A 56,598-nucleotide genomic window follows, 5' to 3' on the forward strand; every position below is an offset into this window, starting at 1 on the left:
CAAAGAACTTATCGAAAAGGGAGAATGACCATGGACGCCGAGGCAACCACCGAGCCCGTCGCCGACCGACAATTCACGATTACCCGCGTCTACGATGCGCCGGCGCGGCTTCTCTTCCTTGCCCATTCGAAGCCCGAGCATATCAGCAGGTGGTTCGGACCGAAGGGCTGGCCGATCAGCAAATGCGAAATGGACTTCCGCACCGGCGGCGAGTTTCACATGCAGATGACAAGCGACGAGGGTGAACCCGGCCCGCCCTTCGGCGGCACCTATCTGGAAATCGAGCCGAACCGGAAGATCGTCTATGACAACGGCTTTGAAGAGCCGGGCAGTGGCCGGTTTCAGGTTACCGTGCTTTTCGAGGAGTTCGGTGGGCAGACGACGCTCACCGTGACGACGGTTTTCGAGAGCATCGCGATGAAGGAGGAGTATCTCGGTCTCGGCATGGCGGAAGGCATGCAGTCAGGCTTCGATCAGCTCGTCGATGTGGTCGAGGATCTCAAGGCCTGGGAGCTCAAATGAAGTTGCGGCTCGTCAATCACACCTGAAGAATCGAGAAAGTCCATTGTTTCGGCGCAGGTGGTTTCCGCGGCCTGCGCCGCTTCTGCGCGTCTGCTGGCCGGCTTCTTGATAACCTTCTTTTAACTATAATGGAGTCTTACTGGCATCAGTAAGATTTTGTGCAGCGCACGCCTTCCTTTCACCAAATTTGGCGTAAAGAAGGCTGAGATGCAGATAGGGCGATGCCAAAGGCTGCATTTCAGCCGATTAGCGATGGATTGATGGAATGGCCGCCTGGCTGGGAAATGTCTCATGGCCGGGCGTCTGGATTCGGGGATACGAAAACATATGGAAACCGAAGCACTGGCAGCGGCTGTGCACAGCGATGTGAGCATGTGGGGCCTGTTCATGCAGGCGGGCTGGATCGTCAAGCTCGTGATGATCGGCCTGCTCGGCGCCTCCGTCTGGACCTGGGCGATGGTCGTCGACAAGCTGGTCAGCTATAACCGCGCACGGCGCCAGCTCGACAGCTTCGAGCAGGTGTTCTGGTCCGGTCAGTCGCTGGAAGAACTTTACCGCAGTCTGTCGGAACGTCAGACGTCGGGAATGGCCGCGATATTCGTCGGCGCCATGCGCGAATGGAAGAAGTCCTTCGAGCGCGGCGCGCGATCACCGATCGGCCTGCAGATGCGCATCGACCGGGCGATGGACGTGACGCTTGCCCGCGAGACCGAGGCGCTCGAAGCGCGGCTGTCGTCGCTTGCCACGATCGGTTCGGCAGCCCCCTTCGTCGGTCTCTTCGGTACCGTCGTCGGTATCATGACCTCATTCCAGGGCATTGCGGCCTCGAAGTCGACCAATCTCGCCGTCGTGGCGCCGGGTATCGCTGAAGCGCTGCTTGCCACCGCGATCGGCCTTGTCGCCGCTATCCCGGCCGTTATCGCCTATAACAAGTTCTCGGGCGACGCCAACAAGCTGGTCGCCCGCATGGAGGCCTTCGCCGACGAATTCTCGGCCATTCTCTCGCGCCAGATCGACGAGCGGCTCCAGCCGCGCGCGGCGGCACAGTAAAGCCGGAGTCTTCGTATGGGTATGGGTGCAGGCTCACAGGCAGGTTCCTCCGGCGGTCGCGGCCGCCGGCGCGGCGGATCGCGCAAGGCGCCGATGAGCGAGATCAACGTCACGCCGATGGTCGACGTGATGCTCGTGCTGCTCATCATTTTCATGGTCGCGGCGCCGCTGATGACGGTCGGCGTGCCGATCGACCTGCCGGAGACCAAGGCCAAGGAGATGAATTCGGACACCAAGCCGATCACCGTTTCCATCAACAAGGAAGGCCTGGTCTATCTCGGCGAGGAAACCGAGACGCCGATTTCGCTCGAAGAACTGGTTCCAAAGCTCGCCGCAATCGCCAAGACCGGCAACGAAGAGCGCATCTTCGTGCGCGGCGACGCGACGGCCGACTACGGCACAATCATGAAGGTCATGGGTCTCCTCAACAGCGCCGGATACAAGAATATTGGTCTTGTGACGCTGCAGGAACCGACGGGTTGACGTAACGACGATGAAGGGTAGCGTCATCACATCCATAGCACTCCACGCGCTCGTTGCGGCGTGGATGCTGTTTACCTTCGCATCGCCCGAGCCTTTCGAGGTGGCGATGTCCGAAGCGATGCCGGTCGAACTCGTGCCGATCGAGGATCTGGCGCAGCTCCAGCAGGGCGACAAGGAAGCGCCGAAGAAAGAGCGTTCGGCCACTGAGGTCACCCAAAAGGAGGATCCGGCTCCTGAGGCAAAGAATACCGGCGACAACGACTTCGACCTCGAATCCGTGCCGACGCCGACCGAGAAGCCGACCAATGTCCAGGAAGCCGGTGCGCAGGAGGTTTCCAAGGAAGTCATCCCCGACCAGAAGCTGACACAGGCCGAGAATGTCGAAGACGTTCTCAAGGAAGACACGGCGGTCGAGCCCTCCAAGGAGGTCGCGGCGGTTGAGCAGCCAAAGGTCGAGGTCAAGCCCGAGCCGAAACCTGAGCCCGAGGTCAAGGAAGACCAGCCGGTTGAGGATGCCGCCGAGACCATCATTCCCGATAGCGTTCCCGTGCCGGTGAGCCGGCCCAAGGTCGAGCCGAAGAAGGTCGCGGAAAAGAAAGAAGAGAAGAAGGAAGTCGAGGTCGCCGAGGCTAAGCCCGAAAAGCAGCCCGATCGCAAGAAGTCCGACAAGGACCGCAAGTCGGCAAAGTCAACGACGAAGCGGGAGTCTGATTTCAAGACTGAGAAGATCGACGATTTCCTCAGCAAGGTCGAGGACAAGGCGGGCGGCAAGAAGCGCAGCAAGCAGGAAGCGGCGCTCGGCGCGACCAAGACGACGGGCGGCGAAAAACTGAGCCAGACCGAAATGGACGCGCTGCGCGGCATCGTCGAGAAGAACTGGACCGTGATGCCGGGCCAGGTCTCGTCGAACGATATCAAGATCGTCGTGCGGTTCGAACTGGACCAGGACGGCCAAGTTGTTGGCGATCCGGAAGTCACCAGCTCCGGCGGTGACGGATCGTCCTTAAGGGCGCTCGAAGGGGGCGCCCGCCGCGCGGTCATGAAGTCCGCGCCCTTCGACCAGTTGCCGAAGGACAAATACGACACCTGGAAGGTCGTCGAGCTCAGCTTCTATCCGAGCGAAATGATGTAACCCGAACGACCTTCGATCCCCGGGCGGCCCGGCCGCCGGCAAACAGAAGACTTTTAGGCTGAAAGGCTCATAGAGGATGATGAAACACCAGATTTTCAAGGCGCTCTTCGCGGTCGCCGCCATGTTCGCGGTACTCGCGATGCCTGTTCGAGCCGAAGTCAAGCTCGACATTCGCAAAGGCTCCGTCGAGCCGATGCCGATTGCGGTCTCCGACATGGTTTCGAGTGATGAGCTCGGCGCGCAGATCAGCGCCGTGATCACGGCCGACCTCAAGCGCTCCGGCTTCTTCCTGCCTGTCGACAAGGCGGCCTTCATCCAGAAGATCACCAATCCCGACACGGCTCCCCGCTTCGAGGACTGGAAGGCGCTCAATGCCCAGGCACTGGTGTCGGGTCGCGTGACCAAGGAGGCCGATGGCCGCCTGCGCGCCGAATTCCGCCTCTGGGATGTCTATGGCGGCACCCAGCTGATCGGCCAGCAGTTCTATACACGGCCCGAGAACTGGCGTCGCGTCGCGCATATCATCGCCGACGCGGTCTATGAAAAGCTGACCGGCGAAAAGGGCTATTTCGATACCCGCATCGTCTTCGTCCATGAGACCGGCCCGAAGAATGCCCGCGTGCGCCAGCTTGCGATGATGGACCAGGACGGCGCCAATGTGCGCATCCTCACCAAGTCCAAGGCCATCGTGCTGACGCCGCGGTTCTCGCCGAACCAGCAGGAAATCACTTACATGTCCTTCGAGGGCGACCAGCCGCGGGTTTATCTGCTGCAGCTTGAGACAGGACAACGCGAGGTCGTCGGCAATTTCCCCGGCATGACCTTCTCGCCGCGCTTCTCGCCGGATGGTTCGCGCGTCATCATGAGCCTGCAGGAAAAGGGCAATGCCAACATCTTCACGATGGACCTGCGCTCGCGCACCACGACGCGGCTAACCTCGACGGCTGCGATCGACACCTCGCCGTCCTATTCGCCGGATGGTCAGCGGATCGTCTTCGAAAGCGATCGTGGCGGCCGCCAGCAGCTCTATGTCATGAATGCCGATGGTTCGGGCCAGACGCGCATCTCCTTCGGCGATGGCGCCTATTCGACGCCGGTCTGGTCGCCCAAGGGCGATCTGATCGCCTTCACCAAGCAGTCCGGCGGCAAGTTCTCGATCGGCGTCATGCGTCCGGACGGTTCCGGCGAGCGCATCCTGACCACGGGCTTCCACAATGAGGGCCCGACCTGGGCGCCGAATGGTCGCGTGATCATGTTCTTCCGCCAGAATGCCGGTGCCGGTGGTCCGTCGCTCTTCTCGATCGACCTCTCGGGTTACAACGAGCTGCGGGTTCCCACACCGGCCTTCTCGTCGGATCCGGCCTGGTCGCCGCTGCTCGAGTGAGAACGGAGTTTTCCGTGAATGCGTCGGGGCCGTTGATTAGAATTTTATGAAATAGCCTCGATTTTCCGGTTTGTTAACCATGATCGTAGAGATGAGGTTAACCCCGCCGGCTTACAGTTCGGAAACCTTGATTATTAAGACTTAGGAGCAGGCCATGAGCCATTCTGAAACAATTACAAGCGGCCCGATGGCAAAGCTCGCCCGCAATCCGTTCATCATCGCACTCGTCTGCGGCATCGCGCTGACCGGTTGCGCGAAGAAGAACAAGCTCGACACCACCGACGATCTCGGTCTCAACACGCAGAACAGCCCGGCGACGCCTGGCTCGCAGCAGGACTTCACCGTCAATGTCGGCGACCGCATTTTCTTCGACACGGATTCGACCTCGATCCGTGCCGACGCCCAGCAGACGCTGCGCAAGCAGGCTCAGTGGCTGAACCAGTATTCAAGCTATCGCATCGTGGTCGAAGGCCATGCCGACGAGCGCGGCACCCGCGAATACAATCTGGCACTCGGCGCCCGCCGTGCGGAAGCCACCCGCGACTACCTTATCTCGCAGGGCGTCGACGGTAGCCGCATGAAGACGATCTCCTACGGCAAGGAGCAGCCGGTCGCTGTTTGCGACGACATCTCGTGCTGGTCGCAGAACCGCCGCGCCGTGACTGCCCTCAAGGGCGGCCCGAACGGCTGATCCACTGGTCTGCAGATATATCGTTCATGAAACCGCCTGCGGCCTCCGCGGGCGGTTTTCGTTTGGCGGGCTTCGTGCCACCTTGGCTGAAGCAGGGGCAGCCAGATGGCAACAGACACGAGCATCCACCTACGCCGCTATGTGACCGAAGACCTTGATGCGGTCATAGAGGTCTTCCAGCGGGCAATCCGCGAGGTTGCCGCTAGGGACTATAGTCCTGTGCAGATCGCGGCATGGTCTCAAGTCGACCGGGACGCGTGGGAGCCATGGCGTTTGACGCGACCGACCTGGGTCGCGGTCGACGGCGTGCGCGTGGTCGGCTTCAGCGATCTTGAGGCCGATGGCCATCTGGACATGATGTTCGTCCATCCGGATTATCAGCGCACGGGTGTGGCGAGCCAGTTGCTCCGGCAGGTGGAAGCGGCGGCGCTCGCGCAGGGCCTGAAGCGGATATTCACCGAGGCAAGCCATACGGCGCGCCCCTTCTTCGCCCGAAAGGGTTTCCTGCTCGATGCCGAGCAAGTGGTGGGCAAGCGCGGCGCGCGGATGACGAATTTCCGAATGCACAAATTGATCTGATCGCTTTTGCCGGTCGCTGGCGCCCTTGGCGACGATCAAATCGACGCGCAAAACCATACTTCCGCCCGAGTCCGTTGCTTTTTTGTCGCGGAATTGAAAGAACTCCGTTGCTCGCGCTCATGCGCGAATCTCCAGAAACGCTAGGATCGAGGACAAATGACGAAAAAGCTTCTGGCCGGCATGCTTGCCATCGCGGCCACGGCATTTCTAACGTTGACGCCGGTCGCGGCCTCCGCACAGTCGGTCGATACCGAATTGAGGGTGCAGCAACTGGAAGAACAGCTTCGGCAGCTGAATGGCAAGGTGGAAGAAATGAGCTTCCAACTGCTGCAGATGCAGGAGACGCTCCGCAAGGCGCAGGAAGATAACGAGTTCCGCTTCCAGGAACTCGAGGGCGGCAAGAAGAAGAGCTCGCTCGAAAAGCCTGCCGACCAGGATACGGCCAACAACACTTCCGGCGATCAGACGCCGGAAGTCCAGCCGGGCGACGAAGCAGCCCAGCTCGACCAGCCTATGGATGAGAGCGGCAACCAGCTAGACCTGGGCACGCCTGCGATCGATCTGGGCAAACTCAAGGTCGACGAGAACGGCAATGTCATGGGCGCCGACGAAGCAGACCCGAATGCAGTCGCAAAGCAGGATCTGCCGGCGCCCGATACGAACACCGTCGACCAGAACGACCAGACGGCCGCGCTCGACCCCAAGGTGTCGGATGGCGATCAGTATCAGTCTTCCTATGAACAGGTGCTGGCGGGAGACTATGCCGCGGCCGAGACGGGTTTTGCAGCCTTTATCGCCAGCCATCCCGACAGCAAGAAGATCGCGGACGCCAATTTCTGGCTCGGCGAAGCCCAGTATTCACAGGGCAAGTTCAACGATGCGGCGAAGACGTTTCTCAATGCCTACAAAACCTATGGCAAGTCCGAGAAGGCACCGGAAATGCTGCTAAAACTCGCCATGTCGCTTGCCGCCCTCGACAGCCGCGATACGGCCTGCGCCACGCTGCGCGAAGTTGCCAAGGCCTACCCGAAGGCGTCGCGCGCCATCATCACCAAGGTTGCTACCGAACAGAAACGGCTCTCCTGCGGATGACGAGAGCCTCGGGCGAAGCTCCGCCGCAGGCGTCGAGCGAACCCTCGCCCGAAAAAGTCGCAGACGATTTTCTCAAACGATTGCCGGCATCTTGCCGGCTGCTTGTAGCTCTCTCCGGAGGCGGCGATTCGACGGGTCTGCTGGCGGCGCTGAGCGAAGCGCGCCGCACGCATCCCGGATTGACCCTGCATTCCGCCACTGTCGATCATGGGCTGCGCAGCGGTTCGGCCGAGGAAGCGGAGGCAGCCTGGCGCATGAGCCGCAAGCTCGGCGTGCCGAATGCGACGCTCAGATGGGTCGGGAATAAGCCGGCGACCGGGATCCAGGCGGCGGCGCGCGGTGCGCGCTACGAGCTGCTGGCTGCCGAAGCGCAGCGCATTGGTGCCGATTTCATTGTCACTGGACATAATAGGGACGACCAGGCCGAAACGATCTTCATGCGCGGCCTGCGCAAGCCTACACTGCTCGCCGGGATGGACGAGGCGGTGTTGGTCGAGCGGCAGGTCTGGGTCCTTCGGCCGTTTCTGGGCGTCGGCAGGGAACCTATCCGTGATTACCTGCGGAAACGGCGTCTAACCTGGAGCGAAGACCCGAGCAATGACAATCCGGCCTTCGAGCGGGTGCGAATCAGGCGGTCGGGTGTGCTGGCCGGCAGCCCCGCGAAGAAAGAATATGTGCCGAACCACTATGTCGTCTCGGCGCAATTCGCCCGCGATCACGTCAAAGTGTATCCTGGGCCGGTCGCCGTCGTCGATCTCCGTGAATGCCATGTGCGCTATCACCCCTATTGGGAGGTGCTCGCGACACTTGCGGCCATTATTGGCGGCCGTGAATACGGCCCGGGCGGCGAGACGGCCGCCCGTCTTACGAACAAGCTGGCCGCCTCGGCGGATTTCCGGGCGACGGCGAACCGCGTCCTGTTCGATCGCCGTGGGCACCTGCTCTATCTCTATCGTGAGGACCGAGGACTGGCCGAACTCTCGATCGCACCCGGAGAGTCAGCCTACTGGGACGGCCGATACGAGATCACCAACCGCGGTTCAGCCCGGGTTACCGTCGGCGCGGGGAGGGGCGTAACAGCGGCAGCGCCGTTGCTGTCTTTAGAACCGAGTGACGCCTTGCCTGCCGACATTTCGAAACGCGCAATAACCTCGTTGCCGCGCATTTTCGAGGGGGAATCTGTCGCTCTGGAGGTCCGCACAGTGCTCGCGCCCTTCGATAAATTCGTCCCATCACGGAAGCTCGACCTTGCCAATAACCTTGCAACTGCGTTCGAATTGGAACAATTTCCTTTATTGTCACTTGGTAATGGCGCGTTTTGATGCGCCACCGGCTTGGCATTCCGGACGGGCGTGCCTATGTTACACCTTGAAAAGGTCTGCTTTCGGGTTTAACCGAGCGGCCTAAATTGTTCCGGTGAGGGATATGAACCCCAACTTCAGAAATATCGCCCTGTGGGCCATTATTGCAGTGTTGCTCGTCGCACTGTTCAGCATGTTCCAAAGCCAGGGCGATCGGGTGAGTTCGGCCGAGATCCCGTATTCGGATTTCATCAAGGCAGTTGATGGCGGCCGTGTCCGCCAGGTCGAGTTCACCGGCAACCGGGCACGCGGTGTCTATGGCGACACCAATGGTGTCTTCCAGACGTATGCACCGCAAGTCGATGACGGCCTGATGACCAAGCTTCAGAGCAAGAACGTCACCGTGATGGTGCGTCCGGAAGCGGATTCGTCTTCGGGCGTGTTCGGCTTCCTGATCAATCTCCTGCCAATCCTGTTGATCATTGGTGTCTGGCTGTTCCTGATGCGCCAGATGCAGGGTGGTTCGCGGGGCGCGATGGGTTTTGGCAAGTCCAAGGCCAAGCTGCTGACCGAAGCGCATGGCCGCGTGACTTTCGATGACGTTGCTGGTGTCGACGAAGCCAAGGGCGACCTCGAGGAAATCGTCGAGTTCCTGCGCGATCCGCAGAAATTCCAGCGTCTCGGCGGCCGCATTCCCCGCGGCGTGCTGCTCGTCGGCCCTCCCGGCACCGGTAAGACACTGCTCGCCCGCGCCATCGCCGGCGAAGCCAATGTGCCGTTCTTCACGATTTCCGGTTCGGATTTCGTTGAAATGTTCGTCGGTGTCGGCGCCAGCCGTGTCCGCGACATGTTCGACCAGGCCAAGAAGAACGCGCCTTGCATCATCTTCATCGACGAAATCGACGCCGTCGGTCGCCATCGTGGCGCTGGTCTGGGCGGCGGTAACGACGAACGCGAACAGACGCTCAACCAGCTGCTGGTGGAGATGGACGGCTTCGAGGCGAATGAAGGCATCATCCTGATCGCAGCGACCAACCGCCCCGACGTTCTCGACCCCGCGCTTCTGCGTCCGGGCCGTTTCGACCGTCAGGTCGTCGTGCCGAATCCCGATATCATCGGCCGCGAGAAGATCCTCAAGGTCCATGCCCGAAACGTGCCGATGGCGCCGAATGTCGACCTCAAGATTCTCGCGCGTGGTACGCCGGGTTTCTCGGGTGCCGATCTGATGAACCTCGTCAACGAGGCCGCACTCCTTGCCGCCCGCCGCAACAAGCGGCTGGTGACGATGGCAGAATTCGAGGACGCCAAGGACAAGGTAATGATGGGCGCAGAACGCCGCTCGTCCGCCATGACCCAGGAAGAGAAGAAGCTGACTGCCTATCACGAGGCCGGCCATGCCGTCGTCGCGATCAATGTTGCGTCCGCCGATCCGGTTCATAAGGCGACAATCATCCCGCGCGGACGTGCGCTCGGCATGGTGATGCAGCTTCCCGAGGGCGACCGCTACTCGATGAGCTACAAGTGGATGGTGTCACGCCTCGCGATCATGATGGGCGGCCGGGTCGCCGAGGAACTGACCTTCGGCAAGGAGAACATCACCTCCGGGGCGTCGTCCGACATCCAGCAGGCAACCAAACTCGCCCGCGCCATGGTCACGCAGTGGGGCTTCTCCGACGAACTCGGCCAGGTCATGTACGGCGAGAACCAGCAGGAAGTGTTCCTCGGTCACTCGGTCACGCAGTCGAAGAACATCTCGGAGGCGACTGCGCAGAAGATCGACAATGAAGTGCGCCGCCTGATCGACGAAGCCTATACCGAAGCCCGTCGCATCCTGACCGAGAAGAACGAGGCGTTCATCACCATCGCCGAAGGCCTGCTCGAATACGAGACGCTGTCGGGTGACGAGATCAAGGCGTTGATCCGCGGCGACAAGCCGTCGCGCGATCTCGGCGACGACACCCCGACCAGCCGCGGCTCCTCCGTGCCGAAGACCGGCACGCCGAAGGGCGGCCAGACCGAGGCCGAGGGTGGTTTCGAGCCGCAACCGCAGTAAGGTCGATCCAATCAAGACAGACAGAAGCCCGGTTCGTCCGGGCTTTTTCTTTTGACGAAAGACAAGCACCGTTAACGCTATGTATTGACGCTTTTTCCAATTTGATGTGGCAAAGTCCGCCGACTGTGGCATTGAGAATTCTCAAAACGGGCGCGTTTGCGCCCGAAGAATCGACTGGTGGAAACATGACGAGACGTTATTTCGGCACTGACGGCATCCGCGGCCAATCCAACAAGTTCCCGATGACCCCCGATCTCGCCATGCGCGTCGGCATCGCCGTCGGCACCGCCTTTCGGCGTGGATCGCACCGCCACCGCGTGGTGATCGGCAAGGACACGCGCCTGTCCGGCTACATGCTGGAAAATGCGCTGGTCGCAGGTTTTACGGCTGCAGGCGTCGATGCATTCGTGCTGGGCCCAATCCCGACTCCGGCGGTTGCCATGCTCACGCGTTCGCTCCGCTGCGATATCGGGGTGATGATCTCCGCCTCGCACAATCCCTATCAGGACAACGGCATCAAGCTCTTTGGTCCCGATGGCTACAAGCTTTCCGACGAAATCGAGAGCCAGATCGAGGAGATGGTCGACAAGGACATCGCTTCGCAACTCGTCAAGTCCGAGGCGATCGGCCGCGCCAAGCGTATCGACGGCGTCCACGATCGCTATATCGAATTCGCCAAGCGCACGCTGCCGCGCGATGTGACGCTGAACGGCCTCCGTGTTGCGATCGATTGCGCCAACGGCGCAGCCTACAAAGTGGCGCCGGCGGTTCTGTGGGAACTCGGCGCCGATGTCGTGGCGATCGGCACGGAGCCAAATGGCACAAACATCAATCTCAATTGCGGCTCGATGCATCCCGAAGCGCTGGTCGCCAAGGTTCACGAGGTCCGCGCGGATATCGGCATCGCGCTCGATGGCGACGCCGACCGGGTGATCATTGTCGATGAGAAGGGCAAGATCGTCGATGGCGACCAGCTCATGGCGCTGATCGGCGAGACCTGGGCCAATGATGGCCTCCTGCGCGGGCAGGGCATTGTCGCCACCATCATGTCCAATCTCGGTCTCGAGCGCTTCATGACCGATCGTGGCATGACCCTGGCGCGCACCTCGGTCGGTGACCGCTATGTCGTCGAGCACATGCGCAAGAACGACTTCAATGTGGGCGGCGAACAGTCAGGCCATATCGTCCTGTCCGATTTCGGCACCACCGGCGACGGTCTCGTTGCCGCGCTTCAAGTTCTGGCTGCGGTGAAGCGCCTCGGCAAGCCTGTGAGCGAAGTCTGCCACCGCTTCGAGCCAGTTCCGCAGCTTCTCAAGAATGTCCGCTTCGCCGGCGGCAAACCGCTGGAAGACAAGCAGGTCAAGAGCGCCATCGCCGATGCCGAGAGCGCGCTTTCCAACCGCGGTCGGCTGGTTATTCGCCCTTCGGGGACAGAGCCGCTCATTCGCGTCATGGCCGAAGGTGATGACCCGGGCCAGCTCGAAAAGATTGTCGATGGTCTGATCGATGTTATCGGCAAGGTGCGCTCGGCCGCTTGAAGCAATTCCTGCGCGAGAAGGCAGATAGAAGATTAACCATCCGCCCTTTCTACTTTCCGACGTAGCATTTCATTAGCGTTCTTTCGGCTATTCTCCTTGAAATTCTCTCAGGAGGCATTTCATGCAGGACGGGATCGGGACTTTCTCCGCTGGAGACCCATTGCGTGGCGCAGAGCTCGGAAGTGTCATCTCATGCCGCGGTTCGGAAGCCCATGTCGCGCTGATGCAGCGGCCAACCACGCGTGGCCCACGCGCCACGGTCGGCAAGTTCGTCGCACTCAAGCATTCCAAGGGCGCCTCTGTCGGCATGATCAGCGAGATCTCCTCGGCAGCCGGAAGTGCTGCGCCGCAGGGCAGCTACGCGGTGGCTCACGTCGATCTGATGGGCGAGATCAGCTTTGCGTCGAACGGTACCCTCCGCTTTGACCGCGGCGTGCGTGAATATCCGGCGATCGGCGATGCCGTGGAACTGCTCGGCCGCGATCACCTGCAGCTCATCTACTCCTCCTTCGAAGGTCGCCCGATGCAGATCGGTGACATGCAGGAAGACGGCGGTGTCCCCGCCCTCATCGATGCCGATGGCCTCGTTTCGAAACATTTCGCCGTGCTCGGTTCGACCGGCGTCGGCAAGTCGTCCGGTACCGCAGTGATCCTCAACGAGCTCGTTTCGGCCAAGCCCGACGTGCGCGTGCTGTTGCTCGACGTCCACAATGAATATAGCGCGAGTTTCGGATCGCGCGCCACAACCGTCGATCCGATGAGCCTCAAGCTGCCCTTCTGGCTCTTCAATTTCGAAGAGTTGACCGATGCCATCTACGGCGGCCGCCCGGCCGTCATGGAGGAGCTCGACATCCTCGCCGAGCTGATCCCGTTGGCCAAGGCAAGCTATGCCAACATAAAGAACGGACCCGATCGCAGTGGCCTGATCGCGCGGCGTAATCCGCGCCAGGGCTCGGGCTTCACCGTCGATACGCCGACGCCCTTCATGATCGGGGATCTCGTCTCCTTGATCGACGACCGCATGGGCAAGCTCGAAAACCGTGCCACGCGCATGATCCATCATCGCCTCATGGCACGCATCGAGACGATCCGCAACGATCCGCGCTACGGCTTCATGTTCGAAAACGCCAATGTCGGCGGTGACACGATGGCGGCTGTGCTCGGCCAGCTCTTTGCCGTCAACACCAATCGCCAGGGCGTGATCGTGCTCAAGCTCGCCGAATTCCCCGGCGAGGTCGTCGATGCCGTGGTCTGCGTCGTGCTGCGGCTGGCCTTCGAATTCGGTCTCTGGAGCGATGGCGGCACGCCGCTGCTCATCGTCTGCGAAGAGGCACACCGCTTCGCAGCCGCCGACCATTCGACCGGCTTTGCGCCGGCTCGCCGTGCGCTGTCGCGCATCGCCAAGGAAGGCCGCAAATATGGCGTCCATCTCGGGCTCGTCACCCAGCGTCCGGCCGAACTCGATCCGACGATCGTCTCGCAGTGTTCGACGCTCTTCATGATGCGCATGGCCAATGAGCGCGATCACCGCCTGCTGCGCTCGGCGGTGTCCGATGCAGCGGTGCACCTCCTCTCTCTGGTTCCGTCACTCGGCACTGGCGAGGTTGTCGGCGTCGGCGAAGCGCTGCCGCTGCCACTCCGCTTCTCCTTCAAGCGTCTGCCGCGCGAGCGCCTGCCCGCGAGCGACCAACTGGGCCCGACGGTGCAGATGTCGGAAGCCGAGCGTGCCGCAAATGTCGAAAAGGCGATCGATCGCTGGCGCCGTGCCACCAGCATCCAGAACGGTGCGCCACAGGAAGCTCCGGCTCCACAACACCAGCCACCGCTGCATACCTCACCAACCTACCATCAGCCGGCAGCACCTCAGCATCACCATCAGCCGGCGGCCCAGCACTATCAGCAGCAGCCTGTCCCCCAGCATCACCATCAGCCGGGAGCGCATCATCATCAGCAGCCCGGTCAGAGCGATGCGCCCGGCCAGAATGCGCTCACGCGCGGTCTGCAGGCGGCACTTGCCAATGAAGGCCTCTTCTCCCGCAATCGTAGTTAATGAAATCGGTGGCATGGGACGATGCTTAATCCGGAACAGGACTGGGGTATTGAAGACGCGGATGCGGCTATTCCTGCCGTCGCCGCTGAACCTGAATTGGCCGATCTCGTCGGCGCGTTACCCTTCGGCCTCAGCATAGCCGGTAGCGACGGCGTTGCGATCTGCGTCAACGCTCATCATTCCGCGCTATTGGGGAAGGGGCAGAATCCAGCGCTCGTCGCCAGGAGTTTTGACTTCGCCGTTGCCGGTCGCTCCTATGTCGCAAGCCTGCTTTTCGAGGATGCAGAACAGGCCGGTCGCGAGCAGGCGCTGATTCGCCGCGCCTATTTCGACGAACTCACCGGCCTGCCGAACCGGCGCCTTATCGAGCAGAGTGTCAATGCGCTGACCGACGCCAATGAGGTCCCATTCGCGCTCGCCTTCATCGATGTCGATGGCTTTAAGCATGTCAACGACTTCTACGGCCACAATATCGGCGATGGGCTGCTGATGCAGATCGCAGAGCGCGTCGGTGCGGGCTTGCGCCCCTCAGACATGCTCGCGCGCCTGTCCGGCGACGAATTCATGCTGCTGATCTCGCCGGCAAGCGACGCCGAATATCTCCAGCACGTCGTCGATGCGGTGGCCGAGCGGCTGAAGCAACCTTTCTATATCGACGGCAACGAAATCTTCTCATCGGCTTCGATCGGCGTCAGCGTCTATCCGCGCGATGGCGCGAGCTATGATGCGCTGCGCGCCAATGCAGACCGCGCCATGTATCGCGGCAAGGCGGCGGGCACCGGATCTGTCCAGTTCTTCGATTCGACGATCGAGCATGCGGCGATCGAAAAGAGCCGGCTCGAACAACGCCTGAGGCTCGCGATCCGTGATCGTCGTGTCAGCTGCGCCTACCAGCCGAAAGTCGACATCCAGTCGGGCCGAATCTATGGCGTCGAAGTGCTGCTGCGTTGGATGGACGAAGATGGAGTGATCCAGCCGCCCGGCGATTTCATCGCGCTGGCGATCGAGCTCGGCCTGATGGACGATCTGACCTATATCGTCCTCGAAAAGACCGTCCAGTCGGTGGACCGCATCAACGAGGCCTTTGGCGAAGCGGCATCGATCAGCCTCAATGTTGCCGCCAAGCAGGCGGGCGACATTCGCTTCATGCGCGCGCTTCTCGAACGGATTGCCGCGACCGGTTACCCCCAACGCTTCATTTTGGAAATCACGGAAGAGGCCTTCGTCTCCAAGAGCACTTTCCAGGAAAGCGTGCTGCCGCTGATCCGCGAGATCGGGGCACGTGTCTCGATCGACGATTTCGGTGTCGGCTACTCGTCGCTTTCGGCGCTCGCCGACATCACAGCTGACGAAGTGAAGATCGATCGCTCCTTCATCACCAACCTGCACCAGCGCCCGCGCAACCAGAACATTCTCAAGGCCGTGGAGGCGCTCAGCCGCTCGCTCGGCATGGAGGTGATCGTCGAGGGTCTCGAGACATTCGAGGAGCTCGCTTATCTCCGCGCTTGCACAAGCATCCGCTATGCTCAGGGCTACTACTTCTCGCGGCCCGTGATGCTGGAAGAGCTGGTCGTGACTCCAGACGAGACTTTGCGCCAGACGCAGGAAGCGCGGCCGCAGGCGATGAACCGTACCTTTGCAGGGCGTGCCGGCTAGGTAAACGACCAGTAAGATTTACCGGTTCTTTACCAAGTATTTTAGGCAATGTTGCACCAGCGTGGGGCGATTTAAGTCTGCCTTAACCATTCCCGTTCATGATTCACCACAATCCAAGATTTGGTACGGCGGACGAATCGCCGGATATGTGGAGTTTGATCATGAAGAAGATTGTGGCATTCGCATCCGCCGCGCTCGCCTTCGGCGCGCAGGCCAACGCGGCCGACCTCTATACACCGGAGCCGGCCCCCCAGGTCGTCGAGCAGCCAGTCGTGGCCGCCGCGAACGGCTGGTATCTCCGTGGCGATGTGTCCTACGACATCATGGACATGAAGGGCGCCCACTACTACCAGGGCTCCAATTCGCTTGTGAACGACTTCGACTCTGCAAAGCTCAATAACACCGCCAATATCGGCGTTGGTGTCGGTTACCAGGTCAACGACTACTTCCGCGTTGATAAGACCTTCGATTACATGTTCTCCACGAAGTTCCGTGGTTCGACCAGCGGCGTCTGTGGCAACGGTGGTCGCTGCTCGTCGCACGATGTCTCGAACTTCTCGGCCTACAGCCTGATGGCCAATGCCTATATCGACATCTACAAGTGGGGCATCTTCACGCCTTACGTCGGTCTCGGTCTCGGCGGCACCTACGTTCAGTGGGACAAGCTGAAGAACACAACCGAAGACGGCACCACCGTCCATGGCGGCAAGGAAAGCTGGCGCTTCACTTATGCGCTGATGGCCGGTACCTCCGTCGACATCAATTGCCAGTTCAAGGCTGACCTCGGCTACCGCTATCGTCACGTCGCCGGCGGCGACATGTTTGGCTACAAGCTGAACGGCGGCCCGGGTTCCGACAAGGGCTTCGACATCCACGAATTCCGCTCAGGCGTTCGCTACCAGTTCGGCGACACCTGCCAGACGGCTTACCTGCCGCCGGCGGAAATCCCGAGCCAGCCGGAACCGATCTTCAAGTAAGATCTGCGATGGCGATGACATTCAGAGCCGCCCGGAAACGGGCGGCATCTTCGTTTGAGCGGCTGCTTAGTTGATTGCCTTCAGCGTGACCGTCGTGCCTGTAGCGGCAACATTGAGGCCGAGTTGGCCGCCGAGGCTGACCGGCTGCAACTGGATCGATCCGCCGGTGCCGCCAAGTAAGACATTGGCCGCAATGCCGGCCCCAAGCGTGGCCTCTGCTGACGCACCGAGATAGGTCCCCTTCAGCGAGCCGCTATGGTAGCCGGCCGTTGGCGCGAATACGGCCCAGGCCAGTTTGCCGCCCGCAGTATAGCCGAGGTCGATGCCAAGCTTCTTGATCGTGCCGACATAGGAATCGCGGCCTTCACCCTTGAAACTTGACCGGAAGACGCAATCGAGCTCCTTGGCTGAGCCAAGCACATAGCCGCCGCCTTCGCCGACATCGCAGGTGAGATAGCCGATCTTCACGCCGCCAGCGACATCAGTATCATAGCGCGGCGCCTTCTCGACAATCTCGACATCGGCCGCGTGGGCCATCATGGTTGATGGAGCGACGAGCGCCGTCGCGATCAGTGCCGTGGCAAGAGCATTCTTCATTTCAGTGTCCTTCATGAACGGCGGAATGGCTCATCGCCCCGGCCGCGAGGTTGTCCCTGGTCGATGACCGTGGCCATCGACCTCGCCATGGGTTCATGCTCAATGGGACATTTCGAAGGCGCAGGTGGGCAGCGCTTACTTCTTCGCTCGCTGGGGATAGATGGTTTCACCCAGCTTCAGCATCTCGACAAAGGTCGCGACCTTCTTTTTCCGGCCTGCTTCGGTCTTGGTGTTGTGCATGCGGAAGGCGAGTGCGAAACGGTTTTGCTCCGAGAGTTTCGACAGCATCGCCTTGGCTTCCGGCTCGGCATCGATCGCTGCCTGTAGGTCATCTGGGATCTTGAGATCCTTGCCGCTGCCATAGGCGCGATCCCAGCGGCCGTCGGCCTTGGCAGCCTCGACCTGCTTGAGGCCATGCTCGGTCATCCGGCCTTCCTTGATCAGCCGGGCGATGTTCTCGACGTTGATCTTGCTCCAGATGCTCTTCTTGCCGCGCTTGGTGTAACGCTGAAGGAAACTCCTGTCGTCGAAGCCCTTGCGGATCGCATCGATCCAGCCCCAGCAGAGGACGACATCGATCGCTTGCTTGACGGTGATCGATTTGAGCCCCGAATCCACCTTGTGGATCTTGATCCAGACCTCGTCCTCGCTTTCGTGGTGCTCGGCGAGCCAATCATAGAAGCTCTCGGCGTCGGGGAATTCGCGGATCTTGTCAGGATCGACCTTGAATGGCGCCATGCGCTTTGCCTCCATGCGATAATCTCGTGGCCTGTTTCCCATCGACCGGTTGATGGTGCAACCATGAAGATCGGGAATGGCGGCAATGAATAGTTCTGATGCGAAGGCAGCTTGCGGCGAAATTGCTTGAGCCAGAGCTTCGATCTGTTAGACGACCGCGCATGACCAGACCCTTGCCATCAGGTGCGATCTTCGCCCTCATCGTCAGCGGAACCGTGCTCGGCATTGCTGGCACCGATCTCATATTGCCGGCCATTCCGAGCTTGCCGGCTGCGCTGGGCGGCACGGCGGAGCGGGCGCAACTGGTCCTGGCATCCTATGTGTTCGGCACGCTGGTCGGCCTGCTGACCTTTGGCGAACTCGGCGCGCGCCTCGATCCGCGGCGGCTTCTGGTCGGGTCTATCTCGCTTTTCGCGATCACCTCGCTCATCGCCGTCTTCGTCAATTCGCTCGAACTGCTCATCCTGATTCGCTTTGCCCAGGGCGCCTTCGGCGCGGGACCGGCTGTCTTCGTCCCGGGCTTCATCAACGGCCTCTATCCGCAGGATCGCGCAGCCCAGGCTTTCGCCCGACTCTATTCGATCGAGTCGCTGACCCCGGCGCTTGCGCCGATTGCCGGCGTCTACCTGCTTTCGCTCGGCGGCTGGACGTTGTCATTCAGCATCCTCGGCGTGTTGGGTCTCATCGTCTCGGCGATCTTCTGGCTCGCCGGTAAGTCATTGCCGGTCAAGCGTGATACCGAAGTGCAGCATCAGAGCTACTGGACGATCCTGACCAACAAGGCGTTTCTGCGCCATGCGATCAGCCAGTCCTTCTCGCTCGGCGGCTTGCTGATCTTCGTCTTCGGCGCGCCGGCCGTGCTGACCGGCCCGCTTGGCATGTCGCTGACCCACTTCGTCATCCTGCAGGTGGTCGGCATCTCGATGTTCATCACCGGGGCCAACCTGTCGAGCTGGTTGGCAGGACGGTTCGGTACTGAACAGGTTATTCTTGCCGGCACGTCGCTGCTCGCCGCAGCCTTCGTGATGATCCTCATCTATGCCTTGGCCGGCGGCGCGAGCCTTTTCGTTCTCGTGCCGCTCTGGGTCTTAGTCAACCTCGGTTTTGGCGTGCGCGGGCCGATCAGTTTTCACCAGGCGATCTTGGCATCGGCCGGCGATCATTCCCGTGGCGCGGCGCTGGTGATCTCGGGCATCCTGGCCACGAGTGCCGGCGGCACTGCTGTCATCGCGCCGTTCATCACCGTCGGCCTCTGGCCGCTCGCGCTCGGCGGCACGGTCATCACAGTGCTTGCTGTGGTCGTGCTCCTGGCGCTCAAGCCTCAGGCATAAAAGGCGGGTTTGTCTTCGAGCGGAACGGCCACCTTGCCGCCGGAGCTCGACGCCTCGAGGCAAGCTTCTGTCACCCGGATCGCACGATAGCCGTCCCAGGCGCTGGCGCCCTCATTGGGCTTGCCGGAGAGCGATGCGACCCAGGCTTCCATCTGCGCGCGGTATGCATCACGGAAGCGCCCGCGCCAATCGGGCGGCGTCTCGTAGCCGTCATGACCGGCATGACGAAGGCTGGTCGTGGGGGAGGGGTTGAGCGAGATCGTGCCCTTCTCGCAAACCAGTTCGGCACGCACATCGTAACCATAGCCGCAATCGACGAAGGCTTCGATATCCACGACGATCCCGTCGGCGCTTTCGAGCACGATGAATTGCGGCTTGCGGCCGGGCGCAAGACGGCTCGCGCGCGGGCTGGTCACCGTCGCTGCGACGATCTCGTCATCGAGCAGGAATCGGGCGATATCGAATTCGTGGCCGGCACTGCTTGATACGACGAGATCGGATGTGAGGTAGTCGGGGCCGATGGCATTGCGGTGGATGCAGTGGAGGAACAGCGCTTGGCCGAGTCGATCGCCCTTGAGTTCCGCCTTCATGGCGCGGTAGCCGGGATCGAAGCGGCGCATGAAACCGACCTGCACCAGCCGCTTGCCATGCTCCGTCTCGGCAGCGATCACATCCCTCGCCTCGGCCACGGTGCTTGCCAGGGGTTTCTCGACCAGCACCGGCTTGCCGGCAGCGATCGCCGCTAGGGCGAGCACATGATGTGTAGCATCCGGCGAGCAGACCATGATGGCGTCGATGCCGGGATCGGAAATCAGCGCCTGCGGATCGGCGAAGGCCCGTGCGCCGGTCTCCCTTGCGAGTGCCTCCGCGCGCTCCCGGCTCGCATCCTGGACGCCTGCCAGTTCGGCACCCGCGATCCCTGCGGCGAGAATGCGGGCGTGATCGCTGCCCATGATGCCCGTGCCGATGATTCCAATTCTTGCATTCGGCATCAGGCTTCACCTCCATGATTTGTTTCGAGAATCGATAGCGCAGGCGGCCTGGTAGAGACAATATCGCTCGGCCAGACGCGATGCTCCCTATGGTAAACCATCCGCCAATAAACATGCTTAACCGCGGGTTAACCTCTGGTTGGCATAGTCTCGTCACATAGCTTTCCGGCTGCCTCGGCGCGGCCGTGTCGTGAGGAAAATGCCATGAACATTCGCCATAGCCTGTTTGTCGTCCTGGCGCTCGCCGCGACGCCGGCCTTCGCCTTCGACATGCCGCCACCGGTCGAGGCACCGGAATATACCGGCACGATCGCCAATGTCGACGGCTGGTACATTCGTGGCGATCTTGGCTACAATGCAAGCATTGACGGCGGCAAGCCGACCTATCGCACATTCGATTTCACGACTGCTGACACGACGACGAATACGTTCGACAAGGCACGATTCTCGAATGATTTTACGCTTAACGCCGGTGCCGGCTACCAGTTCAACGACTTCCTGCGCAGCGACCTGACGCTCGATTATTTCAAGACGAACTTCAAAGGTCGCGGCAATTGGGAATCCTGCAACCCGTCCGGTAGCGTCAACTGCCGCTACAACGACCAGAACCTGACGACGCTGGGCCTGTTGCTCAACGGTTATGTCGATCTTGGAACCTATTGGGGTTTTACGCCCTATCTCGGCGCCGGCGCCGGTATGAGCTACGTCAAGTGGGGTGATGTCAATCAGTACTTCGCCTGCAGCAGCAATTGCTCCAATGCTGCGGACAACGAGATGTTCGCGCATGAAGGAGTCGACAGCTGGCGGTTCACCTATGCCCTGATGGCGGGTACGTCATATGACCTGACCGATAGTCTGAAGCTGGACTTCGGCTACAGGTTCTCGCAGATCAACGCTGGCGGCACGCAGAAGTTCAATGGTTACGAGACCGCCCTTGGGGCCTTTAACGACAAGGGCAGGGACAAAGGCCTGACCCGTCACGAATTCCGTACCGGCCTTCGCCTTACCACCTGGTAAGCGAGCCGGATGCTGCAAATGGCATTTCGGGCGGGGGAAACCCCGCCTTTCGCATGCGTCAAATTATCTCTTGTTTGCGCCAAAACGTGCTTGACTTGAATCTGCCCTTCCCATATTCCCGGCGGCGGGACACCTCTCCCCAACGAGAGGCCATATACCTGGAAGGGTAGTTTATCATGGTAGAACTCGCCAAGCCGGCAGTGCGTCCGGCGAACACGCATTTTTCTTCCGGCCCCTGCTCGAAGCGCCCCGATTGGTCGCTCGATGCGCTCAAAGACGCAGCGCTCGGCCGCTCCCACCGCTCCAAACTCGGCAAGAACAAGCTCAAGCAGGCCATCGACCTGACGCGCGAGATTCTTGACGTGCCGGCCGACTACCGCATCGGCATCGTGCCCGCCTCCGACACCGGCGCCGTTGAAATGGCGCTGTGGTCGATGCTCGGTGCCCGCGGCGTCGACATGGTCGCCTGGGAAAGCTTTGGTTCCGGCTGGGTCTCTGACGTTCTCAAGGAACTCAAGATTGCCGACGCCCGCAAGTTCGTAGCGCCTTATGGCCAGCTCGTCGATTTCTCCAAGGTCGATTTCGACCGCGACGTGGTCTTCACCTGGAACGGCACGACCTCGGGCGTGCGCGTCGCCAACGGCGATTTCATCCCCGCAGACCGCAAGGGCCTGACGATTTGCGACGCGACCTCGGCCGCCTTCGCGCAGAACCTTGATTTCGCCAAGCTCGATGTCGTCACCTTCTCGTGGCAGAAGGTCCTGGGCGGCGAGGGCGCGCATGGCGTGATCATCCTCAGCCCCCGCGCCGTCGAGCGCCTCGAGAGCTACAATCCCGCCTGGCCGCTGCCGAAGATCTTTCGCATGACCAAGGACGGCAAGATCATCGAGGGCATCTTCCAGGGCGAGACGATCAACACGCCCTCCATGCTCTGCGTCGAGGACTATATCGATGCTCTGCTCTGGGCGAAGCAGCTCGGCGGCCTCAAGGCATTGATGGCCCGTGCCGACGCCAATGCCAAGGTGATCTTCGACTTCTGCGACAGGAACCCCTGGCTCGCCAACCTCGCCGAGATGGCCGAGACGCGCTCCAACACGTCGGTCTGCCTCAAGATCGTCGACCCCGCGGTCACCGCACTCGATGCCGATGCGCAGGAAGCCTTCGCCAAGGGCATCGTCGCGACACTCGAGAAGGAAGCCGCAGCCGTCGATGTCGGCGCCTATCGCGATGCGCCGTCCGGCCTCCGCATCTGGTGCGGCGCCACGATCGACACGGCTGATGTCGAAGCGCTGATGCCATGGCTGACCTATGCTTTCGAAAAGCAGAAGGCCACGCTGACCGCCAAGGCAGCCTGATTTCCCAAGACCTCCTCCGGGCGACGGGGGAGGTGCTCATTCCCGGATTTACCTATCTTCAGGAGGCCTTCCATGGCACCGCGCGTACTCGTATCCGACGAACTCTCGGAAACCGCCGTCCAGATCTTCCGCGATCGCGGCGTCGATGTCGATTTCCAGCCGAAGCTTGGCAAGGACAAAGACAAGCTCGCCGAGATCATCGGCAATTATGACGGTCTTGCGATCCGCTCCGCCACCAAGGCGACGGAAAAGCTGATCGCTGCTGCGACCAATCTCAAGGTCATAGGCCGCGCCGGTATCGGTGTCGACAATGTCGATATTCAAGCCGCCTCCCGCCGCGGCATCATCGTGATGAACACGCCCTTCGGCAACTCGATCACCACGGCCGAGCACGCCATCGCCATGATGTTCGCTGTCGCCCGCCAGCTTCCGGCTGCCGACGCCTCGACCCAGGCCGGCAAATGGGAGAAGTCGAAATTCATGGGCGTCGAGATCACCGGCAAGACGCTCGGCGTCATCGGTTGCGGCAATATCGGCGGCATCGTCTGCCAGCGCGCGATCGGCCTCAAGATGCATGTCATCGGCTATGACCCGTTCCTCTCCAAGGAGCGCGCGATGGAGATGGGCGTCGAGAAGGTCGAACTCGACGAACTCTTCGAGCGCGCCGAATTCATCACACTGCATGTGCCGCTGACCGACAAGACCCGCAACATCATCGACAAGTCGGCGATCGCCAAGATGAAGGACGGCGTCCGCATCATCAATTGCGCCCGCGGCGGCCTCGTGGTGGAAGCTGATCTCGCCGAAGCCATCAAGGCCGGTAAGGTGGCCGGCGCCGGCTTCGACGTCTTCGAGGTCGAGCCCGCCGAGGCCTCGCCGCTCTTTGGCCTTCCGAACGTCGTTTGCACGCCGCATCTCGGAGCCTCGACCACGGAAGCACAGGAGAATGTCGCGCTGCAGGTCGCCGAGCAAATGTCGGACTACCTGGTCAAGGGCGCCGTCTCCAACGCGATCAACATGCCCTCGATCACGGCTGAGGAAGCGCCGATACTCAAGCCCTATATCAAGCTCGCCGATTGCCTCGGCGCGTTCGTGGGTCAGGTGACGGAGACACCGATCAAGGAGATCGAGATTCTCTATGACGGCGCGACCGCGGAGATGAACACCAAGGCGCTGACCTCGGCGCTTTTGGCTGGTCTGATCCGCGCCCAGGTTGCCGACGTCAACATGGTCTCGGCCCCAATCATGATCAAGGAAAAGGGCATCGTCCTCTCCGAGGTCAAGCGCGACAAGACTGGCGTCTTCGACGGTTACATCAAGCTCACCGTCAAGACCGACGACATGACGCGCTCCATTGCCGGGACCTGCTTCTCCGACGGCAAGCCGCGCTTCATCCAGATCAAGGGCATCAATCTCGACGCCGAAGTCGGCCGCAACATGGTCTATACGACCAATGGCGACGTGCCCGGCATCATCGGCCTGCTCGGCACCACCTTCGGCGACGCCGGCGTCAACATCGCAAACTTCCAGCTCGGTCGTGACCGCGCCGGGGGCGACGCGATCGCGCTGCTCTATGTCGATGCCCCGGTTCCGGAAGACGTGCTCGCCAAGCTCCGGTCGCGCAAGGAGATCGACTCGGCCAAGCCGCTGGTGTTCAACATCGATTGAAGTCAATGGCTTGCGCTACGGCTGCCCCTCACCCTGACCCTCTCCCCGCTGGCGGGGAGAGGGGACGCTAGAGGCACGGCGGTGCCACAGATCCCTTCTCCCCGTCCTGACGGGGAGAAGGTGCCGGCAGGCGGATGAGGGGCTATCGCCTGCTGTTCACATCAATGCCATCACCAGTTCCGTCTTGCCCCAGCCGAACTGAAATTCCGCCGTTCCCGAATGATGGAGCGCGATCCAGTCGCCTGATGTCAGGTAGGCGAGGTTGGTGGCCGACTGGCTGTAGCTCGCCGATCCGCCGTCGCTGTCGCGAACCGTCAGCAGGCTGGTCGAGCCGTTCTGCTGCACGGAAACGGCAAAGCTCGCGGCCGCGACCGACGAGACATTCAGCGCGATCATGTAGAAGCCAGTCACCGGCACGACGAGGCGGCTGCCGGGGCCCGAAGGTACCGTCGCGCCGAGCGCGAAACCTCCCTGGTTCAGATTTAGAGTGCCGAAGCCAGTGCGCGTGCCATCCGCCGGCGTCAGGTCCGTTTCGCCATAGGTGGCGCGGACCAGCGGCCGACCGGGCATGAGTACCGCGCCGGCCGAGGTCGTCTTGAGCGCAGTGACCCATCCCGAGCCGTCCGGCGAAACCTTGACTTCGAAATCATCGGATCCGGCGAGGCCCATCTCCGCTCGACCCGACCAGTTCGTCTGGTAAAGCAGGGAGAGCGTGTCGGCGGCCGCGTTCTTGTTGAGCTTGAGCTGATGACCGGCGCCGGCGTGATTGAGCAATGTTGCTGCCGAGGAGATCGTCAGCCGGTTTGTCGTGTCGGCGGTGGCATTGATGCCCAGCTTGGGGATTGTGCTCTCGGAAAGCAGGTCGGCCCAGGCCGAGCCGGTCCAGATCTTCTGTTGGGCGGCGTCAACGAACCAGCCGATCCAGCCGGTCCTCGGTGTCAGATAGATCCAGCCGCCATCCTCGAATAGGGCCAGCTTGCCGGATTTGCCGGTCCAGGCGCCGGTGGGCGATGCGCCGACGGCATGGCAATGTCCCTCGGCGGGCGACCCGGGAGGCGCGCTGGCCTCGCTCTGAATCACGAGCTGCACGACGCCATCGAGGCGCCTGAGCGCCTCATTGTGGGTCACATGCTTCTGGGCCTGGGCGGAAAGTATATAGGGAAGGGCGAGATTGACGGTTTCGTCGGACATGAATGGATCCTCGGCAATGAACAAACAAGGCGTGTGCCGGGATCATTATGCAGCTTGCAAAAGGACCGTGGAAAATCGAGACTAAGAACTTGAATCAAAACGAAAAAGGCCGGGAAAACCCAGCCTTTTTGAAACGGATGTGCTGATTGCTAGTGGCGATATTGCTGAATACGCGTGGTGCGCAGGCCGGCAAGACCATGCTCGGAAATCGACGCCTGCCAGGAGAGGAATTCTTCCACCGTCAAAGTATACCGATCACAGGCCTCCTCGAGGCTGAGCAGGCCACCGCGTACGGCAGCGACGACTTCCGCCTTGCGCCGGATCACCCAGCGGCGGGTATTGGTGGGCGGTAAATCGGCGATGGTAAGCGGGCTGCCATCGGGGCCGATGACATATTTAACACGTGGACGAATTGCTTCGGTCATTGGACTCTCTACACAAACAAAGACCATATGGAGCGACTTTACGGACGCAGATTTAAAAATTGCCTAAACGAAGCGGAAGAATTTTCCCAAAACCCTATTGAAAACAAAATTATGCGGATATGAGCCCGTTCATGTGCCGGAATCGGCAGCTTGTCCTCCGGCGGGCAAGCTCCTATATCCGGCATGAAATTCATGCTAATCCTCGAAAATTCTGCCGGTTGGGAAGAACAGCGTTCCGTGAACAGCCTCGATTTCGATAAACGTCCCGAAGATACCCGTGTGGTCGTCGCCATGTCGGGCGGAGTGGATTCCTCCGTGGTCGCGGGACTGCTGAAGCGTGAGGGCTACGACGTCATCGGGATCACGCTGCAGCTCTACGACCATGGCGCGGCCGTCCATCGCGCCGGTTCCTGCTGTGCCGGCCAGGATATCGACGATGCCCGCCGCGTCTGCGAGACGCTCGGCATCCCGCATTATGTGCTCGATTACGAGCGCCGCTTCCGCGACGCGGTGATCAATCCCTTCATGGACAGCTATGCCGCCGGCGAGACACCGATCCCCTGCGTCGCCTGCAACCAGACCGTCAAGTTTGCCGATCTCCTGATCACCGCCAAGGAACTGGGCGCGGATGCGCTCGCGACAGGTCACTATATACGCTCGAAGCCGGCGCCGACCCCGGAACACCCGGAGCGGCGTGCACTCTATCGCCCTATCGATGCCGAGCGCGACCAGAGCTATTTCCTTTTTGCCACGACGCAGGAGCAGATCGACTATCTGCGCTTCCCGCTTGGCGCCATGTCCAAGGCCGAATGTCGTGCCCATGCGGCCGAGATGGGCCTCGTCGTCGCTGACAAGGCCGACAGCCAGGACATCTGCTTCGTGCCGCACGGCAAATATTCCGATGTCATCAACAAGCTTCGGCCCGACGCCAAGCTCGGCGGCGAGATCGTCCATCTCGACGGCCGTGTGCTTGGCACCCACGAGGGCATCCTGCATTACACGATCGGCCAGCGCCGCGGCATCGGCGTCGCTGTCGGGGAGCCGCTCTATGTCGTGCATCTCGATGCCCGTTCCAAGCGTGTCATCGTCGGCCCGAAGGAAGCGCTCGACACGCGCCGCCTCTATCTTCGCGATATGAACTGGCTGGGCGATCTCGATGTCTACACCATGGCGAAGGACGGCATGGACTGCTTCGCCAAGGTGCGATCCTCGCGCCCGCCGAAGCCCGCGCGGCTGTTTGCGGACAAGAACGGCATCTATATCGAATTGGTCGAGGGCGAAGCGGGTGTTGCCCCGGGACAGGCCTGCGCACTCTATTCGGCGCCGGGCGACGACTCCCGTGTCTATGGTGGCGGTTTCATCGAGCGTTCCGAGAAGGACAAGCACGCTGAAATCATGCTCAAGCAGTTGCTTGAAGGACATGTCGCGGCCTGAAGGCGCGCACCCGAAAACGGCCCTGAAAATTGGCCAATATCGCTTGACAGGACGGGAAGCCCCGACTTATAAGCCGCCCGTCTGGTCGGGAACGCTCCCGGAACGGCCATGGCGGGATAGCTCAGTTGGTTAGAGCGTGGGACTCATAACCCCAAGGTCGGCAGTTCAACTCTGCCTCCCGCTACCATCAAATCAGCCCAAACAGCCAATAGTTCCGGCCCCTGCGGGGGTCGAGCCGACTCATTGTCAGTGATCTTCTTCGTCGGCGGCCCTTCGCGCGACACGCCCACCTTCATCTATGCTTGGTGTTACGCAGGGTACCGCCTGGTCGCATCCCGATGCCTATATCTGCCCTCAAGTAGGCGATGGACGCCGCAGGCAGGCCCGCACCCTGGTTGGCGCGGGCCGTCTTCTTTTCGCAGGGACTTCAAATGACACCCAAAATATTTCTTTCAACTATCACTCTTGCACTCGTAGCGGCCGCGTCTACGGCCATGGCCGATCATGCCAGATATTCATGCAAACTCCTGACCAGGCCGACCGTCAACCACCCATGGGGCAAAGTGAATCAAGTCATCGTCAATGACGAATTGGACAGGATCGAACTCAAGGAACAACACGACGCGGCGACCAATCCAACGCCATACAATTGGGTATTCGAAAATGGGATCGTGGGTACGCACAACGACAAAGTACTCATCGAAACCCAGAAGGACGGCTTTTTTGGCACGGGCTTAGCCAGCGGCGTCGCCTACTCTTTCGCGCTTACCAACGACGGGCGGCTGCGCTGGGTGTTCGTCGAATCCAAGCTCATGTACCAGGTCGAGTGGCAATGCACGAAACTGCCGTGGCAGTGACATCATCGGCCCGCTCACTCTCCATGCTTGGCGAGCCAGGCCTGCAGTTCCCGGTCCTCGCGCTCCAGAGACGAGACATTCAAGACCTTCCGCAGTATCGCCACGGCGACGGCGCGGGCACGCAGATTGATGCGACTTGCTTCGCCAGCCGAGCCATTGGGCTTGTAGACGCCAAGTTTTGCATAGAGTTGTTGCAGGCGGTTCTGGACGCTCCGGAGTGAAAGGTTGCGCCGCCTGGCGATCGTGCTGTCGGTGAGACCAAGCGCGACGTCGAGAAGGACTTCGTATTCGCTGTCGGTCAGTCCGCCTGCGGGATTCTGGCTGCGCTGCTGCAGGCCGCGCACTTCACGGTCGATGACGCACTGGCTCTCGATGAAAATCGCGCGCAACGCCAGCTTCAGCCGGTCGTCCGAGGCCGATTTCAGCACATAGCCATAAGCCGCACCCTCCGGCACGATGCGGGAAACGCCGCGCACGTAGGCCTCGTCGGCATAGTTCGACCAGAACAGGATGCGGGTGTCCGGCCGTTCCTTCCAGATGGTCCGTGCAGCTTCGATGCCGTTGCGCGCATTCATCTGTAGATCCATGACGATGTGGGCGGACTTGTTCTCCCGGGCGAGGCGTTCGCCGGTGCTGCCGTTCTCCGCCTCGATCACCATGTCGCATTCGGGGAGTGCCGAGCGCACCGCCTCGTTGAGATAGGATCGATGAAGGGGGTCGTCCTCGACGATAAGGACCTGCATGGCATTCATCCTGAAAGATGGCCCGAAAGAGGGGCCGTCTGCGAAATCGGCAGACTGACATCGACGGAGGTGCCGGCGCCATCCTTGTTTCGCGCGACCTCGAACCGGGCCGAGATCAGCCTTGCTCGCGTCCGCATGTTGCCGATGCCGGCACCCTGACGTTTCTGGTCGGGCGAGATGCCGGTGCCATCGTCGCGGATCGCGATCCTGAGATTGAGCGGCGTGGCCCGCAGTTCGACCGTAATCCTGTTGGCATTGGCGTGGCGGATGGCATTGTTGATCGCCTCTTGAACAATACGGAAAAGGGCGGTCGCGACACTCTGTGGCAGCGCGTCAATGATCCCGTCTGTCTCGTCGGCGATGTTCCAGTCGATCGACACGCCGCTGTCGCGCACCGACCGCTCCAGATGGTTCTCGACTGCCTGAACGAAGCCGAAGAGCTGCAGCACCGTCGGCCGCGCCTCTTCGATGATCTGCCGTACATCATGCATACAGTGCTGGACGCTGCGGATGATCGGATCAAGTGCCTCGCCGGGTATTGTGGATGCATGGGCCAGCCGTTCCAGCTTGCGCGAGAGCCGCGTAAGGTCGGCGAGTGTCTGGTCGTGCAGGTCCATGCCAATGCGCTGGCGTTCGGCTTCCAGAGCCTCCGTCAGCCGGAGTGCGCCGAGCCGCAGACCCTCTTCGCGTGCGCGGGCCTCTGCCTCGACGATGGCCGAGCGCTGTGCCTGTTCTGCAGCGCGCAACGCGTAGAAATACGGTGCCAATAGATCGGCGATCGAACGCGCTTTTTCGAGGTCGTCCGATGTGTAGAGCCCGACCTGATGGCTAGAGCAGTTCAATGCGCCAATGATCTTGCCTTGCACCTTGAGCGGGACATGCAGGCGGGAGCGCAATTTGCCCTCGATGATCGGTTGCGAGAAGGCGCCTTGGTAGTGGAATCTCGGGTCGTTGCAGGCGTCGTCCGTGATGATCGTCTCGACCTCGCCATAAAGCAGGCTGCGGATCGGACTGTTGGAGACGGGCGCCGGCGGGCTGCGACCCCAGCCGGTATCGAAGGGGCTCTCATGCGCGGTATGATACTTGCCATCGAGCATGATGATGCAGACGTCCATATGATCATGCGGGATGATATGGCTGACTTCGGCCGCTACGGCGCGGATGACGGAATGGAAATCGAGCTGACCGGCAAGCAGTCGGGAAATAGTCAGATACTGGTCAAGCAGCATTGATGGCGTCGGGCTGAGCATGTCCGGACCTCCTCCCGGTCAGGCGATCTCCCAACCGCCCATGCGCCTAGATTGTGCGGCAACCCGCCGGTCCAGTCCTGCGGAAATCCGCATATTTTCTGCGGGAACCCGCAAGCCGAATGCCGTGACCCGCCTAGGCAGCCCTGCCGTTCTCGGCCATCATGCTCTTACTGAGGTCATGTACTGAAGACATGGGCCTCAGTGCAACAACAATTTCGGTCCCGTGAGGAGACGGTGCCGGAATGCGGCCGGGAAGAGGGCCGACCATCAGGGAGAGAGATTATGAACATCAGGACGATACTCCTGGCGTCAGCCGCCGTGCTGGTAGCCGCAATGCCGATGTCCGCATCCGCCGATACGTCGGGCAAGAAGATCGCGCTTTCTAACAATTACGCCGGCAATTCCTGGCGTCAGGCCATGCTGACCAGCTGGGACAAGGTGACCAAGGAAGCGGTCAAGTCCGGGATCGTCGCTGCAGCAGATCCGTTCACGACCGCCGAGAACCAGGCTACCGAACAGGCGGCCCAGATCCAGAACATGATCCTCGAAGGCTATGACGCCATCGTCATCAATGCCGCTTCGCCGACCGCGCTCAACGGCGCCGTCAAGGAAGCCTGCGATGCGGGCATCGTTGTCGTGTCCTTCGACGGTATCGTCACCGAGCCCTGCGCCTATCGCATCGCCGTCGATTTCAAGGCGATGGGTCTGAGCGAAGTCGAATATCTCGCCAAGAAGATGCCCAATGGCGGTAACCTTCTTGAAATTCGCGGCCTTGCCGGCGTGTTCGTCGATGACGAGATTTCCGCAGGTATCCACGAAGGCGTGAAGAAATATCCGCAGTTCAAGATCGTTGGCTCGGTCCATGGTGACTGGGCACAGGACGTCGCCCAGAAGAATGTCGCCGGCATCCTGCCGAGCCTGCCCGAAATCGCCGCTGTCGTGACGCAGGGCGGTGACGGTTATGGCGCCGCGCAGGCCTTTGCCGCCGCCAAGCGCCCGACGCCGCTGATCATCATGGGCAACCGCGAGGACGAGTTGCAGTGGTGGAAGAAGGAAAAGGACGCCAACGGATATGAGACCATGTCGGTCTCGATCGCGCCCGGCGTCTCGACGCTCGCTTTCTGGGTCGCCCAGCAGGTGCTCGACGGACAGAAGGTGCCGCAGGATCTCGTCGTACCGTTCCTCCGCATCGACCAGGAGAACCTCGAGCAGAACCTCGCCAACACCCAGAAGGGTGGCGTGGCGAATGTCGAATACTCGCTCGACGATGCGAAGAAGGTGATCGCCGGCGCCAAGTGAGTAAGCGCGTGCATCGCCGCCTTGGTCGCGGTAGAAAAGCACGCCGGCGCGGGTTCACCGCGCCGGCTTTTCACGACTTCATTGCAATATCGAGCGTAATCCGGGTTCATGACTGACGCTGCCGAGAACATGGCCGTGGTGGCCGCCGAAGGAGTCAAGGTCCATTTCGGCGCGGTCAAGGCGCTCGATGGCGTGGATCTTGCAATCGTGCCGGGCGAATGCGTCGGGCTCGTTGGCCACAATGGCGCCGGCAAGTCCACCATCGTCAATGTCATCAATGGCGGGCTCTCGCCGCATGAAGGTGCGGTGCGCTATGCCGGCCGGGATGCGGGTGCTGGCATATCGGTCGCGAGGGCCAATGGCGTCCGTTGCGTCTTCCAGGAACTCTCGCTCTGCCCGAACCTGACCGTTACTGAAAACACCCGCGTCATGCATCCGGAGCTCAAGGGTTTTGGCTGGCGCGGCCGGGCGCTTGGCATCATCCGCGCCAAGCTCGATGAAGTTTTTCCGGGTCATCACATCGATTGCACCGCCGCCGTCGGCGACCTCTCGATCGCCGAGCGCCAGATGGTGGAGATCTCCATCACCTTCGCCACGGTGCATGATGCGCCGCGCCTCGTGATACTCGACGAGCCGACCTCCTCGCTTGATGCCGGCCTTGCCAGGCAGTTGATGGATTATGTCCGCAAGTTTGTGTCCGGTGGCGGCTCGGTGCTCCTGATCTCGCACATCCTGGGCGAAGTCCTCTCCACCACCGACCGCATCATCGTCATGAAGGACGGCAAGGTCGTTGCGAGCCGCCCTGCGTCGGGCTTTGATATACCGAGCCTCGTCCAGGCGATGGGCAATGTCGTCAAGGAACAGGCGCGTCAGGCCGGAGCGGTTCGGACCAGCGGCAAGCCGCTCGTCGATCTTCCCGCGATCCGTGGTCGCGGCCTGCCGTTCCGCGCGTACAAAGGCGAGGTGATCGGGCTTGCCGGTCTTGCCGGCCATGGCCAGACCGACATGCTGCTGTCGCTCTATCGCACGCTCAGCAGCGATTGGTTCCCGGGCCGCGGCCGCGACGTTGCCTTCGTTGCCGGTGACCGCAGCCTCAACGGCACGTTTCCACTCTGGAGCATCCTGCGCAATCTCTCGATCTCGTCGCTCGGCAGTTCGTCGTCCGCCAGTTTCGTCAGGGAGGATCGCGAGACGGTGCTCGGCGAAGATTGGAAGAAGCGGATCGAGATCCGCACGCCTGACATGACCAACGGCATCCTGTCGCTGTCAGGCGGCAACCAGCAGAAGGTTCTTTTCGCCCGCGCGCTCGCCACCCGCGCCGCGATGGTGCTGATGGACGACCCGATGCGCGGCGTCGATGTCGGTACCAAGCAGGAAGTCTATGCGATGCTGCGCAGCGAAGCCGCCGGCGGTCGAACCTTCATCTGGTATTCGACCGAAATGGACGAGATCCGCCTTTGCGACCGCGTCTATGTCTTCCGCAACGGCGCCATCGCCGCCCAGCTCTCTGGCGACGACATCACCGAGGACAAGGTGCTGGAAGCCTCCTTCGAGGGAGAAGCGGCATGATGGGCTTCTCCGCCTCGGCCATCCGCCAGATCGTGCCGGCGCTTTCGCTCGCCGTGCTGCTCGCCGCCGTCTTCTATATCCAGCCGCGGGCGATGAGCTATGTCGGGCTCAACCTGCTCTTCAACCTCGCTGTTCCCATCGCGCTCGCGACCGTGGCGCAGATGATGATCATGGCGGTCAACGACCTCGATCTGTCGATGGGCACCTTCGTCAGTTTCGCGGCTTGCGTTACCGCCACCTTCCTGCAGTCCGATCCGTTCACCGGGATCCTGATCCTCGCCGGCGCTATTGCGGCCTATGCGGTTCTTGGCGTCGTCATCCATGTCAGAGAACTGCCGTCTATCGTGGTCACGCTTGGCATGAGCTTCGTCTGGGGCGGGCTCGCGGTGCTGATCCTGCCCGCGCCGGGTGGCTCTGCGCCCGAATGGGTGCGCTGGCTGATGACCTCCAAGCCGCCTTTCGTACCGATGGCGATCGTTGCCTCAGTCATCATTGCCGTCATCGCCCATTTCGTCGTCATGCGCTCGACCTTCGGCGTGCTCGTCCGTGGCGTCGGCGGCAATGCACGGTCGGTCGAACGTTCCGGCTGGTCGGTGCTGGCGATCCGCGCCGGCGCCTATGCCGCGGCCGGCTTCCTCGCGGTGCTGTCAGGCATCCTGCTCGTTGGTCTTACGACCTCGGCCGATGCCAATATCGCGCTGCGCTACACGCTGCTGTCGATTGCAGGCGTCATCCTCGGCGGCGGCGAATTCGTCGGCGGCCGCGTGTCGCCGGTCGGTGCCGTCATCGGTGCGCTGACACTGGCGCTGGCCGGCTCGTTCCTGTCCTTCCTGCGGATCTCGCCGGACTGGCAGATCGGCGCGCAGGGCGCGATCCTGATCATCGTGCTGGGGCTGCGCCTGCTGCTCAACCGCTCGGAAAAGCGGGAGAAGCGCGCATGAGTTTTGCCGCCCGCAAGCCGTGGATCTGGTCCTATGCCGCGACGCTGATCGTCTGGATCATCACCATATTGTTCACCGGCGGCACCAGCGCCGGCGGCCTCAGCCAGGCGGCCTTCACCTTCGCCGCCTTCTCGGTGCTGGTCGGCATCGGCCAGATGTTCGTGATCACGCTCGGCCCCGGCAATGTCGACCTCTCGGTTCCGGCGACGATGACGCTCGCCGGCACGCTCTCGCTCAAATATATGGATGGCGGCGAAGGCCTGGTATTGGCCGGCCTCGGCATTGCCATCCTGGTCGGCCTGGCCATCGGCACCTTGAACTATGCGCTGATCAAATTGCTGCGCATCCCGCCGATCATCGCGACGCTGTCGATGAGCTTCATCGTGCAATCGACGGCGATCTGGTCGAACCGCGGTTTGCGCATCAAGCCACCGGAGAGCCTCGCCACCTTCACGACATCCGATCTGTTCGGCGTGCCCAATATCGCTATTGTCTCGATCTTTCTCGCCGCGGCGGCCTGGCTTCTTCTGGAGAAGAGCATTTATGGCCGCTGGATCTCGGCCATCGGCCAGTCGCAATTTGCCGCCCGCATGGCCGGCATCCCGGTCGACGGCACGCGCTTCGTTACCTATGTGCTCTGCGCCGTGCTCGCCGCCGTCTGCGGCTTCCTTTTCGCGAGCTTTTCCGGCGGGGCGGCGCTCAACATGGGCGCAGAATATCTGCTGACCTCGATCGCCGTGGTGGTGATTGGCGGCTCGGCCGTCGCCGGCGGCAATTCCAACGTGCCCGGCATCTGGGGGGCGTCGCTCTTCATGTTCCTCGTTGTCTCGATGCTCAACACCTATGGCTTCGGCGCAGGTGTTCGACTCATCCTGACCGGGCTAATCATCATCGCGGTCATTCTCGTGGCGAGCGGCAAGTTCAGAACGAGCCGCTAGCGACCGAAGCAATTCCAGCAAAAGTGTGCAGCGATTTTGCGTTCGGAATTGCTGAGAACCAAAGAACCAAAAGGGGAGGGGAAAATGGACACACCTTCGATCTACGAAATTCACGATCCGCGCTTTCGCCATCTCGTTGTCGGCAGCGCAGCCCTGGACGAACTCTATTCCGGCTGCCGATGGGCCGAAGGTCCGGTCTGGTTCGCCGATCTCAACTGCCTGATCTTCAGCGACATCCCGAACGAGCACATGCTACGTTACTCACAGGACGGCGAGGTGTCAGTGTTCCGTTCGCGGTCTGATTTCACCAATGGCAACACGCGCGATAACCAGGGCCGGCTGATCTCCTGCCAGCACGGCGCGCGCCGTGTGGTGCGCACCGAAATCGACGGCACGATTACCGTTCTCGCCGACAGTTTTGGCGGCAAGCGGCTCAACTCGCCGAACGACGTCGTGGTGAAGTCCGACGACACGATCTGGTTCACCGATCCGAGCTACGGCATCATGTCGAACTACGAGGGCTTCAAAGGCGAGCAGGAACAGGCGACGCGCAATGTCTATCGCCTCGATCCCAAGAACGGCAGCCTCACCGTTGTCGCCAGCGATTTCGGCCAGCCCAACGGCCTCGCCTTCTCGCCCGATGAATCCAAGCTCTATATTGCCGACTCTCACTCGAGCCACGACCCGAACTGGCCGGCGCATATCCGCTCCTTCAATGTCCAGGCAGACGGCACGCTGACGGGCGGGGAGGAACTCTGTGTGACCAACAAGGGCCTGCCCGACGGCTTCCGCGTCGATGTGTCAGGCAATATTTGGTCGAGTGCCGGCGATGGCGTGCATTGCTTCTCACCGGAGGGTCATCTGCTCGGAAAGATCCTCGTGCCGCAGACCGTGTCCAACGTCACCTTCGGCGGCCCACGCCGCAACCGGCTCTTCATCACCGCGACCAAGTCGCTTTATGCGGTCTATACAGCGACGATGGGTAATCGGATTTGCTGAGGCTGCACCAGCCCGTTTCTCGATCTTGTTGCCGGCCCGTGGCGCATCCGCCACGGGCCGATTTGCATTCACGCTTTTCGTTTTGCTCCCATGACTCCGCTTGCAATGTTCCTCATATTTAAATAAGCTATTCACATAAGAATGAAACGGGAGGATCTCACGAATGCATCTCCGGATGTCTTCGTGTCGGCTGGTGCACCTGTTTCGTTTGGTGCAATCATGGCCGGCGGCCGTCTCGATTCCGGGATTCGCCTGCGTTTCGGGATAGCGAGACCTCAATGACCACCCATACCGATCTTCCGCTCGAGGGCCTGCTCGTCGTCGACATGAGCCAGTTCCTCTCGGGCCCCTATTGCTCGCTGCGCATGCTCGACCTCGGCGCCCGCGTCATTAAGATCGAGCGGCCTGACGGTGGCGATCTCTCGCGGCGGCTTTATCTCAGCGACACCGAAATCGGCGGCGACTCCACCATCTTTCATGCGATCAACCGCGGCAAGGAGAGCCTGGCGATCGACATGAAGAACCCTGCCGATCTCGACGCGCTGCGCAAACTTCTGGCCAAGGCTGATGTGCTGATCCAGAATTTCCGGCCCGGCGTCATCGAGCGGCTCGGCCTCGACTACGATTCTGTCAAGGCGATCAATCCCTCCATCGTCTATGCCTCAATATCAGGCTATGGCGAGGAAGGTCCGTGGGTGAAACGTCCCGGCCAGGATCTGCTGGCGCAGTCGCGCTCGGGCATGATGTGGCTCAATGGCGATGAGGGGCAGGGGCCGGTGCCCTTCGGCCTCGCCGTCGGCGACATGCTGGCCGGTGCCGCGCTCTGCCAGGGTGTGCTGGCCGCACTGGTCAAGAAGGGCATCTCCGGCAAGGGCAGCCACATCGAGACCAGCTTGCTCGAAGCGCTGGTCGATTTCCAGTTCGAGGTGCTCACCACCTATCTCAACGACGGCCGCCGTCTGCCGAAGCGCTCGAATTTCCGTAGCGCGCATGCCTATCTCTCGGCGCCCTATGGCGTCTATCCCGCCAAGGACGGTTATCTCGCCATCGCCATGACGCCGATCGGCAAGCTGCAGGAACTGCTCGGCATCCCCGAATTGATGGCCTTCAGCGACAATCCGTCGAGCTGGTTCACCGATCGCGACGCGATCAAGGAAATCATATCGAAGAAGATCGAGACCGGCACCATCGCCGAATGGCTTGCGGTGCTCGAACCTGCCGATATCTGGTGCGCCAAGGTGCTGAACTGGGAAGAGCTAATGGAGCATGACGGCTTCAAGGTGCTCGACATGCTGCAGCGGGTGGAGCGCGAGGACAATGTCTCGATCCTCACCACCTGCTCGCCGCTGCGGGTCAACGGTATCAGACCGCATCACCATCGCGCCGCACCGCGCGTCGGCGAGCACAGCGACCGCATCCGCGCGGAGTTCGCGCTATGATCAAATTAAAGGGCATGACCTGGAGCCATCCGCGTGGCTATGATCCGATGGTGGCCTGCTCGGCACTCTACAGACAGGAAAAGGGTGTCGAGATCGAATGGGACAAGCGCTCGCTGCAGGATTTCGAATCCTACCCCGTCGAGGAACTCGCCCGCGCCTATGACCTCATCGTCATCGACCACCCGCATGTCGGTCAGATCACCAAGGAGAGCTGCCTCGAGCCGCTCGACATCGACGGCCGCGAGGCCGAATATGACGCGATGGCCAAGGCGAGCATCGGCCAGTCTTTCCCAAGCTACAACTGGCAGGGCCGGCAGTGGGGCTTCCCGATCGACGCCGCTGCCCAAGTGCAGGCCTTCCGCGAGGACCTCGCCGACCCGGCCGAGACCTGGGACGATGTGTTGGAATTGGCCGAGCAGGGCGGCGTGCTGCTACCTCTGCGGCCGCCGCATTCGCTGATGAGCTTCTACACGCTTTCGGCCAATCTGATGGCGCCCTGCGCCACGTCGGGCGACATCCTCGCCGACCCCAGGAAGGGTGCCAGGGCCTTCGACATGATCGCCGAGCTTGTAGCCCTCATCGATCCGGCCTGCTTCGACATGGATCCGATCGCGGTCTTCGAACGCATGGCCGAAAAGGGCAGCGTCATCGCCTGCGCACCGCTGGCCTACGGCTATGTGAACTATGCCATTGCAGGCTTCCGCCCCAATGTGCTCACCTTCACCAACATTCCCGAAGCCGGCATCATCGGCCCTGCCGGCTCGGCGCTGGGCGGCACCGGCATCGCCGTCTCGGCCTTTTCGAAGGAGAAGGCGGCGGCCATCGACTTCGCTTACTGGATTGCCAGCGGCGACGTGCAGAAGGGGCTCTACGCATCTTCAGGCGGCCAGCCGGGGCATGCGGCGGCTTGGGAAGATGACGATGTTAATGATGCGACCGGCGACTTCTATCGTGGCACGCGGGAGACGCTGGAAGCAGCCTGGGTGCGGCCGCGGCATGATGGCTACATGGCGTTTCAACAGACGGCATCGGAGCGGATCAATGCCGGGCTGAAGGCGGGGGAAAAAGGGGAGGTTGTCGTAGCGGATCTCAATCGGATGTTCAGGGAAAGCCAGGGGTGAATAGAGCTTCAGTGCTGAAGCCCACCCCTCACCAAGCGCGCCCAACCACTCAGCTTCGCTTCGCGGGGACTTGCTATCCTCTCCCGCAAGGGGAGAGGTAAACCCGCGGCGCCGCCTCGCAAAAAGTGAGGCCGTGAGCGTGGCACCCTACCTCTCCCCTTGCGGGAGAGGATACGAAGGCCGCGAGAGGCGACAGCCGATCGCTTGGCCGAAGTTGGTGAGGGGTTAGCCTATTTGGCCAGCATGCGCTGAGAGGGGCTACCCCGCCTTCCCATCCCGATACTTCACCGTCTGGATATGCTCGCAATAGAGCACCAGTTCGCCTTCCCCCTTGAACACCTCATAGGACGACCGGATCAGCCCCAGCGTCTCGTATTTCGGCTCTTTCGCGAGGTTCGTGCGGATCGTATAGATCGTATCCCCGATAAAGGTCGGTTTGATGAAGCGGAGCTTGTCGTAGCCGTAGGAGAAGGCGTTGATGCAGTTGGTGGCGACGAGCCCTAGACCGGCGGAGAAGACGAAAGCGCCGGCGACGAGGCGCTTGCCGAACAGGCCCTCGGTCTCGGCGAAGATCTGGTCGCTGACATAGGGGTGCATGTCCAGCACCAGCGCGTTGAACTGCTGGCTCTCGCCCTCACTGATCGTGCGGCGGAGCGAGCGGATTTTGTGGCCTACTTCGAAATCCTCGTAGAACCAGTTTTCGGAATTCCAGACCGGCAGGGCCGCATGATCTGATGGCATGGTCTTCGGATGGGTGGAATGGATGCCGACCGTCGCAGTCATCGTCAGACCTTCAGATTCCAGAGCTTGATCGCATTCCCGGCCAGCAACGCGTGCTTCTCGTCCTTGCTGGCGCCTTCGAGCAGGGCGTGGGTCGCGCCGACCCAGGTCGAGAGGGTGCCGCCCAGCGTACAGACCGGCCAGTCGCTGCCCCAGACCATGCGGTCGAAGCCGAATGAATTGATCGTGTGCTCGGCATAGGGGCGGATGGTGTCGAGCGTCCAGCTGCCGGTGTCGGTATAGGCGACGATGCCAGATAGCTTGCCGACGACATTCGGCCGTTTGGCGATCTCGGTAATGCCTTTGGCCCAGCCGTTATAGGCCTCGCCCTTGATGTCGGGCACGCCGCAATGGTCGAGCACGAACTGGACATCGGGCACGAGATCGACGAGCGCGATGGCCTGGCCGATCTGCCGCGGCAGGACGCAGAGGTCGAAGGTCAGGCCCGTGCCGGACAGGCGTTTGATGTTCTCGCGGAAGAGCTGAGATTCCGAAAGGTCGTCGGACGACTGATGCAGGATGCGGCGCAGGCCCTTGACGAAGGTGCGGCTGCGTACGCGCTCGAGATAGGCGGCAAAGCCATCACTTTCCGGCCGGCAGGCAGCGATACCGCCGACCAGCTGGTTGTCGGGAAGGTTGGCGATGCCGGAGACATAGTCCGTCTCCTTCTCGATATCGCGTTCGGCGACATCGACCTCCATATGCATGGTTACCGTGATGCCGAGGCGGCGCGCCTCGCGGACGTAGTCGTCATATGACCAGCTGCGGTTCAGGTCGCCCGCGCCGCCAAGCCAGGGGTAATCGAGCGCCGCCATGTCCACGATATGCAGGTGGGTGTCTACAATCATCTGGGTCTCCTCCCATCGATCGCCACGGCGAGAGCCGCAATTTCGGGCATTCTCGCATGGCAAGTGTCGCTATTCAAATAAAAATTATCTATTCATATAAGAATTTCAAGCTTGGCCGAGCTCGAGTCCAGCCAGTGCGGACAGTTGCCGCGTCGTGTCGAGCAGGAGTTGGATCGTCCGCGAGATATCGGGAGCCGATGGCATGTTGATGATGGTGACATAGGGTATCGTCAGTGCCGCGATCGCGCGTCCGTCCGGCCCCAGCACTGGGGCCGAGAGGTTGACGATGCCGGCCATCTGCTGGCTCGGCATCATCTCGTAGCCGCGCGCGCGGATCTGGTCGAGCCGATCGAAGAAATCCGCAGTCTGTTCGGCCTTTATCTCAGTCCGGCCCTCGTATTCGCCGATCATCATATCGCGCTCTTCGGCCGAGCGGAAGGCGAGCAGCACATGGCCCGAGCCGGTGTTGAACAGGCTGATATGCGAGCCGACTCGGATCGAGATTCCCCAATATCCCGGCGCTTCCTGCTGGGCGATCACCACAGCGGCACCGCGGTCGAAGACCACCAGCTGGTTGGCCTGCCTCGTCACTTCGGCGAGTTCGCGCATCAGCGGCGTGGCATAGGAGGCGAGGCGCCGCACGGGGGCGTGCAACTGGGCGAGGCCGAAGAGCTTCAGCGTCAGCGAATAGCGGTCACCGTCGAGTCGAGTGACATAGCCGCGTTTCACCAGACGATCGAGCATGCGGTAGAATTCGTTGGCATTGCGGCCCAACTGCTTGGCGATCTCGGCCTGGGTCAGCCCGCCGTCGATCCCTGCAAGCAGCTCCAGGATGTCGAGACCCTTGTCCAGGGCGGGCGCGCGGTAGCGATCATTGTCTTCAGCGTCCACGCGGCCTCTCCCCTAATGAATTCGCAATTTCATATACGCAGGACCCTTTCATCGCAACAGAATTGCGCTTGACGCTCCGTGAATGAAGTGTTTATATATAAATGAAACGCTCACAGGTGAGGGTTTTCTGTCCCGCTGGAGGCGGGCAATACTCTTTGGGAGGATAGTCATGAAAAAGCTGCTGGCCGGCGTTTCCGCCGGTGTCATGAGCCTGGTCATGCTGGGAGGCGTCGCTAGCGCCCAGGAATTGCCAGGCAAGTTCGACGGCGTCACGATCGACGCCAAGCTCATCGGTGGGCAACAGTATGAAGCGCTCTATGCGCGCATCGCCGAGTGGGAAAAGGCAACCGGCGCCAAGGTCAACGTGCTGTCGAAGAAGAACCACTTCGAACTCGACAAGGAAATCAAGTCGGACATCGCTTCGGGCACGATCAGCTGGTGCGTGGGCTCGAACCACTCGTCTTTCGCTCCGCAATATCCCGACATCTACACGGATCTCGGCAAGCTGCTGCCGCAGGCTGAAATCGACGCTTTCGTGCAGGCCAACGTCATGGCCTCGACCCTCGACGGCAAGCTGGTAATGCTGCCGCGCGCCCAGTTCGATGTGTCGGCGCTCTACTACCAAAAGAGCCTCTACCAGGATGAAGCCAAGAAGAAGGCCTTCAAGGAAAAGTACGGCCGCGACCTCACGCCGCCCGACACCTGGGCTGATCTCGCCGATCAGGCCGAGTTCTTCGCCAGCCCGCCGGATTTCTACGGTACGCAGTTCGCCGGCAAGGAAGAGGCGATCAACGGCCGCTTCTATGAAATGGTCGTCGCGGAAGGCGGCGAGTATCTCGACGGTGAAGGCAAGCCGGTCTTCAACTCCGAAGCCGGGGTGCGCGCGCTCGACTGGTTCGTCCGCATGTACAAGAACAAGGCAGTTCCGGCCGGTACAACCAACTATCTCTGGGATGACCTCGGACAGGGCTTCGCTTCCGGTACCGTGGCGCTCAACCTCGATTGGCCCGGCTGGGCCGGTTTCTTCAACGATCCGAAGTCCTCGAAGGTCGCCAACAATGTCGGCGTGAAGGTCCAGCCGATGGGTTCGGCCCAGGTTCGGACCGGTTGGTCCGGCCATCACGGCTTCTCGGTGACCGAAGCTTGCGCCAGCAAGGAAGCCGCGGCGTCGCTCGTCTGGTTCCTGACCAACGAGGACAGCCAGAAGCTCGAATCCGCTGCCGGCCCGCTGCCGACGCGCACGGCCGTCTGGGACGCCAACATCAAGGCGGCCGCCAACGACCCCTATCGCGCCGAAGTGCTGAAGGCGTTCCAGGAAGCGGCCCAGCATGCCTTCCCGGTTCCGCAGACGCCTTACTGGATCGAAATCTCCAACGCCGTCTATCCGGAGCTCCAGGCCGCTATCCTCGGCGACAAGACCTCCAAGCAGGCGCTTGACGATGCGGCCGCCAAGGCGACGACGATCCTCGAAGACGGCGGTGCCCTCTAGTCCTCCCAAGTCTGAGAGGCGCACCCCCTTGGCGGGGTGCGCCTTTTCCTTGAAATTTTTGCATGCCTGGCGAGGATGCCGGGTGACAACTTCCTTTGGAGTCTTTGATGAGGGGATGGAAAAACCAGGCGCCGTTTCTGCTGTTGCTTCCGGCCGTCATCGTGCTGGCAGCCGTTGTCATCGTGCCCCTTCTCCTCTCGCTCTATTCGAGCTTCACACCGTTCCGCCTAACCAAGCCGGACACGTTCTGGATTTTCATCTGGTTCCGCAACTATTGGCGCCTGATGCAGGATTGGGAATTCTGGGTCGCCTTCGGCCGCACGATCTTCCTGCTCACCGTGGCGCTCAATCTCGAAATGCTGCTGGGGTTGGGCCTCGCCATGCTGGTCGAGAAAGCGACGCGTGGCCAGCGGGCGTTGCGCACCATCATGATGTTTCCGATGATGTTTTCGCCGCTGCTGGTCGGCTTCCAGTTCAAATTCATGTTCAACGACAATGTCGGCCTTGTGAACAATGCGCTGCAGGCGCTCGGCCTCACCGACCAGGCTATTCCCTGGCTGATCGACGGCAATCTCGCGATGTTTTCGATCCTCGTTGCGGAAATCTGGTCGTCGACCTCGGTGTTCGCGATCCTCATTCTGGCCGGCCTGCTCGCCATGCCCAAGGAGCCGATCGAGGCGGCGCGTGTCGATGGCTGCACGCCCTGGCAGACTTTCCGCTATGTCATCTGGCCTTTCATCATGCCCTTTGCCTATATCGCGATGACCATCCGTTCGCTCGACGTGGCGCGCGCCTATGACATCGTCAAGATCATGACGGACGGCGGCCCGGCCAAGCGCACCGAACTTCTCTGGACGCTGGTGTCCCGCACCGCCTACGCCGATGCCAAGATGGGTGTCGCCAATTCCATGGCCTATTTCTCGATCCTGCTGTCGATCCTGTTCACAGTCTATTTCTATCGCAAGCTTGCCGCCGCCCGCGCGCAGGTCGGAACGGAGTGGTGATCATGGCCGATTTGAACGCCTCCCACCGCTTCCGCCGCCGGCTGCTCAAGATCGGCCATTTCATTGGGCTGTTCCTGGCGATGCTGGTCATCTGCCTGCCTGGGTTCTGGATCGTACTCTCCTCGCTCCGGCCGACGGTCGAGATCATGGCGAAGCCGCCGGTCTGGATTCCAAGCGAATTGTCGCTCGACGCTTACATTGCGATGTTCTCCGGTGTCGGGCAGGGCGGTATCCCTGTTATCCAGTACTTCACCAATTCGCTGATCGTCTCGATCACCTCGACCGTGATCGCGCTCGCCATCGGCATGGCCGGCGGCTATGCCTTCGCCCGCTTCCCCTTCAAGGGCAAGGGCTCGTGGTTCCTCGGCCTGATGCTGACCCGTACCGTGCCGGGCATCGCGCTGTCTTTGCCGTTGTTTTTCGTCTATGCCAAGCTCGGCCTGCTCGACACTCATGCCGGCCTGATCCTGGTCTATGTCGCGCTCAACGTGCCCTTCACCATCTGGCTGATCGACGGCTTCTTCCGGCAGGTGCCCAAGGACCTCGCCGAGGCTGCCCAGATCGATGGCTGCACACGCTGGCAGGCTTTCTGGCAGGTCGAGTTCCCGCTTGCTGGCCCCGGCATCGCATCCTCGGGCATCTTTGCCTTCCTCACCTCGTGGAACGAGTTCGCGCTCGCGTCCAACCTCACGCGCTCGGTCAACTCCAAAACGCTGCCGGTCGGCCTGCTCGACTACACGTCGGAATTCACCATCGACTGGCGCGGCATGTGCGCGCTCGCCGTGGTGATGATCATTCCCGCGCTCATCCTCACCTTCATCGTCCAGAAGCATCTCGTCGCCGGCCTGACCTCGGGCGCCGTCAAAGGATAGTTTAGAGATATGGCTACCGTCTCCCTCCGAAACCTGGTCAAGCGCTACGGCGCGCTCGAGATCGTCCACGGCATCAATCTCGACGTGGCGGACCGCGAATTCATCGCGCTGGTCGGCCCGTCCGGCTGCGGCAAGTCGACGACCTTGCGCATGATCGCCGGCCTCGAGGATATCTCGGGCGGCGAAGTGCTGATCGGCGGCAAGGTGGTCAACGATCTGCCGCCGCGCTCGCGCAACCTCGCCATGGTGTTCCAGTCCTACGCGCTCTATCCGCATATGACGGTGCGGGAGAATATGGGCTTCTCGCTCAAGATTGCCGGCCGGCCGCAGAGCGAGATCGATAGCCGGGTTAACGACGCTTCCAAAACCCTGGACCTCGAACAGCTCATGGAGCGCCGTCCGTCGCAGCTTTCGGGTGGCCAGCGCCAGCGCGTTGCCATGGGTCGCGCGATCGTGCGCAATCCGGAGGTCTTCCTGTTCGATGAGCCGCTCTCGAACCTCGATGCCAAGCTGCGCACGCAGATGCGCACCGAGATCAAGAAGCTGCATGCGAAGGTGCGCTCCACGGTCGTCTATGTCACTCACGACCAGGTCGAGGCCATGACGCTGGCCGACCGTATCGTCATCATGCGCGACGGCTATATCGAACAAGCCGGCACGCCGGAGGAGGTGTTCCATCGTCCGGCCACGCGTTTCGTGGCCGGATTCATCGGCTCGCCGCCGATGAATCTGCTGGAAGCCACCGTCGATAGCGGCATGGTGGTCTTCGCCGATGGCGACCGGTTGCCGCTGCCGCAGCAGTTCCAATCGGCCGTGACGAATGGCCAGAAAGTGGTGTTCGGACTTAGACCTGACGATCTCTATCCGACGGGCCATGGCCTGCATGCGGGCGATGCAGGCGCCGTGCATCAAGCGGAACTCAAGGTGTCAATCACGGAACCGCTCGGAAACGAGACGCTGGTCTTCCTGGATTTCGCGGGCCGCGACTGGGTCGGTCGCATGCTCAATCCGCGTTCGCTGCTGAGCGGCGACCGGATCAGCGTCAGCTTCGACCTGTCGCAGGCGCATCTCTTCGACGCTACTTCCGGCAAGACGCTGAGGACCTGACCATGGCCCGCATCGAACGCGTCGAGCTCCGCATGGTCGACCTTGTGCCCAAGGTCAAGCGTACCGATGCGATCCAGAGTTTCGTCAGCCAGGAAACGCCTATTGTCACCATCACGGATTCGGACGGCGCCGTCGGCACTGGTTATTCCTACACGATCGGCACTGGCGGCTCGTCTGTCATGCGCCTGCTCAACGATCATCTCGCGCCGCGCATCATCGGCCAGGACGCCGATTGCATCGAGGCGATCTGGCACGATCTCGAATTCTTCACCCATGCGACGACGATCGGGGCGATCACGGCGATCGCCATCGCCGCAATCGACATCGCGCTCTGGGATCTGCGCGCAAAGAAGCAGGGCATGCCGCTCTGGAAGCTCGCCGGCGGCGCCAAGGATCGCTGCCCGCTCTACACGACCGAGGGCGGCTGGCTGCATATCGAGAAGGAGGCGCTGGTCGAAGACGCGCTCGCCGCCAAGGCCAAGGGCTTTTCCGGCTCCAAGGTCAAGATCGGCAAGCCGCATGGCTCGGAGGACGTCGCTCGCCTCGAGGCTGTCCGCAAGGCAGTCGGTGATGGCTACGAGATCATGACCGACGCCAACCAGGGTTTTCGCATCGATGAGGCGATCCGCCGTGCCGAGCGGCTGCGCGATCTCGACCTCGCCTGGATCGAGGAGCCGATCGCAGCCGACGATATCGACGGCCATGTCCGCCTCTCGAACAGCACCACGACACCGATCGCCATCGGCGAGTCGCTCTATTCGATCCGCCATTTCCGCGAATATATGCAGAAGGGCGCTTGCTCGATCGTGCAGGTCGATGTCGGCCGCATCGGTGGCATCACGCCCTGGCTCAAGGTCGCGCATGCCGCCGAAGCCTTCGACATCCCGGTCTGCCCGCACTTCCTGATGGAACTGCATGTCAGCCTGACCTGCGCCGTGCCGAACGGCAAATATGTCGAATATATCCCGCAGCTTGATGAGATCACCGGAAAGCATATGGTGATCGAGGAGGGTCATGCCCTGGCGCCGTCCGAACCCGGCATCGGCATCGACTGGGATTGGGACGAGGTCAAGCGCCGGTCGATCGACGAGTTCACGCGCGTGATCGACAAGAGGGAGGTTTGAGATGCAGCGCATGGGGCAGGTCATCGGGCTCAATGCCGAGAAGATCGCCGAATACAAGCGGCTGCACGCGGCCGTCTGGCCTGATGTGCTGAAGACGATCACCGCATGCAATATCAAGAATTATTCGATCTTCCTGAAGGAGCCCGAGAACCTGCTCTTCGCCTATTTCGAATATCACGGGACGGACTTTGCGGCCGATATGGCAAATATGGCTTCCGACAAGACCACGCAGGAATGGTGGGCTGCGTGCATGCCCTGCCAGGCGCCGCTGGCAACCCGTGCCGAAGGCGAATGGTGGGCCGGGATGGAAGAGGTGTTTCATCATGATTGATGGAGTGCTTCAGGTGAGGGCGGCTCACCCCTCACCAACTTCGGCCAAGGGTTCACTGCGTTCACCCGGCCTTCGTATCCTCTCCCACAAGGGGAGAGGTAGACTTGTGGCACTGCGGTGCCTCAAGCAAGGCCGCGATCTGGGCACCCTACCTCTCCCCTTGTGGGAGAGGATAGTAAGCCCATGCGAGGCGAAGCTGAGCATCTGGGCGCACTTGGTGAGGGGTGAAGCGACGGGCACCCACTCCCTCGGAGGCCTCCATTGACCTTCGATCCAAAGTCCCTCTCCCAATCCTGGCCATTACCCGCCAACCCGCGTCCGATCGTCACCTTCGGCGCCGGCTCGATCGTGGCCGACGCCCATTATCCCGCCTATCGCAAGGGCAGCTTCCCCATTGCCGGCCTCTATGACCCCAATGCCGAAAGGGCCAAGGCACTTGCGGACAGATGGGATGTCACCTCTTATGCGTCCGTCGAGGAAGCCGCCGCCGTTCCAAACGCCGTTTTCGACCTCGCGACCCCACCCTCAGCGCATGCCGCGATCCTGCAAAAGCTCCCCGATGGCGCCGCCGTCCTGATCCAGAAGCCGATGGGCAACGACCTCTCGGAAGCCACCGAGATCCTGAAGATCTGCCGCGCCAAGAATCTCAAGGCCGCAGTCAATTTCCAGCTCCGCTTCGCTCCGATGATGCTGGCGTTGAAAGACGCGATCGCCAAGGGCCTGCTCGGCGAGGTCGTGGATTTCGAAGCGCATCTCGTGCTCGACACGCCGTGGAGCACCTGGGCCTTCCTCAAGGGCCTGCCGCGCATCGAAATCGCGATGCATTCAATTCACTATCTCGACCTGATCCGCCAAGTTCTCGGAGACCCCGGCGGCGTGCACGCCAAAACGATCGGCCATCCCAACCACGGCATGGCGCAGACCCGCACGACGGCGATCCTCGACTATGGCGACCATGTCCGTTGTGCGCTCTCGATCAATCACGACCACAAATATGGCCGCCGCCACCAGGCTTGTGATTTCCGCATTTCCGGCACTGAGGGTGCGGCCTATCTCCAGCTCGGCGTCAATCTCAACTACCCCGAAGGCGAGGCCGATATCCTGGAAATCTACCCCAAGGGCGGCAACGGTTGGGTTGCGGTGCCGCTCGAAGGCAAGTGGTTCCCGGATGCTTTTGTCGGCCGGATGGCTAATCTCCAGCGATATGCCAGCGGCGAGGACGCCGAACTGGTGAGCTCCGTTGAGGATGCCTGGAACACCATGGCGCTGGTTGAGGCGGCCTACACGTCCAGCGCCCAGCCCGCGACCCCGCTCGAAAGGAAACCGTGATGGAACAGACGATCTATTTCGAGGATTACGAGCTCGGCCATGTCCGGCTCACCACCGGCCGCACCATCACCGAGACCGATTTCGTCGTCCATGCCGGCCATACCGGCGACTTCTTCCCGCACCACATGGATGCGGAATTCGCGAAAACCCTGCCCTTCGGCCAGCGCATCGCGCACGGCACGATGGTGTTCTCGATCGGCGTGGGCCTGACCGCCACTTTGATCAATCCCGTGGCTTTCTCCTACGGCTATGACAGGCTACGGTTCATCCGGCCCGTTTTCATCGGCGATACGATCAAGACGCGGGTGACGATATCGGCCAAGGAGGACGATCCGAAACGGAAAGACTCGGGCCGCGTGGTGGAGCGCTGCGAGGTCATCAACCAGAAAGGCGAAGTGGTGCTCGCTGCCGATCACATCCTGGTCTGCGAGCGCCGCGTCAGCCAAGCCTAAGTCGGGCAAGTTTGAAGGAATAGGAAGATGGATTTCAACGGCAAATCAGTTCTGGTCACTGCGGCCGCGCAGGGTATCGGCCGGGCGGTCGCGACGGCCTTCGCTAGCGCCGGTGCCAAGGTCACGGCGACGGATATCAATGAAGTCGTGCTCAAGGAGATCGATGGCCAGAACGGCATCGCCACCCACAAGCTCAACGTGCTCGACGAGGCCGCCGTCAAGGCGCTGGTTGCGGAGGTCGGGCAGGTCGACATTCTCGTCAACTCCGCCGGCGTGGTCCATAACGGCTCGATCCTCGACATGAAGGACGAGGATCTCGATTTCGCCATGGATCTCAACGTCAAGTCGATGATCCGCACCATCCGCGCCGTGCTGCCCGGCATGCTGGAGCGCAAGGACGGCGCGATCGTCAACATCGCCTCGGTGGCGTCCTCGATCAAGGGTGTGCCGAACCGCTTCGCCTATGGCGTCAGCAAGGCGGCAGTCATCGGCCTGACCAAGTCCGTCGCCGCCGATTATGTGACCCAGGGCATCCGCATCAACGCGATTTGCCCCGGCACGGTCGAGAGCCCGTCGCTGCAGGAGCGGCTGCGCGCACAGGGTGACTATGAGGCCGCCCGCGCCGCCTTTATCGCTCGCCAGCCAATCGGCCGCATCGGAACGCCTGAGGAGATTGCTGACCTTGCGCTCTATCTGGCGGGCGCGACATATACGACCGGCCAGGCCTACGCCATCGACGGCGGCTGGACGATTTGAAGCACGAATACGGAAGAGGAAACACCCCATGAAGCTCATGCGAGTCGGCGCCCCGGGCGCCGAGAAGCCCGCGATTCTCGCGGCTGACGGCACCATCCGCGATCTCTCCGCCCATGTTGCCGATATCGGCGGCGCCGCGATCGGCCCGGAAGGTCTCGCCAAGATCGCCGCTATCGACACCGCGTCGCTCCCGATCGTATCGGCCGACACGCGCATCGGTGCCTGCGTCGCCGGCACCGGCAAGTTCATCTGCATCGGGCTGAACTATTCCGACCATGCCGCCGAGACCGGTGCGACTGTGCCGCCGGAGCCGATCATCTTCATGAAGGCGACCTCCGCGATCGTCGGCCCGAACGACAACGTTCTGATCCCGCGCGGTTCGGAAAAGACCGACTGGGAAGTCGAGCTCGCCGTCATCATCGGCAAGACCGCAAAGTACGTCTCCGAGGACGACGCGCTCGACTATGTCGCCGGCTACGCCGTCAGCGACGACGTCTCTGAGCGCGCCTTCCAGACCGAGCGCTCCGGTCAATGGACCAAGGGCAAGTCCTGCGACACATTCGGCCCGATCGGCCCCTGGCTCGTGACCAAGGACGAGATCGCCGACCCGCAGAATCTCGGCATGTGGCTGACCGTCAACGGCCAGAAGTTTCAGGACGGCTCGACCAAGACCATGGTCTATGGCGTCCAATATCTCGTCTCCTATCTCAGCCAGTTCATGAGCCTGCATCCCGGCGATGTCATCTCCACCGGCACCCCTCCGGGCGTCGGAATGGGCCAGAAGCCGCCGCGCTACTTGAAACATGGCGACGTTGTCGAGCTCGGTATCGAAGGGCTCGGCACCCAGAAGCAGACTTTCGTGGCAGACAAGTAAGCCAGTACAGACGAGGCACCCGTGACCAAGATTACAAGCCTGGAGACGCTGGATCTCCGCTTCCCGACCTCGCAGAGCCTCGATGGCTCGGATGCGATGAACCCCGATCCGGACTATTCGGCGGCCTATGTCATCCTGGGCACCGACAAATCGGGTCTTGATGGTCACGGGCTCACCTTCACCATCGGGCGAGGCAACGAGATCTGCTGCGCCGCGATCGAGGCCATGCGCCACCTTGTGGTCGGCCTCGATCTCGACTGGATCCGTGAGAGCCCGGCGCGCTTCTGGCGCCATGTCACCAGCGACAGCCAGTTGCGCTGGATCGGTCCGGACAAGGGCGCGATCCATCTTGCCACCGGCGCGGTCGTCAATGCCGTCTGGGACCTGTTGGCCAAGGAGAGCGGCAAGCCAGTCTGGCGGCTGGTCGCCGACATGAGCCCGGAAGAGATCGTCGATATCGTCGATTTCCGCTATCTCACCGATGCAATCACCCGCGACGAAGCGCTGGCAATTCTGAAGAAGGCCGAAGCCGGCAAGGCCGAGCGCATCGCCCGGCTCGAAGACAAGGGCTATCCCTGCTACACGACCTCGGCCGGCTGGCTCGGCTATGACGACGACAAGCTCCGCCGCCTCTGCCAGGAGGCGATCGATGCCGGCTTCAACCATATCAAGATGAAGGTCGGGCGGGATCTCGAAGACGATATCCGCCGACTGCGCATCGCCCGTGAGGTGATCGGCCCGGACCGCTATCTGATGATCGACGCCAATCAGGTCTGGGAAGTCGACCAGGCGGTCGACTGGGTCAAGCAACTCCAGTTCTCCAAGCCCTTCTTCATCGAAGAGCCCACCAGCCCGGACGATATCTTCGGCCATAAAGCGATCCGCGAGCAGATCGCACCGGTCAAGGTCGCGACCGGCGAAATGTGCCAGAACCGCATCGTCTTCAAGCAGATGATCGCCAATGGTGCCATCGACATCGTCCAGATCGATGCCTGCCGCATGGGCGGCCTCAATGAGGTGCTCGGCGTGCTGCTGATGGCGGCGAAATACGGTCTGCCGGTCTGGCCGCATGCTGGCGGCGTCGGCCTCTGCGAATATGTCCAGCATCTATCGATGATCGATTACATCGCCGTATCAGGCACGATCGAAGGCCGGGTGATCGAATTCGTCGACCACCTGCATGAGCATTTCCTCGACCCGTGCGTAATCAAGGACGCGGCCTACATGCCGCCCAAAATGGCGGGCTTCTCGATCGAGATGAAGGAACAGTCCCGGAAGGACTATCTGTTTAGGGGGTGACATCTGCCCCCGATGCAGCCCGGGCCGAGGCGAAGGCGGGAGAAGTGCTCAGATCTCCGCCACGCCCTCGAGATAAAATACACAGCCACCTTCAAGATCGACCCGGTCGCCAAGCAGCCGGCAGATCACCTCACCGCCGCGCTTCGATGCCTGGAACGCCCGGAAGTCCGATTTGCCGAGGCGCTTTGCCCAATATGGTGCCAGCATGCAATGTGCTGCGCCCGTTACGGGATCTTCGGGAATGCCCTTGGCCGGCGCGAAATAGCGGCTGACGAAATCGTAGCCTTGATCGCCCGGCGCGGTGGCGATCACGCCCGGCCGGTCCATGCGCGCAATCGCTGCCATGTCGGGTTCAAGCCCGCGTAGCGTGGCTGCGTCATCGAAAATGGCCATGTAGTTGAACTGGTTGACATAGACCGCTCGGGGCCTCGCGCCGAGCGCCTCGGCGAGGCCTTCTGGTTCCTCTGTCGGCTCGGAGGGTCGAGCCGGGAAGTTCAGTACATAGCTTGCGCCGTTGCGACGCACCGGCAGCGTGCCGCTTGCCGTCTCGAACGCCACGTTGGTCCGGGCCGGTTCCAGCCGTTCCATCACCACTGCCGCGCTCGCCAGGGTCGCATGCCCGCAGAGCGGCACCTCGACGAGCGGCGTGAACCACCGCAGCCGATAACCGTCGCCATCGGCGACGAGAAAGGCGGTCTCGGCGAGATTGTTCTCGGCGGCAATCGCCTGCAACGCGGCGTCATCGGGAAATTCCGGAAACACCATCACCGCCGCGGGATTTCCTGCAAAGCGCCTGCTCGTGAACGCATCGATCTGGTAAATCGGCACTCTCATTCGTGGCCTCGCATAGAATTCCGCCTCTGGCTTGATGAACAACCGGCTAGCAATTCGGTGAGGGAGGAACAAGAAGACAATCCGAGAGAATTGTACCCGGTCGAAAGGCTACGGCTCGCGCCGAGGGGCGGCCATGGCCTGCCTCGTCGCCTGCTCGAGCTGCAACTGGGTGAAAGGCTTGGACAAGCGCTCACATGAGAGCATGCTGCCAGATGGCAGTTCGGCATAGCCGGTCGCCAGCACAACCCGGATTCCCGGCCATTTCTCGGCAACGATGGCGGCAAGCTCGCCTCCCGTCATGCGAGGCATCGCATAATCCGTGATCAAAAGATCGAAACTGTCTTCCGAAAGCAGTTGCAGCGCCTCATTGGCGGAGTTGGCCTGCTTCACGTCATGGCCCAGATCCTCCAGCATGAGCACAGTGTTCATCAGGACAAGCGGATCATCATCGACAGCCAGCACCGAGAGCTGCTCGCTCGGCCGAGAAGTGGCGTTCTCGGCTTCCTCCTCGATGTCAGTGGTGACGGCATCCGTGACCGGCAGCCAGAGTTCGGCGATGGTACCTTCGTCCTTCTTTGATCTGAGCGCGAGTTTGCCTTGTGATTGAGCCATCAGACCTTGGACCATGGGCAGCCCCAACCCCGTACCCTTGCCGACGCCTTTGGTGGTGAAGAATGGTGTCACGGCATGAACGAGCGTCTCCTCATCCATGCCTTCGCCCTCGTCCTGAACCCAGAGACAGACATACTGTGCTGCCTTCAAGTCGGGATGTGTCGTGCGATCGCCGGCGCATATCCGGGCTCCAATCGTCAAGAAGCCGCCTCGCGGCATCGCATCCCGCGCGTTGAGCGCCAGATTGAGAATTGCACTGGCGAGCTGGTTGGCATCAGAGCGGACCGGGGGCAGCTTCGCCGGAAATTGCGTTTCCACGATGATCGTCGGGCCAAGAGATCGCTGCAAAAGGTCGGTCATGCCCTTGATCAATTCGATGACGTCTACGCTATCGAACTTCAGTTCCTGCTTGCGCGAAAAGGCCAGCAACCGCTGTGTCAGGGATGCACCCCGCTGTGTGGCCTGTAGCGCGTTGGCGATAAGCGGCGCGGTATCGCGGCTGAACGGAATTCGCTTGTTCAAGAGGTCCAGGCTGCCCTGAATGGCCATCAGAAGGTTGTTGAAGTCGTGGGCCATACCGCCTGTGAGCTGGCCAACGGTTTCCATTTTCTGCGCCTGGAACAGCTCCTCTCGCGCCTCGACCAGATTCTGTTCGGCTACACGCTTCTCGGTGATGTCGCGGGTGATCTTGGCAAAGCCGACGAGCCTGCCAGCTTCATCATGAATGGCATCAACGACGGCGTTGGCCCAGAAGCGGGTGCCGTCCTTGCGTATGCGCCAACCCTCGGATTCGTAACGGCCTTCCTCCATGGCGCATTTGATTGCCTTGTCGGGCAGTCCGGCCTCGCGGTCTTTGCGCCGGAAGAAGCGCGAGAAATGCTGGCCGATGATTTCCTCGGGCTTGTAGCCTTTGATGCGCTCGGCGCCGGCGTTCCAGCTCGAAACGTGGCCTCCGGGGTCCATCATATAGATCGCGTAGTCAGTGACGCCCTGTACCAGCAACCGGAATTGCTGCTCACTTTGACGCAGCAGTTCTTCAGCCTTTTTGCGTTCTGTGAGGTCGCGGGTGATCTTCGCGAAGCCGACAAGATTGCCCTTCTTGTCGCGGATCGTGTCGATAACGACATGCGCCCAGAAGCGGCTGCCATCCTTTTTCTCGCGCCAGCCTTCGCCTTCGAAGCGCCCTTGTTCGGTGGCCGTCCTCAACGCGATGCCGGGTCGATCCTGTTCGCGATCCTGCGGGATGTAAAAGGTGGAGAAATGTCTTCCGAGAATTTCCTCCTCGGTATAGCCCTTGAAGCGCTCGGCACCGGGATTCCAACTGACGACGTGGCCGCCTGGATCCAGCATGTAAATGGCATAATCGGTAATGGAATCAATGAGCAGCCGGTATCTTTCATCGTTACCGGCCAGGCGATTTAGAGTTTCGAGCACGCAGACACCCCAGGTACATTCGGCTCAGAACGGCGAAGTCGGGAGATTGTTCCAGCCCGGCTGAATGGTGGCATTCGTTCATCAGCAAGAATGTCGAGTGCCGCAGGGTGCGCTTGGGTTCTGCGCCAACAGAAAGCCGGGGCATTGCTGCCCCGGCCGGGAGAGGAGACGTTTGGTCTTCTTCTTATTTCTGCCAGCTCTTGACCAGTTCGTCGTAGTTGACGGTCATCGGCTTGTCCTTCTCGTTCTCGATCTTCAGCTGAGGGGCGAGATGGCCAGCGGCGACGGCCTTGGCGTTCTGGTCCTCAAGTGAAGTTTCCTCGGCGAGCTTCGGGCCGATGTCGCCCTGGACACCTGAGCGTTCCAGGCGCGACAACACCTTTTCCTGTTCGGCGCAGAGCGAGTCCATGGCTTCCTGCGCGGTCTTGGCACCCGAGGATGCGTCACCGATCGCCTGCCACCAAAGCTGAGCCAGCTTCGGATAGTCAGGAACGTTGGTGCCGGTCGGCGACCATTGCACGCGGGCCGGCGAGCGGTAGAACTCGATCAGGCCGCCGAGCTTCGGCGCGCGGTCGGTGAAGGACTGATGCTGGATCGAGCTTTCGCGGATCAGCGTCAGGCCGACATGGCTCTTCTTGACGTCGATGGTCTTGGACACGACGAACTGCGCATAGAGCCAAGCGGCTTTGGCGCGATCGTCAGGGGTGGACTTGAGCAGCGTCCAGGAACCGACGTCCTGATAGCCGAGCTTCATGCCGTCCTTCCAGTAGACGCCATGCGGCGACGGAGCGAAACGCCATTTCGGCGTACCGTCCGCGTTCACGACCGGCAGGCCTTCCTTGACGAGGTCGGCGGTGAAGGCCGTGTACATGAACATCTGCTGGGCGATTTCGCCCTGCGACGGAACCGGTCCGGATTCCGAGAAGGTCATGCCCTGGGCGGCTGCCGGCGCATAGGCCTTCAGCCAATCGAGATACTTCTGGATGGCATAGACCGAAGCCGGACCGTTGGTGTCGCCGCCACGAGCGACGCACGATCCGACGGGCTGGGACTTCTCGTTGACCTTGATGCCCCATTCGTCGACCGGCAGGCCGTTCGGCAGGCCCTTGTCGCCGTTGCCGGCCATCGAGAGCCAGGCGTCTGTGAACCGCCAGCCGAGCGACGGGTCCTTCTTGCCGTAGTCCATGTGACCATAGACCTTCTTGCCGTCGATCTCGCGGCCGGTGAAGAACTCGGCGATATCCTCGTAAGCCGACCAGTTGACCGGAACGCCGAGATCGTAGCCGTATTTCGCCTTGAAGTCGGCCTTGTTCTTCTCGTCGTTGAACCAGTCGTACCGGAACCAATAGAGGTTCGCGAACTGCTGGTCGGGCAGTTGGTAGAGCTTGCCGTCGGGCGCTGTGGTGAATTTCAGGCCGATGAAGTCATCGAGGTCGAGACCGGGATTGGTCACGTCCTTGCCTTCATTCGCCATCCAGTCTGTCAGCGAGCGGGCCTGCAGATAGCGCCAATGCGTGCCGATCAGGTCGGAGTCGTTGACATAGGCGTCATAGACGTTTTCGCCAGACTGCATCTGGGTCTGCAGCTTTTCGACGACGTCGCCTTCGCCGATCAGGTCATGGGTGATCTTGATGCCAGTAATGGCAGTGAATGCCGGCGCCAGCACCTTGGATTCATATTCATGCGTGGTGATGGTTTCGGAAACGACCTTGATTTCCAAGCCTTCGAAAGGCTTGGCAGCGTCGATGAACCACTGCATTTCCTTTTCCTGGTCGGCGCGGGAAAGTGTCGACATATCGCCGACTTCCTTGTCGAGGAACGTCTTGGCTTCGTCCATCCCGGCGAATGCCGAGCCGGTAAAGGCCAGTAGTATTGCAGCCGTCGTCGTCAGTAGTTGCTTTCGCATAAGATCCTCCCTGGGGTTTTGCGATTGCGATAGAACGGTCCGATGGCAGCCGGACCGTTTACTCCCATTTGCCCTAGACCAGTCTGAATACGCCGATGGCGTAGACGAGAGACAAGGCAAGAGCCCACCACAGATTGGCGCCGATAAGCCCCAACCATGCGAGATGAATGAATGCGCTGCCGAGCAGCGAGATGAAGAGACGATCCCCCCGGGTCGTCTCGAAGCGAAGGATGCCGACCCGCGG

Annotated in this window: 53 protein-coding genes and 1 tRNA gene (2 of these 54 running past the window's edge); 40 read left to right on the forward strand and 14 right to left on the reverse strand. The window is 61.4% G+C overall.

Annotated elements, in window-relative coordinates; translation table 11 throughout:
- The 15 genes from AC2YI2_RS22385 to AC2YI2_RS22455 all read left to right on the forward strand — a co-directional run.
- Positions 1-28, forward strand: the end of a protein-coding gene (locus tag AC2YI2_RS22385) for an ArsR/SmtB family transcription factor (protein ID WP_487388714.1). It extends 308 nt beyond the left edge of the window; the window shows 28 of its 336 coding nt (coding positions 309-336); its start codon lies off the left edge, out of view; its stop codon occupies positions 26-28.
- A 2-nt stretch (positions 29-30) separates the two neighbouring features.
- Entirely contained in the window at positions 31-522 is a 492-nt protein-coding gene (locus tag AC2YI2_RS22390; RefSeq protein WP_487388715.1) for an SRPBCC domain-containing protein, read from the forward strand.
- 327 nt (positions 523-849) lie between these two features.
- Complete coding sequence (gene tolQ, locus AC2YI2_RS22395; RefSeq protein ID WP_487388716.1) at positions 850-1,572, forward strand: protein TolQ; 723 nt, start codon at positions 850-852, stop codon at positions 1,570-1,572.
- Between the two features lie 15 nt (positions 1,573-1,587).
- Positions 1,588-2,055 carry a protein TolR gene (gene tolR, locus AC2YI2_RS22400; protein ID WP_487388717.1) on the forward strand — a complete coding sequence of 156 codons (468 nt, stop codon included), beginning with the start codon at positions 1,588-1,590 and terminating at the stop codon, positions 2,053-2,055.
- Between the two features lie 10 nt (positions 2,056-2,065).
- Entirely contained in the window at positions 2,066-3,187 is a 1,122-nt protein-coding gene (gene tolA, locus AC2YI2_RS22405) for a cell envelope integrity protein TolA (protein WP_487388718.1), read from the forward strand.
- A 121-nt stretch (positions 3,188-3,308) separates the two neighbouring features.
- Complete coding sequence (gene tolB, locus AC2YI2_RS22410) at positions 3,309-4,571, forward strand: Tol-Pal system beta propeller repeat protein TolB (protein ID WP_487388879.1); 1,263 nt, start codon at positions 3,309-3,311, stop codon at positions 4,569-4,571.
- A gap of 154 nt (positions 4,572-4,725) precedes the next feature.
- A complete protein-coding gene (gene pal, locus AC2YI2_RS22415) occupies positions 4,726-5,262 on the forward strand; it encodes a peptidoglycan-associated lipoprotein Pal (protein ID WP_487388719.1) in 537 nt (178 codons plus the stop codon).
- Between the two features lie 105 nt (positions 5,263-5,367).
- Complete coding sequence (locus AC2YI2_RS22420) at positions 5,368-5,841, forward strand: GNAT family N-acetyltransferase (protein ID WP_487388720.1); 474 nt, start codon at positions 5,368-5,370, stop codon at positions 5,839-5,841.
- A 156-nt stretch (positions 5,842-5,997) separates the two neighbouring features.
- Positions 5,998-6,933, forward strand: a complete 936-nt coding sequence (gene ybgF, locus AC2YI2_RS22425) for a tol-pal system protein YbgF (protein ID WP_487388721.1) — start codon at positions 5,998-6,000, stop codon at positions 6,931-6,933.
- Complete coding sequence (gene tilS / locus AC2YI2_RS22430; RefSeq protein ID WP_487388722.1) at positions 6,930-8,255, forward strand: tRNA lysidine(34) synthetase TilS; 1,326 nt, start codon at positions 6,930-6,932, stop codon at positions 8,253-8,255. The genes ybgF and tilS overlap by 4 nt, the downstream gene beginning before the upstream one ends.
- 103 nt (positions 8,256-8,358) lie before the next feature.
- The gene (gene ftsH, locus AC2YI2_RS22435; protein WP_487388723.1) at positions 8,359-10,287 is read left to right on the forward strand and encodes an ATP-dependent zinc metalloprotease FtsH; all 1,929 of its coding nucleotides are present in this window, start codon (positions 8,359-8,361) and stop codon (positions 10,285-10,287) included.
- A 185-nt stretch (positions 10,288-10,472) separates the two neighbouring features.
- Positions 10,473-11,825, forward strand: coding sequence for a phosphoglucosamine mutase (glmM, locus tag AC2YI2_RS22440; protein WP_487388724.1), 1,353 nt, complete (start codon positions 10,473-10,475; stop codon positions 11,823-11,825).
- A gap of 121 nt (positions 11,826-11,946) precedes the next feature.
- Positions 11,947-13,875 carry an ATP-binding protein gene (locus AC2YI2_RS22445; protein WP_487388725.1) on the forward strand — a complete coding sequence of 643 codons (1,929 nt, stop codon included), beginning with the start codon at positions 11,947-11,949 and terminating at the stop codon, positions 13,873-13,875.
- Positions 13,876-13,896: 21 nt separating this feature from the next.
- Positions 13,897-15,531, forward strand: a complete 1,635-nt coding sequence (locus AC2YI2_RS22450) for a putative bifunctional diguanylate cyclase/phosphodiesterase (RefSeq protein ID WP_487388726.1) — start codon at positions 13,897-13,899, stop codon at positions 15,529-15,531.
- Positions 15,532-15,692: 161 nt separating this feature from the next.
- Complete coding sequence (locus AC2YI2_RS22455; RefSeq protein ID WP_487388727.1) at positions 15,693-16,508, forward strand: outer membrane protein; 816 nt, start codon at positions 15,693-15,695, stop codon at positions 16,506-16,508.
- A gap of 66 nt (positions 16,509-16,574) precedes the next feature.
- Here AC2YI2_RS22455 and AC2YI2_RS22460 read toward each other — a convergent pair whose 3' ends face one another.
- Both AC2YI2_RS22460 and AC2YI2_RS22465 read right to left on the reverse strand, forming a co-directional pair.
- Positions 16,575-17,105, reverse strand: a complete 531-nt coding sequence (locus AC2YI2_RS22460; RefSeq protein ID WP_487388728.1) for a DUF992 domain-containing protein — start codon at positions 17,103-17,105, stop codon at positions 16,575-16,577.
- 135 nt (positions 17,106-17,240) lie between these two features.
- A complete protein-coding gene (locus AC2YI2_RS22465) occupies positions 17,241-17,843 on the reverse strand; it encodes a YdeI/OmpD-associated family protein (protein ID WP_487388729.1) in 603 nt (200 codons plus the stop codon).
- A 161-nt stretch (positions 17,844-18,004) separates the two neighbouring features.
- Here AC2YI2_RS22465 and AC2YI2_RS22470 point away from each other — a divergent pair, with 161 nt between their 5' ends.
- Complete coding sequence (locus AC2YI2_RS22470; protein WP_487388730.1) at positions 18,005-19,174, forward strand: MFS transporter; 1,170 nt, start codon at positions 18,005-18,007, stop codon at positions 19,172-19,174.
- Here the strand turns inward: AC2YI2_RS22470 and AC2YI2_RS22475 are convergent.
- A complete protein-coding gene (locus AC2YI2_RS22475; protein ID WP_487388731.1) occupies positions 19,165-20,166 on the reverse strand; it encodes a Gfo/Idh/MocA family protein in 1,002 nt (333 codons plus the stop codon). The genes AC2YI2_RS22470 and AC2YI2_RS22475 overlap by 10 nt on opposite strands.
- A 204-nt stretch (positions 20,167-20,370) precedes the next feature.
- Here AC2YI2_RS22475 and AC2YI2_RS22480 point away from each other — a divergent pair, with 204 nt between their 5' ends.
- The 3 genes from AC2YI2_RS22480 (at position 20,371) to serA (ending at position 24,206) form a co-directional block, all read left to right on the forward strand.
- Entirely contained in the window at positions 20,371-21,183 is an 813-nt protein-coding gene (locus tag AC2YI2_RS22480) for an outer membrane protein (RefSeq protein WP_487388732.1), read from the forward strand.
- Positions 21,184-21,359: 176 nt separating this feature from the next.
- On the forward strand, positions 21,360-22,538 hold the full coding sequence (locus AC2YI2_RS22485; RefSeq protein WP_487388733.1) for a phosphoserine transaminase: 1,179 nt from the start codon (positions 21,360-21,362) through the stop codon (positions 22,536-22,538).
- Positions 22,539-22,610: 72 nt separating this feature from the next.
- Positions 22,611-24,206 carry a phosphoglycerate dehydrogenase gene (gene serA / locus AC2YI2_RS22490; RefSeq protein WP_487388734.1) on the forward strand — a complete coding sequence of 532 codons (1,596 nt, stop codon included), beginning with the start codon at positions 22,611-22,613 and terminating at the stop codon, positions 24,204-24,206.
- Between the two features lie 156 nt (positions 24,207-24,362).
- Here serA and AC2YI2_RS22495 read toward each other — a convergent pair whose 3' ends face one another.
- Both AC2YI2_RS22495 and sciP read right to left on the reverse strand, forming a co-directional pair.
- A complete protein-coding gene (locus AC2YI2_RS22495; protein ID WP_487388735.1) occupies positions 24,363-25,397 on the reverse strand; it encodes a DUF2793 domain-containing protein in 1,035 nt (344 codons plus the stop codon).
- A gap of 149 nt (positions 25,398-25,546) precedes the next feature.
- Positions 25,547-25,822 carry a CtrA inhibitor SciP gene (gene sciP, locus AC2YI2_RS22500; protein ID WP_487388736.1) on the reverse strand — a complete coding sequence of 92 codons (276 nt, stop codon included), beginning with the start codon at positions 25,820-25,822 and terminating at the stop codon, positions 25,547-25,549.
- A gap of 237 nt (positions 25,823-26,059) precedes the next feature.
- Here sciP and mnmA point away from each other — a divergent pair, with 237 nt between their 5' ends.
- The 3 genes from mnmA to AC2YI2_RS22515 all read left to right on the forward strand — a co-directional run bounded on the left by mnmA (position 26,060) and on the right by AC2YI2_RS22515 (position 28,113).
- Complete coding sequence (gene mnmA / locus AC2YI2_RS22505; protein WP_487388880.1) at positions 26,060-27,256, forward strand: tRNA 2-thiouridine(34) synthase MnmA; 1,197 nt, start codon at positions 26,060-26,062, stop codon at positions 27,254-27,256.
- 110 nt (positions 27,257-27,366) lie between these two features.
- A tRNA-Met gene (locus tag AC2YI2_RS22510) sits at positions 27,367-27,443 on the forward strand.
- A 178-nt stretch (positions 27,444-27,621) separates the two neighbouring features.
- Positions 27,622-28,113: a hypothetical protein gene (locus AC2YI2_RS22515; protein WP_487388737.1), complete on the forward strand. Its 492-nt coding sequence runs from the start codon at positions 27,622-27,624 to the stop codon at positions 28,111-28,113.
- 14 nt (positions 28,114-28,127) lie between these two features.
- On the opposite strand, the gene AC2YI2_RS22520 is transcribed toward AC2YI2_RS22515, so the two are convergent.
- On the reverse strand, positions 28,128-28,856 hold the full coding sequence (locus tag AC2YI2_RS22520) for a response regulator (RefSeq protein ID WP_487388738.1): 729 nt from the start codon (positions 28,854-28,856) through the stop codon (positions 28,128-28,130).
- Between the two features lie 5 nt (positions 28,857-28,861).
- Positions 28,862-30,106, reverse strand: coding sequence for a GAF domain-containing sensor histidine kinase (locus AC2YI2_RS22525; protein WP_487388739.1), 1,245 nt, complete (start codon positions 30,104-30,106; stop codon positions 28,862-28,864).
- Positions 30,107-30,388: 282 nt separating this feature from the next.
- On the opposite strand from AC2YI2_RS22525, the gene AC2YI2_RS22530 reads away from it, so the two are divergent.
- The 7 genes from AC2YI2_RS22530 to AC2YI2_RS22560 all read left to right on the forward strand — a co-directional run bounded on the left by AC2YI2_RS22530 (position 30,389) and on the right by AC2YI2_RS22560 (position 38,412).
- A complete protein-coding gene (locus AC2YI2_RS22530) occupies positions 30,389-31,405 on the forward strand; it encodes a substrate-binding domain-containing protein (protein ID WP_487388740.1) in 1,017 nt (338 codons plus the stop codon).
- A gap of 108 nt (positions 31,406-31,513) precedes the next feature.
- Positions 31,514-32,974: an ATP-binding cassette domain-containing protein gene (locus tag AC2YI2_RS22535; RefSeq protein ID WP_487388741.1), complete on the forward strand. Its 1,461-nt coding sequence runs from the start codon at positions 31,514-31,516 to the stop codon at positions 32,972-32,974.
- Entirely contained in the window at positions 32,974-33,915 is a 942-nt protein-coding gene (locus tag AC2YI2_RS22540) for an ABC transporter permease (protein ID WP_487388881.1), read from the forward strand. The genes AC2YI2_RS22535 and AC2YI2_RS22540 overlap by 1 nt, the downstream gene beginning before the upstream one ends.
- Positions 33,912-34,853, forward strand: coding sequence for an ABC transporter permease (locus tag AC2YI2_RS22545; RefSeq protein WP_487388742.1), 942 nt, complete (start codon positions 33,912-33,914; stop codon positions 34,851-34,853). Before AC2YI2_RS22540 ends, AC2YI2_RS22545 begins: the two co-directional genes overlap by 4 nt.
- A gap of 84 nt (positions 34,854-34,937) precedes the next feature.
- Positions 34,938-35,852: an SMP-30/gluconolactonase/LRE family protein gene (locus tag AC2YI2_RS22550; RefSeq protein ID WP_487388743.1), complete on the forward strand. Its 915-nt coding sequence runs from the start codon at positions 34,938-34,940 to the stop codon at positions 35,850-35,852.
- A gap of 278 nt (positions 35,853-36,130) precedes the next feature.
- A complete protein-coding gene (locus AC2YI2_RS22555; protein ID WP_487388744.1) occupies positions 36,131-37,291 on the forward strand; it encodes a CaiB/BaiF CoA transferase family protein in 1,161 nt (386 codons plus the stop codon).
- The gene (locus AC2YI2_RS22560; RefSeq protein WP_487388745.1) at positions 37,288-38,412 is read left to right on the forward strand and encodes an extracellular solute-binding protein; all 1,125 of its coding nucleotides are present in this window, start codon (positions 37,288-37,290) and stop codon (positions 38,410-38,412) included. The genes AC2YI2_RS22555 and AC2YI2_RS22560 overlap by 4 nt, the downstream gene beginning before the upstream one ends.
- A gap of 258 nt (positions 38,413-38,670) precedes the next feature.
- Here the strand turns inward: AC2YI2_RS22560 and AC2YI2_RS22565 are convergent, their stop codons facing one another.
- The 3 genes from AC2YI2_RS22565 to AC2YI2_RS22575 form a co-directional block, all read right to left on the reverse strand.
- Entirely contained in the window at positions 38,671-39,195 is a 525-nt protein-coding gene (locus tag AC2YI2_RS22565) for a MaoC family dehydratase (RefSeq protein ID WP_487388746.1), read from the reverse strand.
- A 2-nt stretch (positions 39,196-39,197) separates the two neighbouring features.
- Positions 39,198-40,040 (reverse strand): amidohydrolase family protein, encoded by an 843-nt coding sequence (locus AC2YI2_RS22570; protein ID WP_487388747.1) that lies wholly within the window; start codon positions 40,038-40,040, stop codon positions 39,198-39,200.
- A 105-nt stretch (positions 40,041-40,145) separates the two neighbouring features.
- Positions 40,146-40,931, reverse strand: a complete 786-nt coding sequence (locus AC2YI2_RS22575) for an IclR family transcriptional regulator (RefSeq protein WP_487388748.1) — start codon at positions 40,929-40,931, stop codon at positions 40,146-40,148.
- A gap of 169 nt (positions 40,932-41,100) precedes the next feature.
- Here AC2YI2_RS22575 and AC2YI2_RS22580 point away from each other — a divergent pair, with 169 nt between their 5' ends.
- From AC2YI2_RS22580 to AC2YI2_RS22630, 11 genes are all read left to right on the forward strand, one after another.
- A complete protein-coding gene (locus tag AC2YI2_RS22580) occupies positions 41,101-42,420 on the forward strand; it encodes a type 2 periplasmic-binding domain-containing protein (protein WP_487388749.1) in 1,320 nt (439 codons plus the stop codon).
- A 107-nt stretch (positions 42,421-42,527) separates the two neighbouring features.
- Positions 42,528-43,424 carry a carbohydrate ABC transporter permease gene (locus tag AC2YI2_RS22585; RefSeq protein WP_487388750.1) on the forward strand — a complete coding sequence of 299 codons (897 nt, stop codon included), beginning with the start codon at positions 42,528-42,530 and terminating at the stop codon, positions 43,422-43,424.
- A gap of 2 nt (positions 43,425-43,426) precedes the next feature.
- Positions 43,427-44,296, forward strand: a complete 870-nt coding sequence (locus tag AC2YI2_RS22590; RefSeq protein WP_487388751.1) for a carbohydrate ABC transporter permease — start codon at positions 43,427-43,429, stop codon at positions 44,294-44,296.
- A gap of 9 nt (positions 44,297-44,305) precedes the next feature.
- On the forward strand, positions 44,306-45,403 hold the full coding sequence (locus AC2YI2_RS22595; RefSeq protein ID WP_487388752.1) for an ABC transporter ATP-binding protein: 1,098 nt from the start codon (positions 44,306-44,308) through the stop codon (positions 45,401-45,403).
- A gap of 2 nt (positions 45,404-45,405) precedes the next feature.
- Positions 45,406-46,527: a mandelate racemase/muconate lactonizing enzyme family protein gene (locus AC2YI2_RS22600; RefSeq protein ID WP_487388753.1), complete on the forward strand. Its 1,122-nt coding sequence runs from the start codon at positions 45,406-45,408 to the stop codon at positions 46,525-46,527.
- Between the two features lies 1 nt (position 46,528).
- Positions 46,529-46,858: an L-rhamnose mutarotase gene (locus AC2YI2_RS22605; protein ID WP_487388754.1), complete on the forward strand. Its 330-nt coding sequence runs from the start codon at positions 46,529-46,531 to the stop codon at positions 46,856-46,858.
- 261 nt (positions 46,859-47,119) lie between these two features.
- The gene (locus tag AC2YI2_RS22610) at positions 47,120-48,187 is read left to right on the forward strand and encodes a Gfo/Idh/MocA family protein (RefSeq protein ID WP_487388755.1); all 1,068 of its coding nucleotides are present in this window, start codon (positions 47,120-47,122) and stop codon (positions 48,185-48,187) included.
- A complete protein-coding gene (locus AC2YI2_RS22615; RefSeq protein WP_487388756.1) occupies positions 48,184-48,639 on the forward strand; it encodes a MaoC/PaaZ C-terminal domain-containing protein in 456 nt (151 codons plus the stop codon). The genes AC2YI2_RS22610 and AC2YI2_RS22615 overlap by 4 nt, the downstream gene beginning before the upstream one ends.
- Before the next feature lie 27 nt (positions 48,640-48,666).
- Positions 48,667-49,395 (forward strand): SDR family oxidoreductase, encoded by a 729-nt coding sequence (locus AC2YI2_RS22620; RefSeq protein WP_487388757.1) that lies wholly within the window; start codon positions 48,667-48,669, stop codon positions 49,393-49,395.
- A gap of 28 nt (positions 49,396-49,423) precedes the next feature.
- Entirely contained in the window at positions 49,424-50,269 is an 846-nt protein-coding gene (locus tag AC2YI2_RS22625) for a fumarylacetoacetate hydrolase family protein (protein WP_487388758.1), read from the forward strand.
- A gap of 21 nt (positions 50,270-50,290) precedes the next feature.
- A complete protein-coding gene (locus AC2YI2_RS22630; protein ID WP_487388759.1) occupies positions 50,291-51,568 on the forward strand; it encodes an L-fuconate dehydratase in 1,278 nt (425 codons plus the stop codon).
- 48 nt (positions 51,569-51,616) lie between these two features.
- Here AC2YI2_RS22630 and AC2YI2_RS22635 read toward each other — a convergent pair whose 3' ends face one another.
- The 4 genes from AC2YI2_RS22635 to AC2YI2_RS22650 form a co-directional block, all read right to left on the reverse strand.
- Positions 51,617-52,402, reverse strand: coding sequence for a PhzF family phenazine biosynthesis protein (locus AC2YI2_RS22635; protein ID WP_487388760.1), 786 nt, complete (start codon positions 52,400-52,402; stop codon positions 51,617-51,619).
- Positions 52,403-52,510: 108 nt separating this feature from the next.
- Positions 52,511-54,448, reverse strand: a complete 1,938-nt coding sequence (locus AC2YI2_RS22640) for a hybrid sensor histidine kinase/response regulator (protein WP_487388761.1) — start codon at positions 54,446-54,448, stop codon at positions 52,511-52,513.
- Between the two features lie 184 nt (positions 54,449-54,632).
- On the reverse strand, positions 54,633-56,354 hold the full coding sequence (locus tag AC2YI2_RS22645; protein WP_487388762.1) for an ABC transporter substrate-binding protein: 1,722 nt from the start codon (positions 56,352-56,354) through the stop codon (positions 54,633-54,635).
- A 73-nt stretch (positions 56,355-56,427) separates the two neighbouring features.
- Positions 56,428-56,598 carry the 3' portion of a DUF2160 domain-containing protein gene (locus AC2YI2_RS22650; RefSeq protein ID WP_487388763.1) on the reverse strand. It continues 237 nt past the right edge of the window, so only the last 171 of its 408 coding nucleotides appear in the window; its start codon lies off the right edge, out of view — the gene reads right to left on this strand; the stop codon is at positions 56,428-56,430.

Source organism: Rhizobium sp. SRI_017 (assembly GCF_057586295.1).

What these genes read in the sequence shown, in the direction of transcription:
- AC2YI2_RS22390 (WP_487388715.1), top strand. Translation starts at nt 31, where the DNA reads ATGGACGCCGAGGCAACCACCGAGCCCGTCGCCGACCGACAATTCACG.
- tolQ (WP_487388716.1), top strand. Translation starts at nt 850, where the DNA reads ATGGAAACCGAAGCACTGGCAGCGGCTGTGCACAGCGATGTGAGCATG.
- tolR (WP_487388717.1), top strand. Translation starts at nt 1,588, where the DNA reads ATGGGTATGGGTGCAGGCTCACAGGCAGGTTCCTCCGGCGGTCGCGGC.
- tolA (WP_487388718.1), top strand. Translation starts at nt 2,066, where the DNA reads ATGAAGGGTAGCGTCATCACATCCATAGCACTCCACGCGCTCGTTGCG.
- tolB (WP_487388879.1), top strand. Translation starts at nt 3,309, where the DNA reads ATGTTCGCGGTACTCGCGATGCCTGTTCGAGCCGAAGTCAAGCTCGAC.
- pal (WP_487388719.1), top strand. Translation starts at nt 4,726, where the DNA reads ATGAGCCATTCTGAAACAATTACAAGCGGCCCGATGGCAAAGCTCGCC.
- AC2YI2_RS22420 (WP_487388720.1), top strand. Translation starts at nt 5,368, where the DNA reads ATGGCAACAGACACGAGCATCCACCTACGCCGCTATGTGACCGAAGAC.
- ybgF (WP_487388721.1), top strand. Translation starts at nt 5,998, where the DNA reads ATGACGAAAAAGCTTCTGGCCGGCATGCTTGCCATCGCGGCCACGGCA.
- tilS (WP_487388722.1), top strand. Translation starts at nt 6,930, where the DNA reads ATGACGAGAGCCTCGGGCGAAGCTCCGCCGCAGGCGTCGAGCGAACCC.
- ftsH (WP_487388723.1), top strand. Translation starts at nt 8,359, where the DNA reads ATGAACCCCAACTTCAGAAATATCGCCCTGTGGGCCATTATTGCAGTG.
- glmM (WP_487388724.1), top strand. Translation starts at nt 10,473, where the DNA reads ATGACGAGACGTTATTTCGGCACTGACGGCATCCGCGGCCAATCCAAC.
- AC2YI2_RS22445 (WP_487388725.1), top strand. Translation starts at nt 11,947, where the DNA reads ATGCAGGACGGGATCGGGACTTTCTCCGCTGGAGACCCATTGCGTGGC.
- AC2YI2_RS22450 (WP_487388726.1), top strand. Translation starts at nt 13,897, where the DNA reads ATGCTTAATCCGGAACAGGACTGGGGTATTGAAGACGCGGATGCGGCT.
- AC2YI2_RS22455 (WP_487388727.1), top strand. Translation starts at nt 15,693, where the DNA reads ATGAAGAAGATTGTGGCATTCGCATCCGCCGCGCTCGCCTTCGGCGCG.
- AC2YI2_RS22460 (WP_487388728.1), bottom strand. Translation starts at nt 17,105, where the DNA reads ATGAAGAATGCTCTTGCCACGGCACTGATCGCGACGGCGCTCGTCGCT.
- AC2YI2_RS22465 (WP_487388729.1), bottom strand. Translation starts at nt 17,843, where the DNA reads ATGGCGCCATTCAAGGTCGATCCTGACAAGATCCGCGAATTCCCCGAC.
- AC2YI2_RS22470 (WP_487388730.1), top strand. Translation starts at nt 18,005, where the DNA reads ATGACCAGACCCTTGCCATCAGGTGCGATCTTCGCCCTCATCGTCAGC.
- AC2YI2_RS22475 (WP_487388731.1), bottom strand. Translation starts at nt 20,166, where the DNA reads ATGCCGAATGCAAGAATTGGAATCATCGGCACGGGCATCATGGGCAGC.
- AC2YI2_RS22480 (WP_487388732.1), top strand. Translation starts at nt 20,371, where the DNA reads ATGAACATTCGCCATAGCCTGTTTGTCGTCCTGGCGCTCGCCGCGACG.
- AC2YI2_RS22485 (WP_487388733.1), top strand. Translation starts at nt 21,360, where the DNA reads ATGGTAGAACTCGCCAAGCCGGCAGTGCGTCCGGCGAACACGCATTTT.
- serA (WP_487388734.1), top strand. Translation starts at nt 22,611, where the DNA reads ATGGCACCGCGCGTACTCGTATCCGACGAACTCTCGGAAACCGCCGTC.
- AC2YI2_RS22495 (WP_487388735.1), bottom strand. Translation starts at nt 25,397, where the DNA reads ATGTCCGACGAAACCGTCAATCTCGCCCTTCCCTATATACTTTCCGCC.
- sciP (WP_487388736.1), bottom strand. Translation starts at nt 25,822, where the DNA reads ATGACCGAAGCAATTCGTCCACGTGTTAAATATGTCATCGGCCCCGAT.
- AC2YI2_RS22515 (WP_487388737.1), top strand. Translation starts at nt 27,622, where the DNA reads ATGGACGCCGCAGGCAGGCCCGCACCCTGGTTGGCGCGGGCCGTCTTC.
- AC2YI2_RS22520 (WP_487388738.1), bottom strand. Translation starts at nt 28,856, where the DNA reads ATGCAGGTCCTTATCGTCGAGGACGACCCCCTTCATCGATCCTATCTC.
- AC2YI2_RS22525 (WP_487388739.1), bottom strand. Translation starts at nt 30,106, where the DNA reads ATGCTCAGCCCGACGCCATCAATGCTGCTTGACCAGTATCTGACTATT.
- AC2YI2_RS22530 (WP_487388740.1), top strand. Translation starts at nt 30,389, where the DNA reads ATGAACATCAGGACGATACTCCTGGCGTCAGCCGCCGTGCTGGTAGCC.
- AC2YI2_RS22535 (WP_487388741.1), top strand. Translation starts at nt 31,514, where the DNA reads ATGACTGACGCTGCCGAGAACATGGCCGTGGTGGCCGCCGAAGGAGTC.
- AC2YI2_RS22540 (WP_487388881.1), top strand. Translation starts at nt 32,974, where the DNA reads ATGGGCTTCTCCGCCTCGGCCATCCGCCAGATCGTGCCGGCGCTTTCG.
- AC2YI2_RS22545 (WP_487388742.1), top strand. Translation starts at nt 33,912, where the DNA reads ATGAGTTTTGCCGCCCGCAAGCCGTGGATCTGGTCCTATGCCGCGACG.
- AC2YI2_RS22550 (WP_487388743.1), top strand. Translation starts at nt 34,938, where the DNA reads ATGGACACACCTTCGATCTACGAAATTCACGATCCGCGCTTTCGCCAT.
- AC2YI2_RS22555 (WP_487388744.1), top strand. Translation starts at nt 36,131, where the DNA reads ATGACCACCCATACCGATCTTCCGCTCGAGGGCCTGCTCGTCGTCGAC.
- AC2YI2_RS22560 (WP_487388745.1), top strand. Translation starts at nt 37,288, where the DNA reads ATGATCAAATTAAAGGGCATGACCTGGAGCCATCCGCGTGGCTATGAT.
- AC2YI2_RS22565 (WP_487388746.1), bottom strand. Translation starts at nt 39,195, where the DNA reads ATGACTGCGACGGTCGGCATCCATTCCACCCATCCGAAGACCATGCCA.
- AC2YI2_RS22570 (WP_487388747.1), bottom strand. Translation starts at nt 40,040, where the DNA reads ATGATTGTAGACACCCACCTGCATATCGTGGACATGGCGGCGCTCGAT.
- AC2YI2_RS22580 (WP_487388749.1), top strand. Translation starts at nt 41,101, where the DNA reads ATGAAAAAGCTGCTGGCCGGCGTTTCCGCCGGTGTCATGAGCCTGGTC.
- AC2YI2_RS22585 (WP_487388750.1), top strand. Translation starts at nt 42,528, where the DNA reads ATGAGGGGATGGAAAAACCAGGCGCCGTTTCTGCTGTTGCTTCCGGCC.
- AC2YI2_RS22590 (WP_487388751.1), top strand. Translation starts at nt 43,427, where the DNA reads ATGGCCGATTTGAACGCCTCCCACCGCTTCCGCCGCCGGCTGCTCAAG.
- AC2YI2_RS22595 (WP_487388752.1), top strand. Translation starts at nt 44,306, where the DNA reads ATGGCTACCGTCTCCCTCCGAAACCTGGTCAAGCGCTACGGCGCGCTC.
- AC2YI2_RS22600 (WP_487388753.1), top strand. Translation starts at nt 45,406, where the DNA reads ATGGCCCGCATCGAACGCGTCGAGCTCCGCATGGTCGACCTTGTGCCC.
- AC2YI2_RS22605 (WP_487388754.1), top strand. Translation starts at nt 46,529, where the DNA reads ATGCAGCGCATGGGGCAGGTCATCGGGCTCAATGCCGAGAAGATCGCC.
- AC2YI2_RS22620 (WP_487388757.1), top strand. Translation starts at nt 48,667, where the DNA reads ATGGATTTCAACGGCAAATCAGTTCTGGTCACTGCGGCCGCGCAGGGT.
- AC2YI2_RS22625 (WP_487388758.1), top strand. Translation starts at nt 49,424, where the DNA reads ATGAAGCTCATGCGAGTCGGCGCCCCGGGCGCCGAGAAGCCCGCGATT.
- AC2YI2_RS22635 (WP_487388760.1), bottom strand. Translation starts at nt 52,402, where the DNA reads ATGAGAGTGCCGATTTACCAGATCGATGCGTTCACGAGCAGGCGCTTT.
- AC2YI2_RS22645 (WP_487388762.1), bottom strand. Translation starts at nt 56,354, where the DNA reads ATGCGAAAGCAACTACTGACGACGACGGCTGCAATACTACTGGCCTTT.